This is a genomic window from Filifactor sp. (assembly GCF_057248345.1).
In genome coordinates this window covers 22,159-79,829 of sequence record NZ_DBHIIC010000005.1, presented here as the reverse complement: position 1 = coordinate 79,829, position 57,671 = coordinate 22,159, and the positions used below count along the sequence as shown (strand labels likewise).

The 57,671-nt window shown below is 32.2% G+C and carries 48 protein-coding genes and 1 other annotated feature (1 of these 49 running past the window's edge); of the genes, 46 read left to right on the top strand and 2 right to left on the bottom strand.

Annotation, left to right across the window (positions count from 1 at the left end; translation table 11 throughout):
- The 15 genes from ACO5GE_RS02295 to ACO5GE_RS02225 all read left to right on the top strand — a co-directional run.
- Positions 1-186 carry the 3' portion of a hypothetical protein gene (locus ACO5GE_RS02295; protein WP_484829313.1) on the top strand. 309 nt of this gene lie to the left of the window's left edge, so 186 of the gene's 495 nt are visible here — the last part of the coding sequence; the start codon falls outside the window, past its left edge; its stop codon occupies positions 184-186.
- A 321-nt stretch (positions 187-507) separates the two neighbouring features.
- The gene (locus ACO5GE_RS02290) at positions 508-1,536 is read left to right on the top strand and encodes a hypothetical protein (RefSeq protein WP_484829312.1); all 1,029 of its coding nucleotides are present in this window, start codon (positions 508-510) and stop codon (positions 1,534-1,536) included.
- A 408-nt stretch (positions 1,537-1,944) separates the two neighbouring features.
- Positions 1,945-2,805, top strand: a complete 861-nt coding sequence (locus ACO5GE_RS02285) for a DUF2262 domain-containing protein (protein ID WP_484829311.1) — start codon at positions 1,945-1,947, stop codon at positions 2,803-2,805.
- Positions 2,806-3,126: 321 nt separating this feature from the next.
- Positions 3,127-3,513, top strand: a complete 387-nt coding sequence (locus ACO5GE_RS02280) for a GTP pyrophosphokinase (protein ID WP_484829310.1) — start codon at positions 3,127-3,129, stop codon at positions 3,511-3,513.
- A 48-nt stretch (positions 3,514-3,561) separates the two neighbouring features.
- On the top strand, positions 3,562-3,798 hold the full coding sequence (locus tag ACO5GE_RS02275) for a hypothetical protein (protein WP_484829309.1): 237 nt from the start codon (positions 3,562-3,564) through the stop codon (positions 3,796-3,798).
- Positions 3,799-4,124: 326 nt separating this feature from the next.
- Positions 4,125-5,879 carry an ABC transporter ATP-binding protein gene (locus ACO5GE_RS02270; protein ID WP_484829308.1) on the top strand — a complete coding sequence of 585 codons (1,755 nt, stop codon included), beginning with the start codon at positions 4,125-4,127 and terminating at the stop codon, positions 5,877-5,879.
- Complete coding sequence (locus ACO5GE_RS02265) at positions 5,863-7,584, top strand: ABC transporter ATP-binding protein (protein WP_484829307.1); 1,722 nt, start codon at positions 5,863-5,865, stop codon at positions 7,582-7,584. The genes ACO5GE_RS02270 and ACO5GE_RS02265 overlap by 17 nt, the downstream gene beginning before the upstream one ends.
- A gap of 515 nt (positions 7,585-8,099) precedes the next feature.
- Positions 8,100-8,317, top strand: a binding site (T-box leader).
- Between the two features lie 184 nt (positions 8,318-8,501).
- Entirely contained in the window at positions 8,502-11,147 is a 2,646-nt protein-coding gene (gene alaS / locus ACO5GE_RS02260) for an alanine--tRNA ligase (RefSeq protein ID WP_484829306.1), read from the top strand.
- Between the two features lie 68 nt (positions 11,148-11,215).
- Positions 11,216-12,331: a tRNA 2-thiouridine(34) synthase MnmA gene (gene mnmA / locus ACO5GE_RS02255; protein WP_484829305.1), complete on the top strand. Its 1,116-nt coding sequence runs from the start codon at positions 11,216-11,218 to the stop codon at positions 12,329-12,331.
- A 102-nt stretch (positions 12,332-12,433) separates the two neighbouring features.
- On the top strand, positions 12,434-13,834 hold the full coding sequence (gene cysS, locus ACO5GE_RS02250; RefSeq protein ID WP_484829304.1) for a cysteine--tRNA ligase: 1,401 nt from the start codon (positions 12,434-12,436) through the stop codon (positions 13,832-13,834).
- Positions 13,816-14,229 (top strand): Mini-ribonuclease 3, encoded by a 414-nt coding sequence (locus ACO5GE_RS02245; RefSeq protein WP_484829303.1) that lies wholly within the window; start codon positions 13,816-13,818, stop codon positions 14,227-14,229. Before cysS ends, ACO5GE_RS02245 begins: the two co-directional genes overlap by 19 nt.
- Before the next feature lie 58 nt (positions 14,230-14,287).
- A complete protein-coding gene (pth, locus tag ACO5GE_RS02240) occupies positions 14,288-14,848 on the top strand; it encodes an aminoacyl-tRNA hydrolase (protein ID WP_484829302.1) in 561 nt (186 codons plus the stop codon).
- 11 nt (positions 14,849-14,859) lie between these two features.
- Positions 14,860-18,234 carry a transcription-repair coupling factor gene (gene mfd, locus ACO5GE_RS02235; protein WP_484829301.1) on the top strand — a complete coding sequence of 1,125 codons (3,375 nt, stop codon included), beginning with the start codon at positions 14,860-14,862 and terminating at the stop codon, positions 18,232-18,234.
- An 80-nt stretch (positions 18,235-18,314) separates the two neighbouring features.
- Complete coding sequence (locus ACO5GE_RS02230) at positions 18,315-19,412, top strand: peptidylprolyl isomerase (RefSeq protein WP_484829300.1); 1,098 nt, start codon at positions 18,315-18,317, stop codon at positions 19,410-19,412.
- A gap of 205 nt (positions 19,413-19,617) precedes the next feature.
- Complete coding sequence (locus tag ACO5GE_RS02225) at positions 19,618-21,252, top strand: putative polysaccharide biosynthesis protein (RefSeq protein WP_484829299.1); 1,635 nt, start codon at positions 19,618-19,620, stop codon at positions 21,250-21,252.
- A 132-nt stretch (positions 21,253-21,384) separates the two neighbouring features.
- On the opposite strand, the gene ACO5GE_RS02220 is transcribed toward ACO5GE_RS02225, so the two are convergent.
- The gene (locus ACO5GE_RS02220) at positions 21,385-21,681 is read right to left on the bottom strand and encodes a hypothetical protein (RefSeq protein WP_484829298.1); all 297 of its coding nucleotides are present in this window, start codon (positions 21,679-21,681) and stop codon (positions 21,385-21,387) included.
- Positions 21,682-22,580: 899 nt separating this feature from the next.
- On the opposite strand from ACO5GE_RS02220, the gene lon reads away from it, so the two are divergent.
- From lon to rbsB, 15 genes are all read left to right on the top strand, one after another.
- Positions 22,581-24,902, top strand: a complete 2,322-nt coding sequence (gene lon / locus ACO5GE_RS02215; protein WP_484829297.1) for an endopeptidase La — start codon at positions 22,581-22,583, stop codon at positions 24,900-24,902.
- A gap of 69 nt (positions 24,903-24,971) precedes the next feature.
- Positions 24,972-25,583: a ribosome biogenesis GTP-binding protein YihA/YsxC gene (gene yihA, locus ACO5GE_RS02210; RefSeq protein WP_484829296.1), complete on the top strand. Its 612-nt coding sequence runs from the start codon at positions 24,972-24,974 to the stop codon at positions 25,581-25,583.
- Between the two features lie 65 nt (positions 25,584-25,648).
- Positions 25,649-26,398 carry a DUF881 domain-containing protein gene (locus ACO5GE_RS02205; RefSeq protein WP_484829295.1) on the top strand — a complete coding sequence of 250 codons (750 nt, stop codon included), beginning with the start codon at positions 25,649-25,651 and terminating at the stop codon, positions 26,396-26,398.
- A gap of 4 nt (positions 26,399-26,402) precedes the next feature.
- Positions 26,403-26,714, top strand: coding sequence for a hypothetical protein (locus tag ACO5GE_RS02200; RefSeq protein WP_484829294.1), 312 nt, complete (start codon positions 26,403-26,405; stop codon positions 26,712-26,714).
- Between the two features lie 27 nt (positions 26,715-26,741).
- Complete coding sequence (locus tag ACO5GE_RS02195) at positions 26,742-28,358, top strand: Na/Pi cotransporter family protein (RefSeq protein ID WP_484829293.1); 1,617 nt, start codon at positions 26,742-26,744, stop codon at positions 28,356-28,358.
- A gap of 1,026 nt (positions 28,359-29,384) precedes the next feature.
- Positions 29,385-30,542, top strand: coding sequence for a cysteine desulfurase family protein (locus tag ACO5GE_RS02190; RefSeq protein ID WP_484829292.1), 1,158 nt, complete (start codon positions 29,385-29,387; stop codon positions 30,540-30,542).
- Positions 30,535-31,722, top strand: coding sequence for a tRNA uracil 4-sulfurtransferase ThiI (gene thiI / locus ACO5GE_RS02185; protein ID WP_484829291.1), 1,188 nt, complete (start codon positions 30,535-30,537; stop codon positions 31,720-31,722). The genes ACO5GE_RS02190 and thiI overlap by 8 nt, the downstream gene beginning before the upstream one ends.
- Before the next feature lie 47 nt (positions 31,723-31,769).
- Entirely contained in the window at positions 31,770-32,123 is a 354-nt protein-coding gene (locus ACO5GE_RS02180; protein ID WP_484829290.1) for a phage holin family protein, read from the top strand.
- 84 nt (positions 32,124-32,207) lie between these two features.
- Positions 32,208-33,524 (top strand): bifunctional folylpolyglutamate synthase/dihydrofolate synthase, encoded by a 1,317-nt coding sequence (locus ACO5GE_RS02175; RefSeq protein ID WP_484829289.1) that lies wholly within the window; start codon positions 32,208-32,210, stop codon positions 33,522-33,524.
- 84 nt (positions 33,525-33,608) lie between these two features.
- Positions 33,609-34,604, top strand: a complete 996-nt coding sequence (locus ACO5GE_RS02170) for a LacI family DNA-binding transcriptional regulator (protein ID WP_484829288.1) — start codon at positions 33,609-33,611, stop codon at positions 34,602-34,604.
- 47 nt (positions 34,605-34,651) lie between these two features.
- Positions 34,652-35,551: a ribokinase gene (rbsK, locus tag ACO5GE_RS02165; RefSeq protein ID WP_484829287.1), complete on the top strand. Its 900-nt coding sequence runs from the start codon at positions 34,652-34,654 to the stop codon at positions 35,549-35,551.
- A gap of 55 nt (positions 35,552-35,606) precedes the next feature.
- The gene (gene rbsD / locus ACO5GE_RS02160; protein WP_484829286.1) at positions 35,607-36,002 is read left to right on the top strand and encodes a D-ribose pyranase; all 396 of its coding nucleotides are present in this window, start codon (positions 35,607-35,609) and stop codon (positions 36,000-36,002) included.
- 15 nt (positions 36,003-36,017) lie between these two features.
- The gene (locus tag ACO5GE_RS02155) at positions 36,018-37,493 is read left to right on the top strand and encodes a sugar ABC transporter ATP-binding protein (protein WP_484829285.1); all 1,476 of its coding nucleotides are present in this window, start codon (positions 36,018-36,020) and stop codon (positions 37,491-37,493) included.
- A 16-nt stretch (positions 37,494-37,509) separates the two neighbouring features.
- A complete protein-coding gene (locus ACO5GE_RS02150) occupies positions 37,510-38,463 on the top strand; it encodes an ABC transporter permease subunit (protein ID WP_484829284.1) in 954 nt (317 codons plus the stop codon).
- 13 nt (positions 38,464-38,476) lie between these two features.
- Positions 38,477-39,397 (top strand): ribose ABC transporter substrate-binding protein RbsB, encoded by a 921-nt coding sequence (rbsB, locus tag ACO5GE_RS02145; protein ID WP_484829283.1) that lies wholly within the window; start codon positions 38,477-38,479, stop codon positions 39,395-39,397.
- 311 nt (positions 39,398-39,708) lie between these two features.
- Here the strand turns inward: rbsB and ACO5GE_RS02140 are convergent, their stop codons facing one another.
- On the bottom strand, positions 39,709-40,539 hold the full coding sequence (locus ACO5GE_RS02140) for a tRNA 2-thiocytidine biosynthesis TtcA family protein (protein WP_484829282.1): 831 nt from the start codon (positions 40,537-40,539) through the stop codon (positions 39,709-39,711).
- A 592-nt stretch (positions 40,540-41,131) separates the two neighbouring features.
- Here ACO5GE_RS02140 and ACO5GE_RS02135 point away from each other — a divergent pair.
- The 16 genes from ACO5GE_RS02135 (at position 41,132) to ACO5GE_RS02060 (ending at position 57,484) form a co-directional block, all read left to right on the top strand.
- Positions 41,132-41,305: a DUF896 domain-containing protein gene (locus ACO5GE_RS02135; RefSeq protein WP_484829281.1), complete on the top strand. Its 174-nt coding sequence runs from the start codon at positions 41,132-41,134 to the stop codon at positions 41,303-41,305.
- A 36-nt stretch (positions 41,306-41,341) separates the two neighbouring features.
- The gene (yfmF, locus tag ACO5GE_RS02130) at positions 41,342-42,625 is read left to right on the top strand and encodes an EF-P 5-aminopentanol modification-associated protein YfmF (protein ID WP_484829280.1); all 1,284 of its coding nucleotides are present in this window, start codon (positions 41,342-41,344) and stop codon (positions 42,623-42,625) included.
- Positions 42,612-43,901 (top strand): EF-P 5-aminopentanol modification-associated protein YfmH, encoded by a 1,290-nt coding sequence (gene yfmH / locus ACO5GE_RS02125; RefSeq protein ID WP_484829279.1) that lies wholly within the window; start codon positions 42,612-42,614, stop codon positions 43,899-43,901. Before yfmF ends, yfmH begins: the two co-directional genes overlap by 14 nt.
- Positions 43,902-43,955: 54 nt before the next feature.
- Entirely contained in the window at positions 43,956-44,708 is a 753-nt protein-coding gene (lgt, locus tag ACO5GE_RS02120) for a prolipoprotein diacylglyceryl transferase (protein WP_484829278.1), read from the top strand.
- 53 nt (positions 44,709-44,761) lie between these two features.
- A complete protein-coding gene (gene rsmH, locus ACO5GE_RS02115; RefSeq protein WP_484829277.1) occupies positions 44,762-45,694 on the top strand; it encodes a 16S rRNA (cytosine(1402)-N(4))-methyltransferase RsmH in 933 nt (310 codons plus the stop codon).
- Between the two features lie 35 nt (positions 45,695-45,729).
- Complete coding sequence (locus ACO5GE_RS02110) at positions 45,730-46,386, top strand: FtsB family cell division protein (RefSeq protein WP_484829276.1); 657 nt, start codon at positions 45,730-45,732, stop codon at positions 46,384-46,386.
- A 37-nt stretch (positions 46,387-46,423) separates the two neighbouring features.
- Positions 46,424-48,811 carry a penicillin-binding transpeptidase domain-containing protein gene (locus tag ACO5GE_RS02105; RefSeq protein ID WP_484829275.1) on the top strand — a complete coding sequence of 796 codons (2,388 nt, stop codon included), beginning with the start codon at positions 46,424-46,426 and terminating at the stop codon, positions 48,809-48,811.
- 36 nt (positions 48,812-48,847) lie between these two features.
- Positions 48,848-50,206: a UDP-N-acetylmuramoyl-tripeptide--D-alanyl-D-alanine ligase gene (locus ACO5GE_RS02100; protein WP_484829274.1), complete on the top strand. Its 1,359-nt coding sequence runs from the start codon at positions 48,848-48,850 to the stop codon at positions 50,204-50,206.
- Between the two features lie 18 nt (positions 50,207-50,224).
- A complete protein-coding gene (gene mraY, locus ACO5GE_RS02095; protein ID WP_484829273.1) occupies positions 50,225-51,187 on the top strand; it encodes a phospho-N-acetylmuramoyl-pentapeptide-transferase in 963 nt (320 codons plus the stop codon).
- 10 nt (positions 51,188-51,197) lie between these two features.
- Positions 51,198-52,547, top strand: a complete 1,350-nt coding sequence (murD, locus tag ACO5GE_RS02090) for a UDP-N-acetylmuramoyl-L-alanine--D-glutamate ligase (RefSeq protein ID WP_484829272.1) — start codon at positions 51,198-51,200, stop codon at positions 52,545-52,547.
- Between the two features lie 20 nt (positions 52,548-52,567).
- Positions 52,568-53,707 (top strand): FtsW/RodA/SpoVE family cell cycle protein, encoded by a 1,140-nt coding sequence (locus ACO5GE_RS02085; RefSeq protein WP_484829271.1) that lies wholly within the window; start codon positions 52,568-52,570, stop codon positions 53,705-53,707.
- Between the two features lies 1 nt (position 53,708).
- Positions 53,709-54,803: an undecaprenyldiphospho-muramoylpentapeptide beta-N-acetylglucosaminyltransferase gene (murG, locus tag ACO5GE_RS02080; RefSeq protein ID WP_484829270.1), complete on the top strand. Its 1,095-nt coding sequence runs from the start codon at positions 53,709-53,711 to the stop codon at positions 54,801-54,803.
- Positions 54,804-54,984: 181 nt separating this feature from the next.
- Positions 54,985-55,695 (top strand): cell division protein FtsQ/DivIB, encoded by a 711-nt coding sequence (locus tag ACO5GE_RS02075; RefSeq protein ID WP_484829269.1) that lies wholly within the window; start codon positions 54,985-54,987, stop codon positions 55,693-55,695.
- Position 55,696: 1 nt separating this feature from the next.
- On the top strand, positions 55,697-56,434 hold the full coding sequence (locus ACO5GE_RS02070; protein WP_484829268.1) for a DUF881 domain-containing protein: 738 nt from the start codon (positions 55,697-55,699) through the stop codon (positions 56,432-56,434).
- A 5-nt stretch (positions 56,435-56,439) separates the two neighbouring features.
- The gene (locus tag ACO5GE_RS02065) at positions 56,440-57,123 is read left to right on the top strand and encodes a DUF881 domain-containing protein (RefSeq protein WP_484829267.1); all 684 of its coding nucleotides are present in this window, start codon (positions 56,440-56,442) and stop codon (positions 57,121-57,123) included.
- Positions 57,124-57,142: 19 nt separating this feature from the next.
- Positions 57,143-57,484: a small basic family protein gene (locus ACO5GE_RS02060; protein ID WP_484829266.1), complete on the top strand. Its 342-nt coding sequence runs from the start codon at positions 57,143-57,145 to the stop codon at positions 57,482-57,484.
- The last annotated feature ends 187 nt before the right edge of the window (positions 57,485-57,671 follow it).

Here is a 57,671-nt window from a genome sequence, read left to right as displayed (position 1 = left end):
CAACCTTTACTGTTAAATTCACTTTTTGTAAAAGGCAAATACTTTGGATATGCTTTTACATTTAGAGACAAGAGGGAAATTATTTTAAAAAGTTTTGATATGCATGATTTGGATGTTTTTATAGAGAAACTTTGTTTCCTCTTTCCTCCGGAAAAAGGTGTAGCGGTGATAGGAGATATTGATTAAAAATCGAATCTGTCATTTATAACTGATTATTTAAGGAAATTCTATCCTAATCCAATATTTTCAGTTGAATGGAATCACTACAATAAGATGAGATTATCAAAAAAATTCATAATCCTTATGAGTAACAGCAGATCTTTGAAGATTGTGTAATACGATACAGACGGATAGACTTAAATGATTATGGTAAGATACAGTGAAAAAGTATATAGTAATGTAGATATACACAATAATCTTTCGTTATTTGAGGTAATTAGGTAACAATGATTATCAGAAGTACAGGAGAATTTACTTAGAATATATAAAAAATAAGGAGGATATCGAATGGGAGGAAGGTTCATTTTAATTATACTAATTCTATTTTTAGGACTTAGTTTTTTAGCGATTATATCAGGAATGTATTATCATATGAAACGAGCAGTTTCAGGTGGAAAATCATTGATGGATGAAGCGGTAAACGAGAAAGAAAATACTTCAAAGATGAGATTTGGGGAATTGTTAGTATATGTATCTGTTATCCTTGTGGCATTACTTTTTGCTGTAAGATTGATAGATAGGGGTGGTTCCGGATTTTCTAATTTGGCAAAATTTATTGTTTTGCCTCCTGTCATGGCATTTTTTAATGCACGAAAGCGTACCGGGAGATCAGTGTTTATAATAATGACTGTTGTGATATTTTCATTTTTTATGTGTATGGTATATATTATAATCGGTGTACCGGTAAAAGCTCCGGTGTTTACGATTAATGATACAGAAATCACGATGGCACATACAACTGTTTCCGACATCGTGTCAGGTGGATTTGATATCTATATCAAGCAGAATGATTCTTATGATATGGATTATGATACAATACTTTCTTCCGGAGCTTTTCAAAAGTATCCTTGTGATAGGAGTGTTCTTGTCGAAAAAGGTTTTAGACGAAATAGTAATACCATATACGATTCTCCTTATCTTCTTGTAAAAGATGGTGTTGTGATGGGCGGTATCGGTCTTTATGGGGAAAAAACTAAGGAGATTGTATTGGAAGATTGTAAAATTATCCAATTTAAATGTGATGAAAATTGTATTACGTCAGCAAGAGAAAATGCTATGAATTATCGTCTTGATAATATGGAGTTGCTCAGTTTGTTAAATTTGGAAACATTGCAAAAAACATTTGATGAGAAATTGTGGTTAGTTCCTCCGAGTAATACGAAAGATGTCACACAGTTACATTATGGTATTAAATGGTCATCATGGAGTGATCATCTTTTTTGGAATGAGTATTATGCTTACATTGATTTTGATGAGAGAAATTATATGACAGGATTTGAGGTTTCAACTGAAGTAGCACGTGATGGGAATGAGTGAGGTCGTGAATATGAAGAATCAAAAAATAAAATATCTTTTGTACTTGATATGTTTACATGGTGTTTGTATATTTTTTACAGTAAGTTGTTTTTTATTTCCAAAATGGGGATATTGGGTTAAACATTCACGTTTTTTAAATTCAAGTTTCCCGGTTTATCCGATGATGATTATATCGATATTTCCATTGTTTTCTGTATTGCCATATTTTGTTCAATATGACTTTCCAAATTCACCTACAAGGAAAAAAGTGATATTTGCAGTAATACTAATTACTAATGTCATTTTGATATTAACATATACTGCTTTTCTTCATAAAATGATGGGATAGTACAATACAAGGAGTATAAGTTGGTAAAAAATTAAAATTTAAATTATTATAGTTATTATAATGAGAGAGGATGAAAAGTTATGAGTAATGTATTAAAAAATCCGTTCAATAAAACAGTAGAAGATTTTGAGAAAGAGTTTTGTGGAGAAGTTGTTGAATTGTTGATTGTTACCTTAAAAAGTGTGAGTGGTGCAGCAGCCTTAAAAGATGGTTATGATCGTCCGTGTACTCATTTTACTGCATGTGTAAATGTTGAAACAAATGAATTTTCTACTGTTGAAGGGCGTCTGGAATGGTTGGTTAGTCCTGAGGAAAAAGAGAAAAAAGGTTGGATTTACACCTTTGAACCATATAAAATACATCATATTAGATGTAGAAAAAGACCTCCTATGATATTGGAACCATATATGGGAGAAGTATTAAACAACTGCTACGCTCTACTGGATTATATTGATGATAGTGCCTCGGATAATAGATTAGAAGCATTGATTGAAGAGTATTTAAAACCGGTTGTTATCAAAGACACAATAGGGGAGTTTATATTAAACAGAGCGTATTCAAAGTTTGAAGGAAGTGTTGATTTTAATGGAAACAGAGTTAGAGTAATGTTCGATGCAAATCAAGATGGAAATGTGCCTCCGAAATCTTTTTCACATCTAAAAAGATTTACTGAAAATATAGAAGAACGAGATTCGAAAATACGAGAATTTATCGTGAAAGATTTGTGGGAAACAGCTGAAGATTGGATAGATTCTGAGGAAGAAGATGATTTAACAGAAGAGTATTTTTATCATTCATTATATCTGGGAGAGTTATCTGTCAGTGAGTTGGGTGAGATGACATTGTATTATGGAGATGAAAAGGAAATTTTTGCAGGTCATGCGATAGAAGTTCGTATTGATGTCGATGGAGAGATAGAAAACACGACATTGGTGGGATAGTATAGCGAAAATTTCATACAAGTAGTTTTCACAAAAAATATGGTATAATGAAGATTTTAAAAAATAATACTGAGGGTGTGTTACTTTGTTTTGCAATTCTCGAACAGTTTATATTTTGTGGTTGATGTTAACTTATTGGAATAAAGTTGAACGATAAGAAAAAATCAAAGAATTTTTACAAGATTGGGATAATGCGTTTTTGACAATCGGTAAGGAAAATTTTATTAAACCGGGAAACTAAAAAATTATTTTTTCATATCTATATGGATGTATTTTAAGTGGTGATGTATATACTGAAGATATAAGCGAGGAGGCCTTTTGATGCTCAACTATTTAAAAGCACTTAGAGTAGCAATGATTGCTCATAAAGGACAAAAGGATAAGGGAGGGAAACCATATATTTTTCATCCGTTAAAGGTCTCTTTTGGTGAAAAAGGAATGAATGAGAAAATTGTTGCTTTGTTGCATGATGTTGTTGAAGATGCGGATACTCTGATGGAAAAATTAAACTTCCTTACAGATGAACAAAAGGAAGCTTTAAATCTTTTGACACATGATAAAAAAGTTCCTTATTTTGATTATATCAATAATTTGAAATGTAATGAAATTGCGAGAGTTGTTAAATTGAGTGATCTTAGACATAAGTCAAATTCAAAGAGACTAAAGACGGTTTCAGAAAAGGACAAAAACGAATGGAGAAGTATATAATAGCACAAGATAATTTAACAAAAATACTGTAATAAGGGGGTGATAGTGTTGATTTGGGAAGTTAAGAAATTGTCGGAAACTGAAGCAAATATCAGTATCGCATATGGAGTGAATAATAATCTTGACGGCATCATATCCTATGATAAGGATAAGAAAAAATTTGAAGTTTCAAAGAAGTCAAAAGCATTAGATATGCCAGATTCACAGAGAATTTTTCAGTATTTGCACTCAATGATTGCCGATGATACACTGTCACAACAACTGTATAGAATCTGTATAGGTTAAAAGCACTGTAAAAGGTGCTTTTTTATTGTCCTGAGTACGATGATACTAAACTAATTTTTTGACATAGAAAGTTTAATTATATGATTTAAATTAATTCGTCAATATTGATAATCAATATTGACGAATTAAAGATAGAGATATAACATAGTTATAGACGCAACCGTCGATGTAGATAAGATAGGAAGGTATAGTGATACAAAATAATGAAACAGTAGAGTAATAAAGTAATTAAAAGAGAAATGTTGTAACTTTACAGTTTCAAAGAAACTTAAGATTTACTTGAATAAATAAGTATTTTGATATTGAAGAATAGAAAGGAGTAAAAAATGGATGTATATAAAAAGATGTTCAAATATGTTCCGGAATCTAAAGTCAATGGTTACATATCAATCATAATGTCTGCTATATCTGCATTTGTTTTGGTATATGGATACTATTTGATGTTTGAATGTTTGAATGAATTGATTGTAAATTCCGATTTTGAAAATGCGAAACTATATGCAATTCGCATTGTGATTTATTTTACTTTGAGTGCAATCTTATATCTTGTGTCAGGACTTTTTTCTCATATGCTGGCATTTCGCTTAGAAACGAATTTGAGAAAAAAAGGTATTGACGGATTGATGGATGCGAGTTTTCGTTTTTTTGATTTAAATGCATCAGGCTTTATTAGAAAAACGATTGATGATAATGCAGCAAAAACTCATACAGCTGTAGCGCATATGCTCCCTGATAATACTCAAGCAGCCTTGGTTCCGATTTTATCACTGATACTCTCATTTGCTGTAAGTGTCCGTGTAGGGATTATCATTTTGGTTCTCAGTATATCGTGTGCATTGTTGCTTAAGGGAATGATGGGAAACGGAGAATTTATGAAGTTGTACCAAGCTTCTCTTGATAAATTGAGTGCTGAGACGGTAGAGTATATTCGTGGAATGCAGGTAGTAAAGATATTCGGAACAAAGGTAGAATCCTTCAAATCCCTCTATACGGCAATTATGGATTACTCAAAATATGCATATCAGTATTCTCTCAGTTGCAAAAAACCATATGTTTTGTATCAGTGGATTTTCTTGGGAATTGTTGCGATTGTATCAATACCGTCTGCATTTTTTCTTACCGGATTGGAAGAACCAAAATTTGTTGCTGTGGAATTTATTATGGTCTTTTTGTTAAGCGGAGTAATGATGGTTTCTTTTATGAAGATTATGTGGGCGGGAATGAATATATTTAATGCGGGATATGCAGTAAAAACATTGGAAGAACTCTATGATAAGATGCAGTTGGATAAGCTTTGCTATGGTCAAAGAAATATTTTTGAGAATTTCAATATAGAATTCGAAAATGTTACTTTTTCTTATAATGAAAATAAAGTGCTGGAAAATGTATCTTTTTCATTAGACGAAAAAAAATCATATGCATTGGTTGGACACTCAGGCTCAGGAAAATCAACAATTGCAAAACTTTTATCGGGATTCTATAAAGTGGATAGCGGCGTTATCAAAATAGGTGGGTATCCATTGGAATCTTACACGAAGGAAGCTGTTGTCGAAGCGATTTCATTCATATTTCAAGATAGCAAATTATTTAAGAAATCTATTTATGAGAATGTATCTTTAGCTGACAAAAATGCTACAAGAGAAGAAGTTTTGAATGCTATGAAATTAGCCGGGTGTGATGAGATTATAAATAAATTTCCTAATAAAGAGAACACGATTATCGGTTCTAAAGGTGTCTATCTGTCCGGTGGTGAAAAACAAAGGATTGCAATTGCGAGAGCGATATTGAAAAAATCAAATATTATCATTATGGATGAAGCAAGTGCTTCCATTGATTCAGATAATGAATATGAACTTCAGAAAGCATTTAAAAATTTAATGAAAGATAAAACAGTCATTATGATTGCTCACAGACTGACAAGCATTAAGTCAGTGGATGAAATCCTTGTTTTGGAACACGGAAAGATTGTAGAACGAGGAAACAGCAAGCAGTTGTTGGAGAAAAACGGTTTGTATCACAAGCTGCTTGCTCTTTACAATAGCGCAAATGATTGGAGGGTTGCAAATGAAAAATTATTATAAAAAGCGATTCTGTTTGACAGATAAAGGGGCTGAAAATCTTGTAAAGGCAACTGTAGCTTGTTTTTTTACCTATTGTGTCAATCTTTTGCCGATGTTTTTATTAATGATGATTGTAGATCAATTGGTTTTGAATCATATAAAAAATCCTATCTTTTATATAGTTGTTGCCATCGTCACACTGATTTTGATGTACTTATTGCTATCCAAAGAATATGTTAATTTGTATAATGCAACTTATGAAGAAAGTGCGAATCTTAGAGTCGGAATTTCAGAAACATTATCAGAACTGCCAATTGCATATTTTTCAAAACATAATTTGTCCGATCTTTCTCAGACAATTATGTCAGATGTAGAGAGAATTGAGCATGCAATCAGTCATTCTATCCCAAAAGTTTTGGGGATGGGATTGTTTTTTCCAATTATGGGAATTTTGATGCTGATAGGAAATGTGAAAATGGGATTGGCAGTTATCATTCCAACCTTGGTCAGTTTTGTTTTTATTCCCCTTGGAAAAAATAATCGGACTAAGGCATCTACCAAATATTATGATGTGCTGAGGGAGAATTCTGAGAGCTTTCAAGAAACGATAGAATTACAACAGGAAATCAGCAGTTTCAATTTGACTGAAACATTTAAGGATACTTTGTATCGTCAAATGGAAGAAAGCGAAAAAATTCATTTAAAAGAGGAGCTTGGGTCGGTTCTTCTTTTAGGAATCTCTTCTTTGTTTGCGTTTGTTAGTGTTGCGGTAGTTATTTTGGTAGGAATTATACTTATCTTAAATAATGAAATCGATTTATTATATTTGATTGGTTATATTATCGGAGCAATCAAAGTAAAAGAGTTGTTTGATATCTCTAAAGAAGGGATTTTGGAACTGTTTTATATCGATCCTGCAGTAGAACGAATTAGAGAAATTAAGAATACGGAAGTACAACAAGGGAAGGATGTAGAGATGCAAAACTTCAATGTAGAGTTTAGAAATGTTTCATTTTCTTATGATGCAGATACAGAAGTATTGAACGATGTCAGTTTTGTTGCAAAACAAAATGAAGTGACAGCATTAGTGGGTGCATCCGGATGTGGAAAGACTTCCATTTTGCGTTTAGTGTCCAGATTATACGATTGTACAGGCGGCGAAATTTTGGTTGGAGGACAGGAGATTCAAAATGTATCGACAGACTCACTTTTTCAAAAAATTTCGATTGTCTTTCAAGAGGTTACCTTGTTCAATGTGTCTGTTATGGATAATATTAGAATTGGGAGAAAAGGTGCTACTGACGAAGAAGTAAAAAAAGTGGCTGAACTGGCAAATTGTATGGATTTTATTCAAAAATTACCAAACGGTTTTGATACTTTGATAGGTGAAAACGGTGCAGAACTTTCCGGTGGGGAAAGACAGCGACTTTCTATCGCAAGAGCTTTCTTAAAAGATGCGCCGATACTTATCTTAGATGAGATATCTGCAAGTCTTGATGTGGATAACGAAAAGAAAATTCAAGAAAGTTTGAATAAGCTGATAAAAAATAAAACGGTTATCATCATATCTCATAGGCTAAAATCAATAGAAAACGTAGATAAAATTGTTGTGATTGAAAACGGTGTTGTAAAAAACATCGGAACTCATACAGAGCTGATGATGAAATCTAAACTATACAATAATTTGGTAGAAAAAACTAAATTGGCAGAAGAATTTGTGTATTAGTGCGGATAGCCAATAGGTCATTTATCAGTAAATTGAAAAGATATGATATTAAATTTTTATTGAATTTAATATCATATCTTTTTTCGTTGACAACAAATATCGATTATTTATATAGAGAATATGAGATTCTGATTGTTTATAGGGTATAGTTGTGAAGTGAGTATTTAAAATAGGACAAAATAAAATGTATCATTGTTCTTCGCAACAATTTGTATAGTTATATTACCACTCTTAAATGTTAGATATAGAGTGATATGTATCAGCGCTGATAATTGAAACAGAATAATAGAAATAAACAGTGGTATAAAAACTGATACGTGTATATTTTTCGATTAAAATAAAAACAGAACCGAAAAATGGTTCCAAGGCCTGAGGCTATAATTGCCAGATGGGGTAACCAATTTCGGTTCTTTTTGAAGAGTAACATAACTAATAAAGATGTCAAAGGAAAAATTTGTTTGACTTTTTGTAATTCATTTCCTATAATATAAAGAAAGATTTGTGTCAAATAGAATAGTTTGTCAGAGATGGGAATTAGTATCTTTATTTTACTTACATTTAGAGAAGAAGCGGTTGGTGAAAGCTTTTGTTAGTGATAAAGAGAAGCTCTCCTTGAGAATTTTCGTAATGGAAAACGGTATGGAATCCCGTTATCGGTTCTAATAAGATAGTTTGGTAATATAAGCTTTCAAACTGGAGTAAGGTGGTACCGTGATGATGAGTCGCCCTTATGTCATAAATAAATATGACATGAGGGTATTTTTTATTTTTGGTTATTAGAATTATTGGTAGTATTTGTTTTATGTTTTTTGTTATATGAGAAGATTGATGAAGATGATTTTCGAATCTTTAGAATCGAAGATAGTATCTATGTCAATTTATAGAAGAATCGTATTTTGAAAAAGAGGAGTAGAAAAATGGAGTTAAAATTTAAGTCTGTTAATGAGATCAGAAAAAGTTATTTAGATTTTTTTGCAACTAAAGATCACTATGTGAGTCCAAGTTTTCCTTTAGTTCCAATTAATGATAACAGTCTATTACTTATTAATGCAGGAATGGCACCTCTCAAGAATTATTTTATGGGAATTGAAAAACCGCCAAAAAATAGAATGGCTACCTGTCAAAAATGTATTCGTACAGGAGATATTGAAAATGTGGGAATTACTGCTCGACATGCGACTTTTTTTGAAATGTTAGGAAACTTTTCTTTTGGTAATTATTTCAAAAATGAAGCAATTGCATGGGCATGGGAATTTGTTACCACTGTTTTGGAAATCAGTCCGGAATTTTTATGGGTAACTGTGTATGAAGAAGATGATGAAGCGTATAATATATGGAGAGATAAAATCGGTGTTTCAGAAGATAGGATTGTAAGATTAGGAAAAGATGATAACTTTTGGGAAATAGGAACTGGAACAGGTCCGTGTGGACCTTGTTCGGAAATTTACATCGATAGAGGAATTGAATTCGGTTGTGATGACGAGAATTGTAAACCCGGATGTGACTGTGATCGTTTCTTGGAATTTTGGAATTTAGTATTTACTCAATTTAATAAGGAAGAAGATAAGACTTTGACTCCATTGCCTCATCCAAATATTGATACAGGAATGGGATTAGAACGTGTAGCTTGTATGTTGCAAGGTGTGGATAGTATTTTTGATATTGATACTATGCAGGATATTATTCATAAGATTGAAGAGTTATTACATGTGAAATATCGAAAAGATAGGAAGAAGGATATCAGCATCCGTATTATTACAGATCATATTCGTGCAGTAACTTTCTTGATTGGAGATGGTGTTATTCCATCTAATGAAGGCAGAGGATACGTTCTTCGCAGACTTCTTCGTAGGGCTGCAAGACATGGGAAATTATTAGGTATGGACAGACCGTTTTTACATGAATTGATGTCAAAAGTTATTGAAATCAATGCTGATGCATATCCAGAATTGAAGGAAAAACAAGAATATATTTACAAGGTAATTAAAGTAGAGGAAGAAAAATTTGAAGAGACGATTTATCAAGGGTTAGAAATTTTGAGAGAAGAGATGAATCGTATGAAAGAAACTAATGAAACGATGATGAGTCCTGAAAAGGCATTTCGTCTTTATGATACGTTTGGATTTCCATTTGATTTGACAAAAGAGATTTTGACAGAGGAAGGATTTTCTGTGGAGGAAGACGGTTTCTATGAAGAAATGGAAAAACAACGCAGTCGAGCAAGAAGTGCCAGAAAAGACAGTGATAATGATGGTTGGAAGAAAGATAGTGTTTCATTGGATTTAGAACCTACTATTTTTGAGGGATATACAAGTTTTACAGAAGAAGCAAGTATTATCAGTATTGTTCAAGAGGATGCGTTGATTCAAACAGCGAAAAAGGGAGATAAAGCTATCTTTATTTTGAATAGAACACCGTTTTATGCGGAAAGTGGCGGTCAAGTAGGAGACATTGGAATCTTAGAGAGTCAAAGAGGAAAGGTTTCTGTACTTCAAACCAAAAAAGGAAATAATGATGTTATTATGCATATCGGGGAAGTTGTTGAAGGAGAAATTTCTGTTGGTGACAGTATGATTGCCGAGATAAACCAATCTCGTAGAAATGAAACAATGAGAAACCATTCAGCGACTCACCTTTTGCATAAAGCACTTCGTACAGTATTGGGTAATCATGTTACACAAGCTGGTTCTTTTGTAACACCAGATCGTTTGAGATTTGATTTTACCCACTTTGAAGCAATGACCAAAGAAGAAATACAAGAAGTTGAATTTGCAGTTAATAGAGCAATTTACTCTTATTTGGAAGTTACGTGTCAAGAAATGGCAATTAATGAGGCGAAGGAAAAGGGAGCAATGGCTCTCTTTGGAGAAAAATATGGACAAACAGTTCGTGTAGTATCTATGGGCGACTATTCTGTTGAACTTTGTGGTGGAACACATGTAAGCAATACTTCTGAAATTGGGATGTTTAAGATTGTTTCAGAGTCAGGAGTTGCATCCGGAGTAAGAAGAATTGAAGCGGTCACAGGAATGAAAGTATACGAAGTGTTAAAAATGCAAGAGGGTCTTTTGGAAGATTTATCTGAAAAAATGAAGACAAAACAAGAATTGTTAGCTGAAAAAGTAGAACATCAGATTGTAGATTTAAAAGAAGCAAAAAAAGAAATTGCTCAACTTAAAAATACTATTTTACAATCAAATATGGATAACATTATGTCTCATTGTATTGATGTTAGTGATTTGAAGTTATTGCCTGAAGAGTTTGAAGATGTCAATTCTGATGATTTGAGAAATATTGCTCAAAATTTGGTCGATAAGGATGATACTCTTGTGGTGGTGCTTGCTTCAAAGAAGGATGAGAAAATCAATTTCATTGCTATGGCGGGAAAAACTGCAGTAGAAAAAGGAGCACATTGTGGAAATCTTTTAAGGGAAGTAGCAAAAATCGCAAAAGGTGGCGGTGGTGGAAAAGCCAACATGGCACAAGCGGGTGGAAAAGATGTAAGTAAAATTAATGATGCACTGAATATAGCTAAAGATGTATTAATTGCTCAGTTGGTGTAAGATGAGAAGTTATGATGATATATTATGTATATAAAAGAGATGTTTAGAGTATAGAAATGGAGTATATTGTGGCAAAAAAAGTCATTTTAGGCATGAGCGGAGGAGTGGATTCTTCCGTTTCTGCGGTGCTCTTAAAAGAACAAGGGTATGAAGTTGTAGGACTTTTTATGAAAAATTGGGATGAAAAGGATGAAGGTGGGGTTTGTACAGCAACACAAGATTATGAAGATGTGATGAGGGTGGCTGGACAACTTGAAATTCCTTTTTATACGGTTAACTTTGAAAAAGAGTATTGGGACAGGGTATTTTCTTATTTTTTGAATGAATATGAACATGGAAGAACTCCAAATCCTGATGTGATGTGTAATCAGGAAATTAAATTCAATTCATTTTTGGATTATGCGCTAAAATTAGAAGCTGATTATATTGCAATGGGGCATTATGCCGGTGTGATGGAAAAAAAAGGAAGGTATTATCTTAGAAGAGGAAAAGATAATAACAAAGATCAAAGTTATTTCTTGTCTCGAATTACAGAAGAAGCTCTTTCTAAAACGATTTTTCCGATTGCTGATTTGGAAAAGTCAGAAGTAAGGGAACTTGCAGAAAAACATAACCTATATACTGCAACGAAAAAGGATTCGACAGGTGTTTGTTTTATAGGAGAAAGAAATTTTGATAAGTTTTTGGATCAATTCTTAAAACCAAACCCGGGACCTATGTTAACTGTAGATGGACAAAAGATAGGTGAACATACCGGTTTGATTCATTATACAATAGGTCAGCGTAAGGGAATTGGAATTGGTGGTGTTGGAAGTGGAGAACCTTGGTTTGTAGCGGGAAAAGATTTGAAAAAGAATATTTTGTATGTTGCACAAGGGGAACAACATCCATCTTTATATACAACAGAGTTGTTGGGAGAGGATGTAGTATGGATTACGGAAAAACCCAAATTCCCGTTTAGGGGAACAGCTAAGTTTCGTTATCGACAAAAAGATATTCCGGTAACAGTGTATGAGCATCCGGATGGACAGGTAAGAGTGGTGTACGATGAACCGGTACGCTCCATTACTCCCGGACAGTTTGCTGTTTTTTATGATGAAGAAATTTGTTTGGGAAGTGCCATTATTACAAAAGGAAAACCCTTGAATGCAAATTATGAGTTTTTACATCACATTGGAGAGTAAATTAATATTTTAAAATGTATGCTTTGATGTCAAAATGACATTTGTTGTAAAAATAACATAAGTAGTCTATAATAGAGAAAAAAGTAGGGGGGCGTTTGTTTTATGCGTTTTTACAATACATTAACTCGAAGAAAAGACGAGTTTGTACCTATTGAAAAGAATAAGGTAAAAATGTATTCTTGTGGACCGACAGTATACAATTATTTTCATATTGGTAATGCAAGACCGTTTATTATTTTTGATACATTGAGAACTTATTTGGAGTACAGAGGATATGAAGTTACTTTTGTTCAAAATTTTACGGATGTAGATGATAAAATCATCAATCGTGCGAATGAGGAAGGAATCTCACCTTTGGAGGTAGCGGACAAATATATCAAAGAGTATTTTATTGATGCAGATGGTTTGGGAATTAGAAGAGCAACCGTTCATCCAAGAGTAACGGAATGTATTGAGGATATTATTGAGTTTATAAAAGAATTGATTGAAAAAGGGCATGCTTATGAGATTGATGGTGATGTTTATTATGATACCAAAAGTTTTGATGGGTATGGAAAGCTGTCACGACAAAATATGGAAGAGTTGAATGCCGGAGTTAGAATTGATGTTGACGATAGAAAAAAAAGTCCTTCTGATTTTGCACTTTGGAAGAAGAAAAAAGAAGGAGAAATAGGTTGGATTTCTCCTTGGGGTGAAGGAAGACCCGGATGGCATATTGAGTGTTCCGTTATGAGTCGAAAGTATTTAGGAGATACAATTGATATTCATTCAGGTGGTCAGGATTTGACATTCCCTCATCATGAGAATGAGATTGCTCAAAGTGAAGGGCGATCAGGGAAAGAATTTGCTCATTATTGGCTCCATAACGGATATATTAATATCAATAATCAAAAAATGAGCAAGTCGTTGAATAATTTTTTCACAGTAAGAGAAATTTCTGAAGAAATAGATTTGGAAATAGTTCGTTTCTTTTTATTAAGTGCACAATATCGCAATCCGGTAAACTTCAGCCAAGACTTGCTGGATGCAGCAAAAGCTGGAATGGAAAGATTATACAATACAAAGCATAAAGTTGAGTTTTTGTTGGAACAGGCACAGGGTATGATAAACGAAGATGAAAAAGAATCGATGTCCAAATTGCCTTCTTATCGAGATTTGTTTATTGAAGCGATGGATGATGATTTGAACACTGCAGACGGCATTTCAGCTATTTTTGAATTGTCTAAATTTATCAACACTACTGTAAGTGAAAAAAGTTCTAAGGAGTATTTACAGGAATGCTTAAATATTTTCTGTGAGTTGACAAATGTATTGAATATTATTCAAAAGAAAAAAGCTGATGGATTGGACGAAGATAAAATCAATGAATTGATTGAACTTAGAAATCTAGCTAAGAAAGAGAAGAACTTTGCCGAAGCAGATCGAATCAGAGGGCAGTTGCATGATATGGGAATAGAAGTTTTAGATACAAGGCAGGGTACTACATGGAAGAAAATAGATTAGAAAAAGAATTGTTTCCATTACATTCTATTAATCCGATTGTACTTGCTTTTATGGGAGATTGTGTTTATGAGTTTGCAATCAGAGATTATGTTATTCGTAAATTTCCCAATATGAAAATACATGCTGTGCATCGAAAGGCTGTTTCTTTTGCAAAAGCAAGCAGTCAAGCAAATGTTGTCCAAAAATTACATGAAATGGATTTTTTAACAGAAGAGGAATGGGCTTGGGTAAAAAAAGGAAGAAATCAACATTCTATGATTCCTAAGAATGCATCCCCTATGGAATATCGTTATGCTACGGGGTTTGAGACGTTATTGGGATATTTGCATTTTGTGAATCAACAAGATAGAATTCGTTTGCTGGTGGAAGAGGCAATAAAGATTGTGGGAGTATAGAGAACGAAATAAGGAGTCTATTGACAATAGACTCCTTTTGGCGTGAATTGGAGGTTATATGTATATTATTGTAGGACTTGGTAATCCGGGGAAAAAATATGAGAGAACAAGACATAATATCGGTTTTTTGACAATAGATGAATTATCAAGAAGAACGGGGATTATTCCTAATAAGCTTAAATTCAAAGCATCTGTCGGAGAAGGTAGAATTGGAACAGAAAAAGTGGTTTTGGTTAAACCACAAACATTTATGAATCTTAGTGGAGAATCTGTAAGAGAGCTTATGTCTTTCTATAAGGTAGACCATGATAAATTGATTGTGATTTATGATGATATTGATTTGGAAGTTGGAAAACTTCGTATTCGTAAGAAAGGAAGTTCCGGGACACACAATGGAATGAGAAATATCATTTATTTATTGGGATATGACGATTTTCCTAGATTTAGAGTAGGAATCTCCGGTGAAAATAGGAGAGGAAATCTTGCAGATTATGTTTTGGGAAATTTTTTGAAAGAAGAGATTCCTTCTGTTGCAGAATCAATTGAACGATGTGCAGATGCGATAGAATGTTTAATGAAAGACGGGATTGAATTAACTATGACGCGGTACAATGGATAGGGTGATGTGGAATGAAACAATTGGTAAAGAATTTAGAGTTTCTTGCACCTTTTTTAAAAATTGACACAGCAATTTCTAATGGCCAATTTCCGATTTCTGTGGATGGGTTTTTAACAGAACAACGAATTTTGCATACGGCATACTTAGTTGAAAAGTTAAGAAAAAAAGTGGTGTTTGTAGTATCAAGCAAAAAGGAAGTAAATGATTGCAAAGAAGCATTTGAAAAGCTGGATTTGAATGTTGTAACAATAGACACTGAGTCAATTCGATTTTATCATATTGATGCAAAAAATCACGAAAAAGATTCTGAAAATATTCGAACAATGGCATCTTTATTAAATGGAGAATATGATATCCTTCTAGTGTCAGGAGAAGAATTAAATCGAAAATATATGCCACCAAAAAGATTTAAGGAAAGTATATATTCTGTTTCTTTAGGTCAAATTTGTGATAGGGAAGATCTTTGCCATAAGTTGATTTCTTTAGGATATACTAGAGAATACAAAGTGGAAGGAGTAGGGCAGTTTTCTGTTAGAGGGGGTATTGTAGACATCTATACACCTTCTATGAAGGATCCTTACCGGATAGAATTTTTTGATGATGAGATTGATTCCATTCGAACCTTTGATGTTTTTACTCAGAAGTCCTTAGAGAACGAGAAAAGAGCAGTAATTTATCCAGCAGCATCTTTATTATATCCTGATAATGTAAAATTTAAGATAGCGCATGAAGATGAGCTGTCTGAATCTTTGTTAGATGAAGTTCGGATGTTGAAGGATTCTACTTATTTTGAGGGAATGGATAAATATATTGACCTGTTGTACGGGAAAGAGTCAGTTAGTCTGTTAGAGTATTGTGATGAAGACGTTTTTGTTATCGTTTCTGACAGCAATCGAGTGTTGGAGCGTATTGAGAATATTCAAGATGAGTTTATCGAATTGTTTAAAATCAGTTTGGAGAATAGAGAAACTCTGAAGTCTTGTGGAAATTTGTTGTGGGGAACTGCGGTTGTAGAAAAAAAATTAAATGATAGATCTCTTTTGTTACATTCTTATTTTCCTAAAAAATTATCTTACTTCAAACCTAAGGTTTTAATACATTCAGATACACGTAACAGTATTAAATTTCAAGGTCGTTTAAATGAATTTGTAGACGAACTGTTATATTTAATGAAAGAAGAATATATTATTTTCATTCTAGATCATAATGAAAACAGTTTTTTAAACATTTACCATAAATTACTTGATTCGGAGATTCATCCTATTTTATTACAAGATAAAACAATGGATTTAAAAAAAGGTACGGTAGTGATGCATTCGTGTTTTTTTGAACAAGGATTTCTATTTACAGATGCAAAAGTTGCTTTTTACACCGGAAATGATATTTTTCAAAATCGAAAGAAAAAAAAGAGAATAAAAAATGGGAAAAAATATGATGGTAAGAAAATTGAAAATTTCATACAATTAAAAAAGGGTGACTATGTTGTTCATGAAACTTATGGTGTTGGACAATTTATAGAGATTGAACAAAGAGAATTTGATGGAATCAAAAAAGATTACATTAAGATTGCATATTATGGTGGAGACTCTTTATATGTTCCATTAGAGCAAATGGATAAAGTGCAAAGTTTTATTGGAAATTCTGCTGAGCAAGCATATAAATTAAGTAAATTAGGTTCTTCTGATTGGAAAAAGTCAAAAGCAAGAACAAAAAAAGCAGTTGAGGCGATTGCTCAGGATTTGGTAGAATTATATGCGGTTCGTGAGAATGAAAAAGGATACTGTTTTCAAGAAGATACTGTATGGCAGAGGGAGTTTGAAGATGCATTCCCTTATGAAGAAACGGACGACCAGCTGAAGGCGATAGAAGAAGTTAAGAATGATATGCAGAGTAGTCGAGTAATGGATAGACTTCTGTGTGGAGATGTAGGTTATGGGAAAACTGAAGTAGCAATTCGAGCTATTTTTAAGGCGTGTATGGATGGAAAGCAAGTAGTTTTTTTGGTTCCTACGACAATTTTGGCACAACAACACTATGTAACAATTAAAGAAAGATTCTCTAACTATCCATTACGGGTAGATTTAGTTAGTAGATTTAAGACAACCAAAGAAGTAAATGAGACTTTTGAATCTTTGGCAAAAGGTAGCGTAGATGTTGTCATTGGAACACATAAAATCCTTTCTGATAAGATAAAGTATAAAAATTTAGGATTAATTGTTGTGGATGAAGAACAGAGATTTGGAGTAAAGCAAAAAGAAGCCATAAAAAAAATGAGAATGAATATAGACTGTTTGACATTGTCTGCAACACCTATTCCGAGAACACTTCATCTTTCCTTATCAGGAATCAGAGAAATGAGTATCTTGAATGAACCACCTCAAGACAGACATCCGATTGTCACGTATGTAACAGAAGCTAAAAGCAATATTATAGCCGACGCAATAGATAGAGAACTTGCAAGAGGGGGACAGGTATTTTTTGTTTATAATCGTGTGGAAACAATTGAAAAAATCCATGCCTTATTGAAAGAACTCGTACCTGATGCTGATATTGCAGTAGCTCATGGTCAGATGTCACCTAGAAAATTAGAGCAAATTATGGTAGATTTTTTGAATAGAGAGTATGACATTCTGTTGTGTACAACAATTATAGAAACAGGAATGGATATTTCCAATGCCAACACAATGATTGTATATGATGCAGATAAGATGGGGTTATCACAACTGTATCAGTTGCGAGGACGTGTTGGAAGATCAAGCAAGCAAGGATATGCTTACTTTATGTATGAAAAAGAAAAAGTATTGACTGAAATTGCAGAAAAAAGATTGAAGACAATTCGAGAATTTACAGAATTTGGATCGGGTTTTAAAGTAGCGATGAAAGACTTGGAGATTAGAGGAGCAGGAAACCTTCTTGGTGAAAGTCAGTCCGGTCATATTGCAAATATTGGATATGATTTGTATGTAAGAATGCTTGACGAAGCAATTAAGAAATACAAAGGAGAAGTTCCAATCGAAGAAATCGAAACCGAAATTCAGTTGAAATTGAATGGATATATTCCAAACTATTATGTTGAAGATGAAATAGAGAAGATTGATATCTATAAAAAAATTGCGATGATTGCTAAAAAAGAGGATTACGAAGACTTGATGGATGAGCTTTGTGATAGATTTGGGGAAATTCCTATTCCTGTTATGACTTTGTTAGATGTATCTTATTTAAGAGCATTAGGAAAAAAAGGGAAGATTACTAAAATATATCAAAAGAATTTTATGGTGTATTTTATAGGAAAGGATAACAAATTAATTACAAAAAAAGCATTTTCGCAAAAAGACAGTAGTAAATTAGTGAAAAACATTATAGATTTTTTAGAAATCGTGGTATAATGAATAAGTATATAAGTTTTGCAATAAAGTTTGTAGCCAATTATGGCATCATAAAATGAAAAAAGTAGGAGTGAGTGAAATTGAAGAAATGGAACAAAGTAATAGCAAGTGTAGTTTCTGCTACATTACTATTTTCCGGATGTAGTGTTGGAGGAAATACCGTAGCAAGTGTGAATGGGCAAAAGATTAGTAAAGATCTTTATGAGAAGACTTTAGGATTATATTCCCCATCTTATGAAATGCAATTTGGACCGGATATATGGAATACAGAAATCGAGTCCGGTGTGACATTTTCACAAAAGTTTCAAGAAGAAATTTTAGAGAAAATGATAGATGATGAAATTATCTTACAAGATGCTGCTAAAAAAGAGCTTACTGTTCCGGAAGAGGAAGTAAATGCCGAATTTGATGAATTGAAAAAGTCAATCGATTCTCAAGGACAATTTAAGACTATCTTAGAAGGTAATGGTATAGACGATGAATTTCTGAAAGAACAAGTTAAAAAAGATTTGACAGTAAAAAAATATTATAATACTTTGATGACAGAAAATGAGGTAAAAGAAGATGAAGTTAGAAAATATTATGATGAACATATTGATGAATTCACATCTTCACAGGTAAAAGCTTCTCATATTCTATTTGCAAAAAAAGATTTTGATAAGAATGAAGACCTCCCTAAGGAAGAAGTAGCAAAGAAAAAAGAATTAGCAGAAAAAGTATTGGAAATGGTGAAAAACGGACAAAATTTTGCTGATTTAGCGATGAAATATTCTGATGATCCTGGTTCTGCAAAAAATGGAGGAGATTTAGGATATTTTGATAAAAGTACTATGGTAAAAGAGTTCTCTGATGCAGCATTCTCTATGAAACCGGGTGATGTTTCTAGTGGTATTGTCGAAACAGAGTTTGGTTTCCATATCATCAAAGTATTTGATAAAAAAGAAAATGTTCAAAAATTTGAGGATGTAAAACAAGCAATTTCGTCAAATTTACAATATCAAAAGTATGAGTCTGTGATTGATGGATTGAAAAAAGAAGCAAAAATCAAGAAAAATGAAGATGTTATCAAGAAAGCAAGAGAAGAGTTCGTTAAGAAACAAGAAGAGAAAGCAAAGAAAACTGAAGAAAGTTCAGGAACAGAAGCTACAGAACAGACTGATAACAATACAAAAAAATAAATTATGAAAAATGAAGAAGGTACTTTAGAGAAATACAGACTAAAGTACCTTTTTTTGTTGATAAATCAGTCCAAATTTATTATAATAACAAGCGTTGATTAGAATTTACATTATAGTAAAATTTTTAATAAGTTTTTATCATGGAAACAAAAAATTGAATTAGAATATTTATATTTTATAAATGATGTTTTTAGGAGGTATTTGTTTGGAAAATCAAACGATTCAGGGAAGTTTTGTAAAAGGTGCAGCTATATTGGGAATAGCAGGTATTATAGTAAAAGTATTGGGAGCCATTTTTAAGATTCCGTTAGTTTCTATCATTGCGTCTACGGGAATGGGATATTACAGTTCTGCTTATCCTATTTATGTCATGTTGCTAGCAATTGCAACTTCAGGATTTCCAATTGCAATCTCAAAGATGGTAGCTGAAAGAAGAGCTAAAGGAAATGTAAAAGGAGCAAATGAAATTTTTTCTGTTATTTTGCCTTTGATGGTTGGAATAGGTATTATTACTTCGTTGGGATTGTTTTTATCTTCTAATTTTTTGGCAAGAAATATGCTGGAAAATCCAAAGGCGGTATATTCCTTAAAAGCATTATCTCTAGCTTTACTTTTCGTACCAATAATGTCAGCGTACAGAGGATTTTTTCAAGGAAGAAATACAATGCTTCCATCTGCAATTTCTCAGCTTTTGGAGCAATTGGGAAGAGTGATACTTGGATTGACATTAGCTCTTATCATGGTAAATAAGGGAGTAGAGTTCGGTGCTGCTGGAGCTTCATTTGGTGCAACCGGAGGAGCGTTCTTTGGTCTATTAGCTATGATGTGGTTTTATTTAAGAGAAAAGAAAACTTTGAACGAAGAGTGTCAAATTTGTGATCACTATGAAAAGGAAAATGCTTTCCCTGTTATTAAAGAGCTTTTGATTATTGCAATACCGGTAATTATTGGAGCATTAGTAAAACCGATTATGGATTTTATCGATGCAAGCATGGTAATTGGTTTGTTGATGAGAAGTGGAGTTGGTGAATTAGAGGCTAATTCCATGTTGGGACAATTAAGTGGTATGGCTACTACTATGGTAAATTTACCTTCTATTATGATATCAGCGATTGCTATGAGTATTGTTCCTATTATATCGTATGAGTATTCCAGAAATAATATTGTATCAGCAAAAAGAAATGTATTACTATCTATTCGAATGGCTTTATTGATTGGATTGCCGACAGGAATTGGCTTAATGTCTTTGTCAGAGCCTATTATGAGTTTGTTGTTTCCTAGAGAGCCAAGTCAGCTGGCAGGACAAATTTTGTTTATTGCTGCATTAGGAGTAGTCTTCTTGAGTTTGATTCAAGTTTTGACGGCTATTTTACAAGGAGTTGGAAAAGCACATGTTCCTGTACTAAATCTTATGATAGGTGTTGTATTCAAAGTAATCATTACTTATTTATTGACTACAAATGAACAATTTGGAGTAAAAGGTGCGGCAATTGGTACTGTAGTTGCATATGTCATTTCTGCTTTTTTAGATTTTATTGCTGTTAAGAAGTTGTTAATGGTAGAATTTGATTATAAAAAAATATTTGTTTGCCCTGTAGCGGTAACTGTTGTTATGGGGTGTGTTGCAAGGATAAGTTATAAAGTAGCATCTATTGCACTTACTACTATCATGTCTGATTCTGCTGCAAATAAGTTTGCAACATTGATTGGAATTATATTTGCTGGAACATTTTATATTGTTGCTTTGATAAAATGCAAAATTGTAGAGGAAGATGATTTTAAAAATATATCAAAAGGGCAAAGGATGATTAGTTTATTAAAAAAATTAAAACTTATGTAACAGAAATTATTTAAATTTAAAAGAGTAAAGTCTAAAACTAGGAACAAAGTTTTAGACTTTACTTTTTTTATTTATATAAAAAAAGTATTCCTAAATAATTAAGGAACACTTATTTCAAAGTTCATAGGACGATTAATATCTATTTTTGATTTTATTGGAGTTTGATGCTTGAGCAGCATATTTTTTATAAGAACGAGACTTTGTTGTCGCTTGTCTTGCTTTTTTTGTAGTAAAAGTAGACGATGTACTGTTTGGTAGTGGAGTATGACGTTTCTTTCTCTGATGTGCTATATACTCATAAGATTCCGTTCTTTTTTGTTTAATGTTGGTAAATTCTGGAACTTCCATAGTAGTCACGATTAAATAAATCAATTTTACAAAAACAAATAAAATTGAACACGAAAAAGAAAACAAAATAATAAACCTCATTACATCCACCTCCTTTTTTAGATTTATTTCAGTACGACAAGTGCTGAACAGATCATTTCTAATTTTTGACGCTATATAACTCTATATTCTTTATATACTACTATTCATTCTACAAATATTCAATAAATCCTTTATTTTTTTTAAAATAAAAAAGATTTTTTGAATTATTTTGTAACTTTTGTATGATTGAAAAATACATAGATATAGAGTCTAGATAAAGGATTATAAGAAAAAATAGTAATCCTGTAAAAATAAAAATCCGTATATTATTAGTTATTTATAATTTTATGTACGATAATAATTTAAAAATAATGGATATTACTGACATAAATGCCTTAAAATCAAAATTTTTGAATCTAAAAATCAAATTTTAGACGAAAAAACGGAATATTCCTATACTTTTCATTTGTGTCATAATGATGGAAAAGTTGAGATTTTGAAGCAAACAAGAAGATAAGTTTTATACAAATATGATAGTTTTATCTCTGAAAAATTTTAAAAAGAAATATCGAATGATAGAAAAAACGGATGTATTTTTGTTTGCAAATATTCTTGAGATAAACTTAATGAATTTAAATTATGAGTAATAAAATGTTTCGATACATATAAACTATTTAAAAGTAGAGATATTTAAGGATAAACATAAAAACCAGATTTTATTTATATTCATATTTGGAGAAGTGATTGTAAAGAAGAATGAAAAGAAAAGATTTGTTTTCATCTTTTAAGAAGTGGGATAATTGAAAATACAAAAAAGTATTGAACAATATTTAAAAAAATGATAACTTTGAATAAGTATCGTTTTGAATTATATAGGATACTATATATGATAGACATGATATATTTTTTCTGATTAAGATATTGAGACATTTTATAGGAATAGATAGGAGTATTATAGGATGGGAAGAAAAAGTAACAAAATGAAATTACCGGTAATTATGCTTAGAGGAATGAGTGTTTTCCCAAGCACAATTTCACATTTCGACATAGGAAGAGAAAAATCGATTGCTGCGATAGAGAAAGCAATGGAGGACAATCAGATTGTTTTCTTAGTTTCTCAGAAAAGAGCAGATATCGATTTGCCTACAGAAGATGATGTATTTAAAATAGGAACGATAAGCAAAGTGAAACAAATGCTTCGTTTACCGGGAAACACCGTAAAAGTTTTGGTGGAGGGACAGCATAGAGCTAAAATTTTGAACTTTGAGGAAGAAGATTCATGTTTCATAGCTAATGTAGAGAGACTTCCGGAAGATTTACATGATATTACTCAGGAAGAAGAGGCACTTAGAAGACTTGTGTTTGAACTTTTCGAAAGGTATGTTCAATTGGAGAATCGTGTTTCTCCTGAGGTTTTGCTGGGATTGGAAGAGCTTGATGATATTTCCATATTCTCTGATTTGATTATTTCTTCTCTGTATCTGAAACCGTTGTTAAAACAAGAGCTGTTAGAAGAACACCTTCCTTTTGAAAGACTGAAGATGCTTCATGTGGTTTTGCTAAATGAATTGGAAATACTGGGGCTTGAGGTAAAAATTGAAGAAGAAGTAAAAAGTCAAATTAATCATTTCCAAAAAGAGTATTATTTAAGAGAGCAAGTGAAAGCAATTCAAAAAGAATTGGGTGAAGAAAGTGTTTCTGATGAAGCTGAAGAATATGCCGGTAAATTAGAAAAGTTAGAAGTGAGTGATTTTGTTAGAGAAAAAATACAAAAAGAAATAAAAAGATATGCTAAATTACCGTCTATATCTGCTGAAAGTAGTGTATTACGAAACTATTTGGAGATGATATTCGATTTGCCTTGGAATAATCATACAGAGGATAGTATGAATATTGAGCAAGCAGAACAAATATTGAATAAAGAACATTATGGATTATTTAAGGTTAAAGAGCGAATATTAGAATTTCTAGCTGTAAGACAGTTATCAACAAATTTGAAAGCTCCTATAATATGTCTTGTGGGACCTCCTGGAGTTGGTAAAACATCTATTGCGCGCTCTGTGGCTCACGCATTAAGTAGAGAGTTTGTTCGTGTTTCTTTGGGTGGAGTTCGAGATGAAGCTGAGATTAGAGGACATCGAAGAACTTATATAGGTGCTATTCCAGGAAGAGTGATATCTTCTATTAAAGATGTGAAAGTAAATAATCCTGTATTTTTATTTGATGAAATTGATAAGATGGCATCAGATTTTAGAGGAGATCCCGCTTCTGCTATGCTGGAAGTACTGGATCCTGAGCAAAATAAGGAATTCACTGACCATTATTTGGAACTTCCTTTTGATTTATCAAAAGTATTGTTTATTACAACTGCAAATTCTGTTGCAGGAATTCCTCGCCCACTGCTTGATAGAATGGAATTAATTGAAGTAAGCGGATATACAGAGGAAGAAAAAATTCGTATTAGTACAGATTTTTTAATTCCAAAGGTTTGTAAAGAAAATGGTTTGAGTCCAAAATATCTAAAAATGAATGAAGAATCATTGAGATGTCTTATTGGAGGATATACTCGTGAATCCGGAGTGAGAGGCTTAGAACGAGAACTTGGAAAATTGTGTAGGAAATGTGCTATTGACAAGTTAAAAAATAGTAAGAAAAGAAGTGTAACTATATCTTTAAAAAATATAGAATCTTATCTAGGTAAAATAAAATTCAGACATGATGTTGCTGATGAGCAAGCTCAAATTGGAAGTGTTAATGGTATGGCTTGGACTCAAGTAGGTGGAGAAACATTAAATATTGAAGTTGTTTGCTTAAAGGGGACCGGTAAATTGGAATTAACCGGAAAATTGGGTGACGTAATGAAAGAATCAGCAAAAGCAGGGTATTCTTATCTCAGAATGATTGCAGAAAAGTATGGAGTTGAGTCTGATTTTTATAAGGTAGTTGATTTGCACATTCACATTCCGGAAGGTGCAATTCCTAAAGATGGACCTTCTGCAGGTATATCTATGACTACAGCTATGCTTTCTGCTGTGGCAAAGATTCCTGTAAAGCCAAGAATCTCTATGACAGGAGAAATTACTTTAAGAGGGAAAGTCTTGGCAGTAGGTGGAATAAAGGAAAAAGTCCTTGCTGCTTATCGTGCTAATGTGAGGGAAATTATTCTTCCGTTTGATAACCAGAAAGATGTTGAAGAAATTCCGGCTGATGTAAGAGAGAATATATGTTTCCATTTTGTAAAGGAAATGAAAGAAGTGTTGGATATTGCTTTGTTAACATAGAATATCTTTAGTTATTGGAGACAACTGCATTTTTTCAGTTGTTTCCGGAATGATATGAGGGAGTAGACTATGAAAATAAAAAGTGTTGAGATGAATTTAAGCGCAACCAGTCCCAAACATTATCCGGATGATGACTTTTTACAGGTTGCTTTTGTTGGAAGATCTAATGTAGGTAAGTCTTCTGCAATTAATACATTGTTAAATAGAAAAAGTATTGCCAGGGTAAGCCAAAGTCCGGGTAAAACTAGAACAATAAATTTTTATACTGTAAATGAACAATTTTATTTTGTTGATTTACCAGGATATGGATATGCTAAACTATCTAAAGAAGAGCAAGAAGGTTGGGGAAAAATGATGGAGAGGTATTTTATTGAATCTCCTAATTTGATTCACTTGTTCCTTCTTGTAGATATTCGACATGAACCAAAAGATAGTGATGTTCAAATGTATCAATTTGCTCATCATTGGAATATACCAATTACTGTTATTGCTACAAAATCTGATAAAATAAATCGAAGTCAATTACAGAAAAACATTTCAATTATCCGAAAGAAACTAAAGCTTTTGAATGGAGAAGAAGTTTTTATGATTTCTTCATTGAAAAAAACAGGTAAGGAAGAAATTTGGAATAAGATGATAGAAATATTTGCAGAGAATGGTGTGCAAATAGACGAAGAATAAATGTTTGTATATGGGGATTGTTGTATGATTTGAATGTAGGTATAAGAATTTGGATGTGAATGAAGTTGAGAAACAAACTACGTGGAGATTTATTTCAGTTTCATGGTATTTTGACACATATAAAAAATGGTAAACTATATATTTTTGTGATGGCAATTGTGTTAGGTATTTTACTCGGAATGCAAATAAATAGTGCTTCTAATACCAGTAGAGAACTCTCTTATCCTGTTCGAAAAATTACAAATCAAATCAATCAGGAGAAGCATGAAATCAAGTATTTGAAGCGAGAAATATTTTCTGCTGAGCATCAGAAACGAAAGTTGGAGCACGATAGACTAGGGGAAAGTGAGTCTTACTTAGAACTCAAAAAAAGGCTAAAATATTTGAAGATGATTTCTGGGGAAAGTAAGATAACTGGGGAAGGTGTCATTCTTGTTATTGATTCCGGAAAAGATGAAAATATTGCCTTGAAAATAGATAATAAAAAAATTTTTCTCTTATTGATTAATGAACTGAGGCTAAATGGAGCGGAAACGATTGCTATCAATGGGCAACAAATCACAAACTTATCAGGAATTACATTGGCAGGTAGTCATTTGGATATCAACAACACGGAGATTGGACCTGAGTATGAAGTGAAAATTATTGGAGATAGTGATAAATTGTATCGTTTTTTAGACAAAAAAAGCGTAACAGTAATATTTATGAAAAAAGTCTACCAGTTTCATGTCAGTTTAAGGAAAGTACCTTATATTGAAATTGGTGAAACAAAAATTTCTAAACCGATACCACAAATTACTTCGAAAAGGAGATAAGACGATGTCAAATTATATTGTGTTAGAAGATTTTGTGCCTTATCAAAATGCTTTTTTATTTCATATTTTTGAAAATAATGATAGAATAGAACTGAATTGTTCGCATACTACAATGATGGTGTGGATTCATAAAACTGATGTTGAATATTTGGATAAAGGTGTGCGAAATAGATTACGGGTTGAAATAAAAAAAGATGATTTGAATTTAAAAAAAGATTTTTTTGTTCTAAAAAGTATCCTAGAAGAAGAAATGACTAACTTTCTTGACTTTAACTTCGATATAGAAGATGTGTTGTGTTGTGTATCGTGTGTTTAATGATTTTGTATGATTTAGGGGGCTAAAATGGTATTAGAGATTGTTCCTATGCTTTTTGCGGGACTGGGAATGTTTTTGTATGGAATGAGTCTTATGGGAGAAGGCTTGCAAAAAGCTGCCGGTGAAAAGATGAAACATATCATCGGATTACTTACAAAAAATAGATTCATCTCTGTTTTAGTAGGGTTATTTGTCACAGGAATTATACAAAGTTCCTCTGCAACGACTGTCATGGTAGTAGGATTTGTAAATGCTGGTTTGATGAACTTAAATCAGGCAATTGGCATCATCATGGGAGCAAATGTTGGAACAACGGTTACAGCACAGTTAGTTTCTTTTAATTTGGAGGCACTGGCACCAATATCTGTAGGAATTGGTGTTTTATGGATGACCATCAAAAAAACAAATAAAGCAAAAAATATTGCAGAAATTTTAATAGGATTTGGAATTCTTTTTGTTGGAATGAATTTTATGAAGAGTGCTATGGCACCGTTGAGAGATTACGAAAGCTTTCGGAATTTATTGATTTTTTTTGGTCATAATACATTTTTAGGAATTTTGATGGGATTTTTTCTAACTTTAGTATTACAAAGTTCCTCTGCTTCTATTGGAATTTTGTTAGCACTAGCATCACAAGGATTACTACCGTTATCGTCTGCACTACCTATTCTATATGGAGATAATATAGGAACATGTACCACGGCGTTAATTTCCAGTATAGGTGCCAGTAAAAATGCACAGAGAGCAGCGATTATGCACTTGGTTTTTAATATTATCGGAACAATTCTATTCTGTTTTATATTAAGTTATCCGATTATGAACATCGTAGTATCGATGAATCCTGATTCTATTTCCAGACAAATTGCGAATGCCCACTCGTTATTTAATATTATCAACGTGATTGTTCAATTTCCTTTCGCAGGTTTTATTGTGATGTTTGCACAAAAAATTGTTCCTGAAACTGAAGATGAAAAACAACAAGTCGCATATATGACAAGGTTGGATGATCGTATGTTAGAAACACCAAGCATTGCGTTGGATAATACAATATCTGAATGTCTCAATATGGGTTATATGGCTAAGGAATCTGTGGAAAGTGCATTGGATGGTTTTATCAATAAAAATGAATCTGCCATCAAAAAAACGTTTGATTTAGAAAAGTTGATTAATAAGAAAGAGAGAGAATTAGTTGCATATTTGATTAAGTTGTCTAATCAAACAATATCGGAACATGACAGAGTTATAGTAGATAGTTTATTTAATGTTGTAAATGATATTGAACGTGTTGGTGACCATGCAGAAAATATTGCAGAATTAGCAGTTTTGGTTATTGATAGAGAATTGGATTTCTCTGAAGATGCATTGAATGATATTGCAGTAATTAGAGAACATGTCATTCGATCTTTAGATACTGCTCTGAAAGCAAGAGAAACAGGAGACTTGAAACTTGTAGAAGAGACCTCTCAAGTAGAAAGTCAAGTGGATATGATTGAAAAAAATTGTAGAACGTCACATATTGCCCGACTTAACAAAAATGTTTGTTATCCAGAGTCAGGAATTATGTTCTTAGACTTGTGTAGCAATATGGAAAGAGTTTCAGATCATGCTTTGAATATAGCAAATTCTATTTTGGATGAAAAATAACATGGGATTATTATCTTTATGTTGTTTTGGTAAAATGTGTTTGTTGATTTGTAGAATGAACTATTTTTACTGGAATAGTGAGATAAAAGCTGATATGGTGACAATGTGTATGTATCGTTATGTTTGAATGTATCATAATATATGGTATTGGTATTATTAAAAACTTATCAGTAAGAAATAATTATGGTTATACTTATTTCTAGAATAGAATTTTTATTTCATGACAAGATAGTCGTTAAGTTAATTAGATATATGCTGTTGAGTTTTTAGAAAGAATATGATTAGTTCGTGGGATTTATGAACATGAAATTATATGACTAATGATAGAGAAATCATTGTCACTTTATTCTATCATATCTGTTATTTCCTCCTTTTCATCTAAATACTACTATGATTGTGATGTCATTGAAGAATTGAGAAAGCATAAGAGATTATTATAAAGGTTAGTTATCAGAAATCAGATTGGTTGCTTTTTAGCACAGATAATAGCTTATGCATTTGTACTTTCCATTAATCGTGTAATCTCGGGGATGTTGAATTATATTATGTTATATTATCTCACCTCTCTTCTTTTTGAGTTAGATTACCGGTTATACGTATTTTCACATTTGCTGATTGTAGTTTGTAGCCAGCAAAAAAAGACTGCTTTTTAGCTTGGATTATGAATATTATTGGTTTCCCTTTTGTGGGAAGGTTATTTCACTTAGTTATCGTTTGCTTGTTGAAAAATTTAGTCTTTCTGGTATATATTCAACTCGATAATTAACCAATTCAAGTGGGTATATTTAGATTCAATGTAGTAGGATGTTTGGTAATCTATAGTGCAGTAATAGATTGTAGCCAATACTATATTTGTTACAGTCGATTTTTTTGATAGCGATATATATTATTTAAAAAATCAACGACTTTATAGGAGTTGTTATTCATTTTTTTGAAATGAAGGAGCTTTTGACAGATTGATCATTTAAACTTAGGTTGATAAATGAAATGTAGTTGTTACCAATTGGAATGAGGGTGAAATAGAAAATGGGGATTTATTTAGATAACAGTGCTACTACAAAGCCATATCAGAAGGTCTTAGAAAGTATGGTAAGAGCAATGGAGGAAGATTATTACAATCCATCTTCTATTTATCGAGACGGTGTATTGGTTCAAAAAAAAATAGAGAATTATCGTGAATATATAGCAAATACTCTAAAGTGTAGTTCAAAAGAAGTTTTGTTCACATCAGGAGGCACAGAAAGCATCAATACCGCAATTTTCTCTGTCAAAAAAAGTAGGAAAAAGCATATTATAACATCTATGATAGAGCATCCGGCTACTTTGCAAGCGATGAAGAAAATGGAAGAATTGGGATTTGACGTAACTTATATTAAACCTTTGAAAACTGGTTGTGTTACTGTAGATGAGGTGTTGAAGTTTGTCACAGAAAATACATGCCTCGTTAGTTTGATGGCAGTCAATAATGAATTGGGTAGTAAAACAGATGTAGTTAAAATAGCTACACAGGTAAAAAAGATGAATCCTAATATTATCGTTCATGTTGATGCTGTACAAGCTTATTTGAAATTAAAATTATTTGTTAATGACAATGTGATAGATTTTCTAAGTGCTTCCGGACATAAAATACATGGTCCTAAGGGGATTGGAATCTTGTACCATAGAAGTGGTGTGAAGTTTTCTCCACATATTGTCGGGGGTGGACAAGAAATGAATTTGCGTTCAGGAACGGAGAATGTTCCTGGGATTTTTGGAATAGGTACTGCAATAGAAGAATTTTATCCTGATATGAATAAAAAAACTCAATATATTGAAACGGTAAAAGAATACTTGAAAGACAATTTGATAAAAAAAATACCGAATATTAAAATTTTGTCCCCTCAAGACAGCGTTTGTCATATATTGAATGTATCTTTTTTAGGTGTGAGAGGTGAAGTTCTCTTGCATAGTTTGGAATCGGAAGGGATTTGTGTTTCTACCGGTTCAGCTTGTTCTTCCAAGAAATCAGGCTCTCATGTTTTGAATGCTTTAGAATTCACAAAACAGGAAAAAGAAGGAGCAATTCGTTTTTCTTTGAGTGAATATAATACAATAGAAGAAATGGATGTTGTAGTGAGAGCGTTAGAGAAAAATGTTAATATGATTCGAACTGTTGTGAATTTCGGAAAGGGTAGACATGTATAATTCAATTGTTATTAGAAATGGTGAAGTGGCAATTAAAGGTGCAAATAGACCAATATTTGAAAAGAAGTTGATTAAAAATCTAAAAAGAGCTTTATATGGGATAGAGGGGTATCATGTATATAAAGCAGATGGAAGAACCTATATTGATTTTGATGAAAATATTCAAACTGAAATTCTAAATAGAATAAAAAATGTATTTGGAGTAGTATCCTATAGTCCTGTGGTAAAAACGGAGCCTGGATATGAATTAGCTAAAAAAACTGCATTAGAATTGTATAATCATTTTGTGGAAAACAAAAAATGTAAAACTTTTCGTGTTTCAGTTAAAAGACAGGACAAGACTTTGCCTATGAAATCTCCGGACATGGCTAGAGATATTGCCGGATATTTACTTTCTCTAGGCACAAAACCTCTGGATGTTGATATGTCCCATCCTGAGTTGCATATTCATGTAGAGCTTAGGAAAAGTGGAAATGTTGTGTATGCAGAAAAATTTGACGGTGTTGGAGGAATGCCTGTTGGAGTTGGTGGTAAGGCTATGGTGTTGCTTTCAGGAGGAATTGATTCTCCGGTAGCGAGTTACTTGATTGCAAAAAGAGGCCTTCAGATAGAAGCAGTACATTTTCACAGTTTTCCTTTTACAAGTGAGCGTTCAAAAGAGAAAATTGAACAATTAGCAAAACAGTTGTCATTATACACAGAAGGTATTCGTATTCATATGGTAAATTTATTGCCGATTCAAACAAAAATTGCAGAAAATTGTCCCGAAGAATTGATGACGATATTGTCACGACGCTTTATGATGAGAATTGCAGAAAAGATAGCTTTGAATAGAAATTGTGGAGGTTTGGTTACCGGGGAAAGTATAGGGCAAGTGGCTTCTCAAACAATTGAAGGTCTTCAATCAACAAATGCTGTTGTGAAAACAATACCTGTATTTAGACCGTTGATTTCTTTCGACAAAGAAGATATTATTGACGTAGCAAAAGAAATTGGTACTTTTGATACATCTATTATTCCGGAGGAAGATTGTTGTACTGTATTTTTACCGAAGCATCCTGTTACAAAGCCTAAGTTATCAAAGGTAGAAAAAGCGGAAGAAGTTTTGGATGTGGAAGATATGGTAAATGAAGCAATTTCATTAGTGGAAGTGAGAGAAGTAGGAATGTTAAAATGGTAGTATTTTTGTTGGATTGATGAAAAATTTAGAAATGGAGGATGAGGGTTATGAGAGAAAATGGACTGTTTTCAAGAGCGCTTATATATGCAATTATATTGTATGTAATTTCAATTTTAATGGATAGTGTATCGATTAACGGTATTGGTTCTGCACTTGTAGGTGGATTTATTTTGGCGATATTGAATACATTAATTAAGCCGGTTCTACAAATTCTATCACTACCAATCACGATAGCAACTTTAGGTATTTTTTCTCTAGTAGTCAATGGTGTAGTATTGTCCTTGGCTGCATTTTTGACACCGAATTTTACGATTGATGGATTATGGTCAGCAATCTTGGCTTCCACATTGTTTTCAATTCTAAATTTATTTATCACAAGGTCTGGAAGACGAGATTATTAAAAATAAATTGCAGATTAATTATAAGATTCTACTGTTTTATGGAATGGGTAGAATCTTTATTTTTGCAAAGAAAGAAGGGGTATTATGCATTTTGAAGAAGCTGAACGATATATATGGAATAGACCGAAGTTTAGTAGAAAATTAGGCTTGCATAGGGTAGAGTATATTTTGAAGCATTTTTCGAATCCTCATCAAAAATTACAAATTATACATGTTGCAGGAACAAATGGAAAAGGCTCTGTCAGTACTTATACAGCTAGTATTTTGATGGAAATGGGTTATGATGTTGGAGTATTTACATCTCCACATATGTTGAAATTAAATGAACGAATCTTATTAAACAATATACCAATTGACGATAATCAAGTATGTAGATATGTTGAGAAGTTGATTCCGGTTGAAAAAGAAATGATGGAACAATTTGGAGAGCGACTATCTGAGTTTGAAGTGTTAACAATCATAGCTTTATTATACTATTCTTTTGAGAATCCTGACTTTGTTATTTTAGAAGTGGGTTTGGGCGGAAGATTAGATGCTACGAATGTTTGTAATCCAATTTTAAGTATTATCACCTCTATAAGTTTAGACCATCAACAAATTTTAGGAGATACACTAGAAAAAATAGCTGCTGAAAAAAGTGGTATTATTAAAGAAAATGTACCACTTATTGTAGGAAAACAGAAAAGTGATATTGTTGTAGAAATAGTTTTAAAAAAAGTACAAGTGTGTAATACACATGCTTATTTTGTAGGGGATGCCGATATTGTAGGAATTGGATTACATGGTATGTTTGTAGATGTAAAAACTCCATTTAGTACAAAATATAATAATTTAGAAAGCGCTATGATAGGATTATATCAGATAGAAAACATCGCAACTTCTGTATCTGCGATTGAATTGTTAAATAGAATCGGATATATTACAAATCCGGAAGAAAGAATTTCGTCAGGAATAAAAAATTCTTTTATTGTCGGAAGAATGCAGGTTATTGGTGAGAATCCAATTGTAATAGTAGATGGTGCACATAATGAAATGGGGCTATTTCAGTTAAAAGAAACATTGAAATTGTTATTAGAGAAAAAAATTATTTTGGGTGTGGTATTTGTTACAGGAATGATGAAAGATAAAGTGGTAGAAAAACAGATAAAAGAGCTATCTGATTTATCGGAAAAAACTATCTTTGTATCATTACAGACAGAGAGGGCAATGACACAAAAAGAGTTAAAAGAACGTTATTTTAACCTAGATAGAAATAGTTATTTCGAAGAGAGTTTGGAACGAGGCATTGATATTGCTAGAAACATAGCATTGGATAAGAATATGGCAGTTGTTGTAGGAGGTTCTTTGTATCTAGTTGCTGAAGTGATTGCCTTGTATAGCAAGGATTCTCATGAAAAATAGCAAAATATCTTTAAAAATTATTCTAAATATGGTAATCTGAAGAAAACGTTTTAGTAAAACGGTTACCTTGAAAGGTGAAACAAAATGGGAAAAACAATTAGAGATATTGCGAAGTTATCTAACGTATCTATTGCGACTGTTTCTAAAATTATTAACGGAAAAGATTCTAATATTAGTGAGCCTACACGAAAGCGCGTAAAAAAGATTATGGAAGAGCAAAAATACACACCTAATCCAATTGCTCGGACTTTGGTTACTAAGAGAAGTAATACATTAGGGATTATTGTTCCGGATATAGGGAATCCTTTTTTTTCTCAATTGATTCGTGCGGTAGAAGATTTTTCAAATATTCGAGGATATCATTTAATTATTCTAGATACTGATGATGATATGGAAAAACAAAAAACAAGTTTGCAAGTCATGCAAAAAAAAATGGTCGATGGAATTATTTTAGTTTCATCTTCTTTTCAGTTGGAAAAACAAGAGCAGTTACCATTTCATTCACCTGCAGTTTTGGTAGACGGAAATGATGAAAAGCAATATTTTATTGGAAAAGTTGGGATAAACAATACATATGGAGGATATATTGCGACCAAACATTTAATTGAGAAAGGATGTAAAAAAATAGCTTTTTTGTCCGGTGGTGAGTATTCCAGTTCAACCAAAGAGCGTTATGTTGGTTATCAGAGAGCTTTGGAAGAAAATAATATTCCTTTTTCAGATGAACTATGCTTATTTGGAAAATTTAACAGTGAGTTTGGATATGAGGCAACAAACAAAATGTTAGAAAATAGGCTTGAGATTGATGGTATTTTTGCAGGAAGTGATTTAATTGCCTTAGGAGTGATGAAAGCTTTAGAACTACATGAGTTTTCTTTGCCGAATAAAATTAAATTGATTGGATTTGATGATATTTATGTATCACAATATCTTTCTCCGGCACTGACTACGATTAGGCAACCTATTTATGATATTGGAAAATTAGCTGCTGAAATGTTGATAACATATATAGAAACTGGAAAGATAGAGGATAAGGTTTTGTTGTTAGATACAGAACTGATTGAGAGAGAAACAACATAATGATGTGAATGGTAGTTTTATTTGATTATAATGAAAAGGGGTAAACTATGATTTGTGTAGTAGGAAGTTTGAACATGGATTTGGTCATAGACTGCCAAAGAATTCCAAGTGTGGGCGAAACTGTAATCGGGAAACAGTTTCATACCATACCGGGAGGTAAGGGAGCAAATCAAGCAGTTGCTTGTGGTAGATTAGGTGCAGAAACCTATATGCTTGGTAGAGTAGGGAATGATGGTTTTGCAGACGAATTGTTAGAATCTTTGAATGAAAGCAATGTAAATACGAAAGGCATTCAACGTTGTTTAGAACCGACAGGAGTGGCCGTTATCAGTGTAAATGAACAGGGCGGAAATAGTATTATTGTTGCAATGGGAGCTAATAATACTGTTTCAAAAGAGTATATTGACAGTATGAATGATGTGTTAGAGAAATCAGATATTATAATCTTACAACACGAAATTCCGTTACCTACAGTAGAGTATATAATTGATTGTTATGCAGAAAAAAGAAAGACAATTGTGTTAAATCCTGCGCCTGCAATGGAAGTGTCAGATTATGCTTTGAGTAAAATTGATTTTTTGATACCGAATGAACATGAAATTAAAAAAATTTCCTCTGGAATATCATCTAATTTGGAGGGATATGAACCATATATTAATTACTATTTAGAAAAAGGAGTAAAAAATATTATCATTACTCTTGGTGAAGATGGATGCTTACTTGCAACAAAAAAAGAGAATAGAAGATTTCCGGCAAACAAGGTAGTAGCATTAGATACGACAGCTGCAGGGGATACATTTGTTGGAGCTTTTTGTGTAGAGTATGAAAGAAGTTCGAATGTAGAGAAGGCCATTGCTTTTGCTACTATTGCATCTTCAATCTCTGTTACTAGAAAAGGTGCACAGACGTCTATTCCATATTTATATGAGGTTGAAGCAATGTTATAGTATTTGTATATGGTTATGAATGGAAACATTATCATTTTGAAAAGAGGAATTGATTGTGAAAAAATCGGAATTATTAAATAGTGACTTATCTTATGAAATCTCGAAAATGGGACATACACAAACTATATTGATTGGTGATTGTGGATTACCGATTCCAAATGGTGTAAAAAGAATTGATTTAGCTGTAAAAAGAGGTGTGCCATCTTTTGCAGACGTTTTAGAGACAGTATTGTCTGAGCTATGTGTAGAAAAATATATCGTAGCAGAAGAATTACATACTGAAAACGTTAATATGGACCATTATATTAAGAGAACCATGGGTTTAGTACCAAGTGAAGTTGTTTCGCACGAAGAATTGAAAAAGATGTCTGAACATGTGGTATGTATTGTTAGAACGGGTGAAGCGAGTCCTTATGCTAATATAATATTACAGTCAGGAGTTCGGTTTTAAGGAAGAGAGATGAATATGAGTAAGTTAAGTATAAAGAATATTTCAAAACAATTTCCGGGGGTAAAAGCCTTGGACAGTGTTTCCTTGAGTGCTTATGCCGGTGAGGCAATGGCTTTGATGGGAGAGAATGGTGCGGGAAAATCAACTCTTATTAAAATTTTAGCCGGAATTTACACAAGAGATGAGGGAAATATTTTTATTGATGGAAAAGAAGCAGATATTAAGACAGTAAAGGATTCACAAAAATATAAAATTGCTATTATTCATCAAGAGTTAAACTTAATTCCTAACCTAACTGTTGCAGAAAATATTTTTATTGGGAGAGAACCTGTAAAAAAATTTAATATTGTTGATAAAGAAAAGATGATTAAAGGAGCAGGACAATATTTGCAGGAATTGGGTGTTACTATTTCTCCTGAGAGTCTTGTGTCTGAATTATCAATCGCGGCACAACAGATGGTTGAAATTGCCAAAGCTATTTCTGAAAATGCTGAAATTATTGTTATGGATGAACCTACAGACGCATTAACGGACAAGGAAGTAGAAACTTTGTTTAAAGTAATCCGTTCTTTGAAAAAGCAGAATAAAGCAATTATCTATATTTCTCATAGAATTGGAGAAATTTTTGAAATATGTGAAAGAACAACTATACTAAGAGACGGTCAGTTGATTGGAGAACGAGAAATTTCCAACTTAACAGAGGACGAAGTGATTCAAATGATGGTAGGAAGAAGTTTAACAGAACAGTTTCCTTATGTTAAAGTGGAATCAGAAGAAGTCATTTTGGAAGTTGAAGAATTGTGCAATGAATTTTTTGAGAATATATCGTTTCAATTAAAAAAAGGTGAAGTATTGGGTATTGCCGGATTAGTAGGTTCAGGACGAACAGAATTGGCAAAGACAATATACGGAACCCATGTTGCAAAAAGAGGAAATATTCGAATGTATGGAAAATCGATTGATTGTCACAAAGTTTTTTCTGGATTGGAGCATGGGATTGCTTATGTATCGGAAGATAGAAAGAAAGATGGTTTAGTATTGTCAATGAGTGTAAAGGAGAATATGAGTCTTTCTTCGATGAAAATATTTAGGACAATTTTCGGTGTTAATAAGAAAAAAGAGGTTGAATATTCAGAGCATTTTAAGAAAAAGATGAACATTAAGACACCAAATATGGAACAAAAAATAAAAAATCTGTCTGGTGGAAATCAACAGAAAGTATCTATTGCAAAGTGTCTTATGACAGAGCCTGATGTATTAATATTGGATGAGCCAACACGTGGGATAGATGTCGGTGCCAAGTACGAAATCTATGAATTGATTAACCAAATGAAGAAAGAAGAAAAGGGAATTATTGTAATTTCTTCTGAAATGCCGGAGTTATTGGGAATTAGTGATAGAATCATTATTATGCATGAAGGACGGAAAAAGGGAGAATTACTAAGAGACGAATTTTCACAAGAAAAAATCATGCAATATATACTTTCATAAATAAGGAGTAGATCTTATGTTAAAAAAATTATCCATAAAAAAAATGAAACCTGTGTTAGGTTTGATTTTGTTTTCTGTAGCGATTAGTATAATTAGACCTAATTTTATGACATCCGCAAACTTGTTAAATGTCTTAAGACAAACTTCTATTAACGCAATTATAGCTGCAGGGATGACTTTTGTTATTTTAACCGGTGGGATTGATTTGTCTGTAGGTTCTATCTTGGCATTTAGTAGCGCCATTGGAGTATGGATGTTACAAACTGGAAATGGAATTGCAGTAAGTATATTGGTTTGCCTTGTTATTGGAGCGCTTGCCGGTCTATTTAACTCGATTGTAATAACAAAGGGAAATATTCAACCGTTTATTGCCACTTTAGCTACAATGACATTACTTCGTGGAGCGACACTTGTTTTCACAGGTGGAAAACCGTTAGCGATTTCTTTTTCAAAGGATGCGATAAATTTAAATAGTTTGAGTATGTTTCAAAAAATAGGTTCCGGAAAAGTATTGGGAATTCCTGTACCAATTATCATAATGATTGTAGTGTTTTTATTATGTTGGCATATTTTAAAAAATATGGCAATTGGAAGATATATTTATGCAATCGGTGGAAATGAAGAAGCTGCTAAATTATCCGGTTTGAATGTAAAAAAAATGAAAGCAATGGCATATGTGTTCAATGGTGTTCTGGCAGCATTGGCAGGGTTGATTTTATCATCTCGACTTGTATCTGCGCAACCAACTGCTGGGAATGGGTATGAATTAGATGCAATAGCAGCTGTCGTCTTGGGAGGAACTTCTCTTGCAGGGGGACAAGGATCTGTACTTGGCACGATATTGGGAGCTTTGATTATCGGTGTATTAAACAATGCTCTCAATTTAATGGATGTATCATCTTATTATCAGATGATTTGTAAGGCTATAGTGATACTGGTAGCAGTGTTATTAGATAGAAAAGAAAAATAAGGAGGATATTTTTATGAGAAAGCGTTTAGCATTATTATTAACAGCATTGTTAATGGTAACAGCAGTATTTGCTGGTTGTGGAGAAGAAGCAAAAACAAATTCTGATGCCCAAGCTGCAACAGGAGGAAAAGTAGGTTTAGTTGTTTCTACATTAGATAATCCGTTCTTTGTTGACCTAAAAACAGGAGCAGAAGAAAAGGCAGCTGAACTTGGATTAGAGTTGATTGTATTGGATTCTCAAAATGATCCTGCAAAAGAATTGTCAAATGTAGAAGATTTGATTACAAAAGAGGTGAAGATACTTTTAATTAATCCTACAGATTCTGATGCAGTGGCTTCGGCAGTTGCGGCTGCGAATGAAGCAGGCATTCCGGTTGTTACTCTTGATAGAGGAGCAAATTCCGGCGAAGTTGCAACACATATTGCATCTGATAACGTAGCCGGTGGAAAGATGGCAGGAGAGTATATTATTGAACAACTTGGTGGAAAAGGAAATGTTGTAGAGTTAGAAGGAATTCCTGGAACATCTGCAGCTACAGACCGTGGACAAGGATTTAATGATGCGATTGCTGGAAAAGATATTAAGGTAGTAGCAAAACAAACAGCTAATTTCGATAGAACAGAAGGACTTTCTGTAATGGAAAATATTCTTCAAGCTCAACCTGAAATTGATGCTGTATTTGCACACAATGATGAAATGGCACTTGGTGCTTTGGAAGCAATAAAAGCATCTAACCGTGATATTAAAGTAGTAGGATTTGATGCTACAGATGATGCTAAAACTGCTGTTGAATCTGGAGAAATGTTGGCAACTGTTGCTCAACAACCAAAATTAATCGGTTCTTTGGGAGTAGAAACAGCTGGAAAAATTTTAGCAGGAGAAAAAACAGAAGCAAGTATACCTGTAGAATTGCAATTAATTGTAAAAAAATAGTGTTTACTTGTATATCTAATAACAAACAGAAAACTATATTTGAACTATAGCTTCATAATGAATAAAAATAGAATAAATAGAAAAGATATCTTGATTGACAGAATACATAGTTGTTAATTAAGATATCTTTTTTGTGTTAAGATTAAAAAGGTTGTGTAGACAAAATGTCTTTATAGAAAGTTTTTTAAAAGACTATGATAGTACATTAAAATAATATTCATAGAAAATAAAGCTGTCATAATCGACAATAATGTTTACAAAACATTGGTTGATGTGAATTCATGAATTACATAATAATAAAAAATTATTTTTTAATAATCATCATCTAAATAGAAGTAATTTTTATCTTTATATTGCCATGAAATACAACAATCAATATTAATATTTTGGATAGATTTGAAAATACATTTTTCGACATTTGGATTTTGTTTTTTTAATTCTGAAATTAAATTTTTTATTTCTTTTCGTTTACTAGGAACTTCATTTCTTGTTACGGTACATCCGCAATCCATTGGAAAAATTTGAATAAAGTTCATATATTTTTGAATATGTTCTTCATAGACATAGTATAGAGGGCGTATAATTTCCATGTTAGTAAAATTGGTCGACTTCAGCTTAGGTAACATGGTTTTAAAACAACCGGTGTATAAAAGGTTCATCATGGTAGTTTCATTTACATCATTAAAATGATGCCCCAAAGCCAATTTGTTGCATCCCAACTCTTCAGCTTTTCCATATAATGCACCTCTTCTCATTCGTGCACACATATAGCAGGGATTTTCTTTTGCAATAGTTGTGGTTACTTCAAAAATATCTGATTGAAAAAAGTGTACAGGAATATCCATAGCTTTGCAATTTGCAATAAGAGAGGATTCATTCTCTTTACTGAACCCTGGGTTCATAGAAATAAATACAGGATCAAAAGGAATATCAGAGTGTCGAGACAATTCTTGTATTAGTTTAGCCATTACAAGACTATCTTTCCCTCCTGAAATTGCGATAGCAATTCTATCGTTTTTTTTGATCATCTCAAAATCAATAATAGCTCGAATAAAAGGTGACCATAGGTATTTTCTAAATTTTTTAATTAAGGCTCGTTCCATTTCTTTTGTTGGAATAGGAGGAGTTATATTTGTACTCATCAGACAAAATATCCTTTCTTTTTTAAGTATAGTTTGTGTTGTTTTGATTATTATAATTTCAGTGAAATGAATTTAAAGAGGAGTCTATTGTAACATAAAAGTACTGATTTTAATATATAATCGGATATGTAAAGAAGAGATTTATTATTTTTCTGATTACGATTTAATCGAAGAGAACAGGGGTGTTAGTCATAAATCTTTTATAATGTCTAGTTTTATTCAATTTTGATTATACTTTCAAAATTAAGTTTCAGAGTTAGAGTATACTGAGTACCAGAAAGTATTATGATAAAAAAATTTTCAAATGATGTATATTTTTTATGTAGATTTAATATTCTAATGTAATTTCGTAAATTACTATTTTGAAAATTTGATTGAGATTATCTATAATTTTTTAGAAATATTGTTGTGATAGTAGTGTTTTTGGTATACAAAGATTTTATTTTGTAATACAATAAAAGGATGAAATTTATAATGGATTTTTACGTAATAAATAATAAGCTTTGTTTTGATTAAAAAATACAGATAAATGTATAATTGATAATAAGATAAAAATTTTTTCACAACAAAATGAAAGGAAAGGTATTATAATATGAAACCTGAATTAATCAATCGCATTAATGCTCTTGCTCATAAATCAAAAACAGAGGGTTTAACCGAGAATGAAAGAATAGAACAGCAAAAGTTAAGAAAAGAGTATTTGGATGCTTTTCGTGAAAATTTCAAAAAGCAGTTAGATAATATTGAAATAGAGTATAGAGACTGATTATTTTTGTCGGTTTAAAAATTAAGGAGGTTGCACTTGAATATAAGAAAAAAAGAGTTGGGACATGGAATCACTTTTAGAAAAATTGATTGTACCCAATTTAAAACTAGTATAATATCAGTTTATTTTAGAAAAGAATTGTCTAGGGATGATGTCACACAAAACTCTCTAGTACCATATGTACTGAAATCTGGAACAAAGAATTATCCTACAGATTTGAGTCTTTCAAAGTATTTACAGGAGTTGTATGGCACAAGACTTGGGATTTCTGTATTTAAGTCCGGTGAAAATCAAGTGATTGGATTTAAGATGAGCTTTGTACAAGATGAATTTTTGGAAGAAAGTATTTTGGAATCGGTAATTTCTGTTCTTTCCGAAATTATTTTTTCGCCAGTTTTAGAGGATGGATTTTTTTTAAGTAAATATGTAGATACAGAAAAAGAGGTGCTTAAAGAATCTATATTAGCAAAAATTAATGATAAAGGGCATTATGCTAAAGAAATGTGTATTGAAAAGATGTGCGAAGAAGAGGTTTATGGTATTGCTGAAGAGGGCTATTTGGAAGATTTGGTTGAGATTACTCCTCAAAAATTGTATCAACAATACCAAAATTTGCTTTCTAATTCTTTAGTAGATATTGTAGTTGAAGGTACCATGGATTTTGATAGAACTGCAGAGCTAATTCAGAAATATTTTTCTTTTCCGACAGAACGAAATTTTGTGATAAAAAAAGAAGTTGTATCAAAAACTGTAGAAGTGGTTAAGGAATATGAAGAAACAATGGATATTGAACAAGGGAAACTGGTAATGGGATATCGAACGAATCGAAGTATACGCGATGATGATTACTATGCGTTGTTGATGTATTCTGTTATTTTAGGAAATGGTTCTTTCTCTAAATTATTCAGAGTGGTTAGAGAGAAAAATAGTTTGTGTTATTCTATTGGAACTTCTTTAGAAAAATTGAAGGGAATTATGTTTATTCAAACAGGCATAGACTCCAAAAATAAAGACCGGATTATAGGTTTGATTAAAGAACTGATGGAAGATATGAAAATGAAGAACATCTCAGACGAAGAAATTTCCCAAGGGAAGAAGTTGGTAATAAACAGTTTTAAAAGTGTGAAAGATAGTGTTATGGGACTATGTGACTTTTATTATTTTCAAACCTTACATGAAAATGAAAAATCTATAGAAGAGATTATAGAAGCTATTCAAAGTGTGACAGTAGAAGAAATAGCGAGAGTTGCACATGATATTCAGTTAGATACTATTTTTTTCTTAAGAGGCAAGGGAGAGGTAAGTAATGAAACAAAATAGTATGATGTACCGTTTAAAAGATAAGATTTTTCATAAAAAATTATCAAATAACATGGATTTATTTTTTATGAAAAAAGAGGGATTTACTAAAAAATATGCTGTGTTTGCAACAGATTTCGGATCAAACAATCTGAGTTTTGTCAGTCCTCATACAGGAGAGGAAGTTACAGTAAATGAAGGAATTGCACATTTTTTAGAGCATAAAATGTTTGAACAACCAAATGGGACGGATGCGTTTGAAAGATTTTCTGAAATAGGTGCAGACGCCAATGCATTTACAAATTTTGACATGACAGCCTATTTATTTTCTTCTACTGATTTTTTTTATGATGGATTGAAACATTTGATTTCTTATGTGCAAACACCATATTTTACTAAAGAAAATGTTGAGAAAGAAAAAGAAATTATTGCACAGGAAATCAAAATGTATCAGGATAATCCGGAATGGGTGCTGTTTTTTAATGCATTAAAAGCAATGTATATAAACCATAATAATAGAATTGATATAGCAGGAACGGTAGAGAGTATTTATAGAATTACACCTGAGGAACTTTACACTTGTTACAATACTTTCTATTCCCCATCTAATATGGCTTTATTTGTGATTGGAGATTTAGATTGGAATGACATTGTAAGCGTAGTGGAAAATACAGTGAAAAATGATCTTGCGTTTGAAGGAGGAGTACATCGACTTAAGAAAGAAGAGCCAAACAGAGTTAACCAAAAAACAATTGTAGAAGATTTTCCTATCTCTATTCCTATGTTTATGATTGCATTTAAGGAAAAAATGGATGGCGAGCTTAGAGGAAAAGACTTGATGAAAAAAATAATTTCGACAGAAATTATTTTAGATTTGTTGTTCCGTAAAGGAAGCGGATTGAATGAAGAGTTATACAATGAAAATTTGATTTTCTCTACTTTAGATTGTGAATATAATGCAAGTAGAGATTATGGATACACTTTAATATCTGCAGAAAGTAGAAAAGAAACGACTGTTATTCAAAAAATTATGGATTGCATTGCAAATGCAAAGAAACTAGGCTTGAATCAAGAAGATTTTGATCGAGTTAAGAAAAGCAGAATCGGAAGTTATATTAAGTCTTTTGATGCTATGGAAGGATTTGCAAATAACTATGTAGCATATTATTTTCAAGGAATGGATTGGTTTGAGTATGGAGAGATATTAGAGGGAATTACTCTTGAGTTTTGTCAAGATAGATTAGAGAAACATTTTGTAGAAGATATGAAAGTTGTATCTTTTATTAATCCTAAGTAGTAAGAGTTGATTAATATTACAATGAGGATATATTTGAGATGGGGGGTATGATTTATGGATCCGATTGCATTTGAAATTTTTGGACTAGAAATAAGATGGTACGCGATAATTATTACCTTCGCAATGCTATTAGGTGTGTTCTTGGTTTCTAAACAAGGTAAAAAAGAGGGATTTGTAGAAAATGACCTAATGGATATTTTTCTTTGTGCGTTTCCTCTAGCTATTGTAGGGGCAAGACTGTATTATGTTTTGTTTCGATATTCTGTATATAAGGGAGATTTTTTTTCTATGTTAAATATCAGACAGGGTGGCTTGGCAATTCATGGTGGCTTGATAGGTGCTTTTATCGGAGGATATTTCATTATCAGAAAATATGGACTTAATATGTGGAAAACCTTGGATTTATACGCACCTTATATTTCTTTAGGGCAATCTATAGGAAGATGGGGTAACTTTATGAATCAAGAGGCTCATGGAGGGCCAACTAACTTTCCGTGGGGAATTATGATAGATGGAGTGAAAGTACATCCTACTTTTTTATATGAGTCCATTTTGGATTTCATGTTATTTTTATTTTTAATCAATATTAGAAAAAACAAAAAATTTGATGGAGAAATGGTATCGATATATTTAATAGTATATTCAATAGGTCGATTTTTTATTGAGGGATTACGAACGGATTCACTTATGTTAGGTTCTTTTAGAATCGCTCAAACGATTAGTATTATGCTCATTATTATCGGATTTGGAATATGGGCTATAAGAAAGAATAAAAAATTAGACAGTCCCTATTTCAAAAATAAATAATTACAGATGTAGTTAAAGAAATTTTAATAAATTTTTATTTATGAGGTGGAAGGATGGAATTTTTACACAAACCGGTCATGTTAAATGAATGTATTGATATGTTAAATATTGTTCCAAACGGTATATATGTTGACGGAACTTTAGGTGGTGCCGGACATTCTCTTGAAATCGTAAAAAGATTAGATACGGGAAAATTGATTGCTTTTGATCAAGACATAGATGCAATTGAGAATGCTAAGATAAAATTAAAATACTATGATGATAAAGTGATATTGATTCATGATAACTTTCGTAATATAAAAAAATCATTGGAAGATATTGATATCTTTCACATAAATGGGTTATTATTAGATTTGGGAGTGTCTTCTTATCAGTTAGATTCACCGGATAGAGGATTTTCCTATCGTTATAATGCACCATTGGATATGAGAATGAATCGTGATGCAAAAATTAGTGCAAAAGAGATTGTAAATACGTATTCAGAAGAAAATTTAAAAAGAATCATTAGAGATTATGGAGAAGAAAAATGGGCAAGTCGGATTGCTCAATTTATTGTTGAAGAAAGAATGAAAAATCAAATTGAGACTACCGGAGAGTTAGTTCAAATTATAAAAGCTGCTATTCCAAAAAAAGCTAGAGAAGAGGATCAGCATCCGGCTAAGCGTACATTTCAAGCAATACGTATTGAGACCAACCATGAGTTAGATGTTATTTATGAAGTTTTAGAAAGTGCAGTTGAATTACTATTACCTGGTGGAATTATCTCTGTTATTACTTTTCATTCTTTAGAAGATAGGATAGTAAAGAATTTTTTTAGAGATGAGTCTACAGGATGTATTTGCCCACCGGAAATTCCAATTTGCGTATGTAATCATAAAGCAAGATTAAAATTCATTCAAAAAAAACCGATTCTGCCAAATGAAGAAGAATTGAGAGAAAATCCTCGTTCACGAAGTGCGAAGGTTAGAGGAGCAATTAAGTTATAAATGAATCAGAACAGATAATAGAAAGTGGGTTTATTTTGAGAAAAGATAGTAAAAAAAATATTATATCAGACAAAAAACTTGAAAATAATCCATATCGAAACTCACAAAGTGAAGCTTATCGTAAAATGAAAGAAAAGATGCAGAATGAAAATAGTGAAGCTTCTTCGAGTTCGGATACCATTTCAAAAAATAAGAAAAAAAACAAAAAATTCAAGGTTTTTTTTACCCCAAAAAAATATGTTGATCAAGGAGATAAATTAGATAATAGCACTACTGTAAATTATGTTGAGAGTAAAAATAATAAAAATTCGAAAGACAAAATAGAATCAACAGAATCAGTTCGTTTTGGAAAGACGGAGTTGAATAAAAGAGGGGTTATCGAGGAAAGAAAAGCCAAACAAAAGAGATTAAGTTCAAAAAATAGAAAGATAACGGCACTTGTTTTTGTTGCTGTGGGATTATTTTCAATTGTATTAGTTGGTTTAATCTATCGAAACACTCAAATTGTTAGATTAAAGTATGATGTCAATGAACTAAATAAAGAGTTATTGAACTTGCAAAATGAAAAAGAAGTATTGGAAGTACGGATGGAAAGCAATAATCGAAGTGATGTGATTGAAAAACGTGCCAGAGAGCAATTGGGTATGGATTATCCAAAAGAAAACAAGATTACTTATATCAAAGTAAATTAATGATTAATTTGTGTTTGAAACGGAGATTGCTTTAGTTATGAAACAGATAGAAGATAAAAAACGAAGAGATTTTCGGCTAAGGGTAACAATCGTCTTTTTTTCAGTGGTTGTATCTATTTTAGTGTGGAGATTATTGTGGGTTCAAATCATAGATTTCAGAAACTATTCCAGTAAGGCAAGCTATCAACAATATAGAGATGTTGAAGTGTTGCCTAAACGAGGAAATATATATGATAGGAACGGCAAGGAATTGGCAGTTAGTATTTCTAGTTACGATGTATATGTAGAGTTTATTTATGCAAAAACCTATGACAAAAAAGCTAAGCAAGAAAAAAAGTGGGGAGATAAAGAATGGGAAAGTTTTGCTCATAATGTGGGAGGCATATTAGGAGAAGATTCTAACAAAATTTTGGAAAAAGTAAAGCAAAATCAGGACAAGTCCAGATTTATTTTGACTAAAAAAATTGATTATGCTCAAAAAATGGAGTTAGAAAAACTTCACTACAAAGCCTTATTTTATGAAGAAAATACGAGAAGACTCTATCCTTACGGAAAATTCGCATCGTATATTTTGGGACATACTTCTAAGGATAATGTCGGACTAGGTGGAATTGAGGCTTATTTTAATAAGGAGTTAAGTGGTATTCCTGGAAGAAAAATCGTTCTTACTGATGCTAAGGCAAGGGAGTTGGAAGATCATTCCATTCAATATCATGAACCTGTGAATGGATATCATGTTATTTCAACAATAGATGAAGTGATTCAACATTATGTTGAAAAAGCGATGGAGCAGTCATATATTGAAAACAATTCGCAGAGGTCTATGGCAATTGTAATAGATCCTAAAACTGGAGATATTTTGGCAATGGCTGCGAAACCTGATTATAATCCAGAAACTCCAAATGAGTTGTATTATTATAGGTTTCGTGAAGCGATGAGTAAAGCTAAAACGAATGAAGAGCAAGTAGAAGTTCTTAATTCAATGTGGAGAAATCCTATGGTTAGTGATTTATATGAGCCCGGTTCTGTATTTAAAGTAGTTACTGCCAGTGCAGGTATAGAGGAAGGTGTAGTAGCGCCTAATTCAACTTTTGTAGATAGAGGATATGTTGAGGTTGCAGGAAAAAAATTATCTAATTGGTCCAAAATACCTTTTGGAACGATTGATTTTAGAAAGGCTGTAGGTCAGTCTGTTAATACCGTGTTTGTAGAAGTGGCAAAAAGACTTGGAACTGAAAAATTTCTAGAGTATGTTTATGCCTTTGGATTTGGAAAAAAGACTGGAATTTCGTTACCTGGTGAAGCGGAAGGAATTATTTATTCCTTAGATAAATTAGGACCTGTTCAACGTGCTACAATGTCTTTCGGGCAAAGTATTTCAGTTACACCAATTCAAATGGTTATGGCAGTGAGTGCTGTAGCGAATAATGGTGAGTTGATGAAACCTAGATTGGTACGAGAAGTAATTTCAGATAATGGTGAAATTATACAAAGATTTGAACCTGAGGTCGTGCGTCGAACTACATCAAAGACAACGAATGATACGATGTTGGATTTGTTAGAAAATGTAGTTAAAAGAGAAGGTGGAAAAAAAGCAGCAATTTTTGGGTATCGGGTTGCCGGGAAAAGTGGTACGGCACAAAAAGTTGTTAATGGAAAATATCCAAAAGGGTATTATATATCGAGTTTTGTTGGAATTGCACCGGTAGAAGATCCAAAAGTAGTTGTTTTAGTCATTACTGATGAACCACGTGGTCAGCGTGGATTCTATGGAGGTGGAAACTCAGCACCTTTTGTTGGAATGATTTTACAAGATACGTTGAGATATATGGGAGTTACACCAAATGCAATTGTAAGTAATAATACCAACATAGAGAAAGTTGATATTCCTGAAGTAAGAAATATGACATTTAAAGAGGCAAGAGTATTATTGAATGCTAGCAGTTTAAAATATACGACAGATGTTGATTCTGTGAAAGATGATACTTTAGTTGTAGACATGTTTCCAAAACCTGGAGAAGTTGTTCCAATCGGATCAAGTATAGTTCTATATTTTGAAGGAAAAAAAATGGATGAAGTGCTCATGCCTAATTTGATTGGGAAAACTGTGTCTGAGTCACAAAAAATTGTTAACTCTTTAGGCCTACGATTTAATTTTTCGGGAAATGGAAAGGCAATCAAACAATTCCCTGAACCAAATAAATTAGTAAAAAAAGGTTCCATGGTAAATATTAAATTTGAAGATTCTTCCTCTGTCAAACCATCTTATGGTCAAAAGTCAGGTGTTTCAGAAACGGAAGAAACTCCTATGGAACAAAATAAGAATACAGAAAAAAATATTTCAGAAACCGATAATAATAGCGATAGAAATATAACAGAGGATACAGAGGAAAATATGCCATCTATTATGCGTATGAAGCATTAATATAAGTGTTAGATCCGGCAAGAGAGGGAGATAGTTATGGATATATTGAAATTTTCACAAATTGTTGATTGGTCAGATGGTATAGTTTTAGGAAATAGCATGTTTTCGGAATATATCTATGGTATTACAACAGATAGTAGAAAAGTTAAAAAAGGAGACTTGTTTATTGCTATTAAAGGAGAACATTTCGATGGAAATAACTTTGTAGATATGGCTTTAAATAATGGTGCTACAGCTGTTCTCTCAAGTGTTTCTCTTAAAAATCCTAGAGTAATTACAGTGGATGATACCATTAAATCTTTGGGAAAATTAGCATCTGCCTATAGAAATATGTTAAACGTTCCTGTAGTTTCTGTTACAGGTAGCAGTGGTAAAACTACAACAAAGGATATGATTTTTTATGCATTGAATTCACAATGTAATGCATATCGAACAGAAGGAAATTTTAACAATGAGATAGGGATGCCTCTGACAATATTAAATTCTCACAAAAAAATTGATGTGATGATTCTAGAAATGGGGATGTCCTCACTTGGTGAAATAGAATATTTATGTTCTGTTGCTAAGCCAAATATAGGTATTATTACTAATATTGGAACAGCTCATTTAGAGCAGTTAGGATCTCAAGAAAAAATATTTGAAGCAAAAATGGAAATTACTCGGTATATGGATGAAAAAGATATTCTTTTTGTTAATGGAGAAGATAAGTTTTTAAAAAAAGTGGATAGAGGCTTATATCGCCCAACTATTAAGACATTCGGTTTTTCTAATTCTTGTGATTGCTTTTGTAAAGGGTATGTCTATAGAGAAGATCATACTGAGATTTGTGCCATGATAGATGGCTTTGAGGTAAATTATAAAATTCCATCTCTAGGAAAACATAATATATTAAATTCTTTAGCTGCATTGGGAGTCGCCTCTGCCTTACAAATGGATGTTAAAAAAGCTGCCATAGGTTTGTTAGATTTTCAGCCGTCTAAATTAAGGATGCAGATTGAAAAAAGAAATGGGATAACAATAATAAATGATAGTTATAATGCAAATCCTGATTCTATGAAATCGGTGTTAAGTATTTTGGCAGAGAAGAACGAGGTTAGAAGAATTGCTATTTTGGGGGATATGTTGGAGTTAGGTCAGTATTCCGGTAAATATCATAAAGAAATAGGCGAATATGCTGCATCCTCTTGTGATTTTTTGATAGGAGTTGGTACCTATTCCAATTACGTGAGAGAAGGAGCGTTGGAGTGTGGTATGGATGAAAGTTTCTGTTATTCATTCCATACACAAGAAGAGGCTGTCTCTACCATAAAAGATATTTTGAAGGTAGGAGACGTTGTATTGTTAAAAGGATCTCGTGGTATGGCGATGGAGAACATGATTGATTTGATATTTTAATGATAAGGAGTGTATAGAGTGAGTATTTTTTTTGCATGGATAATTTCTTTTGTTATTGCGGTATGTTTGGGACCTGTGATTATTCCCATTTTAAGAAAATTAAAATTTGGACAAACAGAGAGAGAAGAGGGACCTGAAAGTCATCAAATTAAATCGGGGACACCTACAATGGGGGGATTCATTTTTATTATTCCAATAACCATTGTAACACTTTTAATTGGTGAAGTTCATGTTGATACGGTACTACCTATATTAGCACTTTTATTATTTGGTAGCATTGGTTTTATTGATGATTACATTAAAGTGGTAAAGAAACGAAATTTAGGACTTCGTGCATATCAAAAAATAATACTACAATTAACATTTGCAATAGTGATTGCTATACTGGAGTTAAAGTATTCTTCTTTAGGATCATCGGTATATATTCCATTTTCAACTAAAATGTGGGATATGGGATATCTTTACATTCCATTTCTTGTTATTTTGTTGATTGGAGTTGCCAACAGTGTGAATCTGACAGACGGTTTAGATGGTCTTTGTAGCTCTGTTACTATTTTAGTCATGCTATTTTTTGTAGTTGTATCAAACATTATGGGGCGTATAGAACTTGTATCTTTTAATATGGCTGTAGTAGGTTCTTGTCTTGGTTTCTTACTATATAATAAATATCCTGCAAAAGTTTTTATGGGTGATACAGGGTCTATGGCTTTGGGAGGTGCTGTTGCAATCAGTGCGATTCTCTTACATATTGAATTAATTCTTCCGTTTGTTGCCATAGTGTATATGTTTGAGGCATTGTCTGTGATTATTCAAGTTCTATCATTTAAAACAAGAGGTAAGAGAGTATTTAGGATGTCTCCTTTACATCATCATTTTGAGCTTGGTGGTTGGAGCGAAGTTAAGGTCACTATGTTGTTTACTATGGTTACGTTGGTTTTTTGTGTAATCGGGTGGTATGGATTGACAGGAGTATGTTTTTAGGAGGATATAAATGAAAGAAAAAAACAAGTTTTTGATGATAGGTCTTGGAAAAAGTGGACTTGCAATGATTGAATATTTGGATGCTTTAGGAAAAAAAGTATTAGCTTATGATAACAATAAAGATTTAAAGATACAGATTGAAGATTACAAAAATGTAGAATTTTATATTGGAAAAAATCCAAGTGGAGAAGAAAATATAGATCAAGTGATTATTTCTCCAGGAGTACCTACAGATTTACCTTTTGTGAAAAAATTCATTGAAAGAGGAATTGAGGTTATTGGAGAAGTAGAGTTTGCATACCGTCATAGCAAGGGGAATTTTGTTGGAGTGACTGGTACAAATGGGAAGACCACAACTACAACATTGTTAGGAGAGTTTTTTAAAAAATCCGGTTTAGATACAAAAGTTGTTGGAAATATAGGCAATCCTGTTATTGAAGCTGTTAGAGAGGCTAGTGAAAATACATGGTATGTGTCAGAGTTATCCAGTTTCCAATTAGAAATGATAAAAGAATTTAGGTGTCATATAGCAGGTTTTTTGAATTTAACACCTGATCATTTGAATAGGCATGGGTCCTTACAAATTTATGGAGAGATGAAATCAAATATTTTTAGAAATCAAACTAAAAGTGATTATGCAGTTCTCAACTATGAAGATAATTATGTATGTCATTTAGGAGAGAAACTGGTTTCAAAGGTATTGTTTTTTTCTACAAAAAGAGAAGTTCCTTGTGGAATCTATTTGAAAGATGGCTATATCTATGAAAATATAACAGGCTCAACAAATCAGTTGTTTGACAGAAAAAGTGTTTTGCTTGCAGGAAATCATAATATGGAAAATGTTTTGATGGCAATGTGTATGGCACATTGTGCAAACATTTCATTTGATTGTATGAAGTCCGTTTTATCTTCTTTTGAAGGAGTAGAACATAGACTGGAGTTCGTGGAAATGATTGATGGAGTTAGATATATAAATGACTCTAAAGGAACAAATCCTGATGCATCAGTAAAAGCTGTAGAAGCTTTTGAAAAAAATATTATTTTAATTGCCGGTGGAATGGATAAAAAAGTTCCTTTTGATAAGTTTGTAGAAACATTTACCGGAAAATATTTAGGTAAGGTAAAAATATTAATTTTGCTTGGGGAGACAAAATATTTAATTAAAAATTGTGCTCAAGAGCATGGATTTAATTCTATAGAATTAGTCAACAATATGGAAGAAGCTGTAACTATTGCACATCAAAAAGCAACAGATGGAGATATCGTATTGTTATCACCAGCATGTGCATCCTGGGATATGTACGATAGTTATGAAATCAGAGGAGAAGATTTTAAAAATAGAGTACGTGGATTACGTTAGATAAATAGGAGTTGTATGGAATGAAAAAAAAGCGTCAGGGAGAGATGGATAAAACAATATTTTTTCTTGTGGTTATTCTTATTTTAATAGGACTAATTATGGTTTATAGTTCCAGTTATATACAAGCATATTATTCGGGAAGAAAAATGTCTCATTTTTTCCTATCAAACTCTAGATATGCAGGAATAGGTCTAATTGGGATGCTTATTATTTCTAAAATTCCATATACCTTTTATCGCTCAAATCTATTTTTCGTTTGTTCGATATCTATAACAATACTTTTTTTAATACTGACATTAATTTATGGGGAAAACATCAATGGAGCTACAAGATGGATCAATGTGAAAGGTTTTACCTTTATGCCATCTGAATTTGCAAAATTGGTCTGTATTTTATCTATGTCTAAGTTATGTTCCTTTCGAAAGGTTAATATTAATAATTTTTGGTACTTAGTTGCAGTCTTATTATTTCATTCGATATTTGTAATTTTAATTGCTGTACAACCTCATATTTCAACAACAATTACTTTATTAGTTGTAATAACATATATATTGATAGTAGCTGGAATTTCAGGTAAATATATTGCTGTCATCTTAGGATTCATATCGAGTGCTTCTGTTATTTTAATTACATTTTCATCTTATGCAAAATCGCGTATACTTGCTATTTATAGTCCGTCTATTACAGGGAGTAAAGCAGAAGTTCAGGTTTTGAATTCATTATATGCTATTTCCAGTGGTGGATTTCTTGGCAGAGGAATTGGTAACAGTATTCAAAAATATTTGTACTTGTCTGCTTCCTACAATGATTTTATTTTTTCGGTGTATGCAGAAGAAACAGGTTTTTTTGGATCTATATTATTGATTTTATTCTTTTTCATTTTGATTATACGCTGTATACAGTTAGCTCAACTATCTCCGGATAAATTTAGTTCGTTGGTAGTAAGTGGAATTATAGCTCAAATTGCTTTTCAATTTATTGTCAATGTTGCAGTTTCTTTGTCATTGTTTCCAACAACTGGAGTACCATTACCATTTATCAGCTTTGGAGGTTCTTCTTTGGTGATATCAATGGCATCGATGGGTATTGTGTTAAATATTTCAAGATATCGTAGACGAATAAATAATTCAAGAGAAATACAAGGGGTAAAGGAGTACTAAAATGAAAGTGATTGTATCGGGTGGTGGAACAGGTGGACATATTTATCCAGCAATTTCTATTGCAAATGCTTTTTGCAAATCTGTAGATGATGTTGAAATTTTATATATTGGAACAAAGAGTGGACCAGAATCTGAGATTGTTCCTAATAATGATTATCCTTTTGTAGGTATTGAAGTGAAAGGATTTTTAAGAAAAATTAGTATTGAAAATATAAGGAGAATTTACTTGGCTTTGAAAGCTACGAAAGATTCTTTAAAAATTATCAAATCCTTCAAACCGGATATTGTTATTGGAACTGGTGGTTATGTTTGTGGTCCTGTATTACGAGCAGCAAAAAAATATGGGGCTTTTACTGCGATCCATGAACAAAATTCCTTTCCAGGATTGACAAATCGTATTTTATCTAAGTCAGTGAATATTATATTTTTGGGTTCTGAAAAAGCAAGAGAAAGATTCCATACAGACAAGGAAGTGTGTTTTGTTGGAAATCCTGTTCGTGATAGGGTTTTTGGATTGACTAGAGAAAGTGCAAGACAACTATTGGAGATTCCTTTAGAAGAGACTATGATTTTATCAGTAGGAGGCTCTGGAGGAGCTGAGAGTTTGAATGAAGCTTTTTTAGGCTCATTACCTTATCTGTTAGAAAATAACATATCATTTCTACACATTACAGGAAAAGTACATTATAATCAGTTTATGGATCGTGTTAGAAATTATGAATTTTCTAAACATCAGATATTTAAGCCTTATGAACATGATATTTTGTTATATATGGCTGCAGCAGACTTGGTAGTATGTAGCGCAGGAGCAACAACCCTTGCAGAAGTCAATGCAATGGGTAAAGCTTCAATCGTTATCCCCAAATCATATAGCGCTGAAAATCATCAAGAATATAATGCTAAATTTATCAAAGAAAAAAATGCTGGTGATTATATTCTTGAAAAAGAATTAAATTCAAAAATTTTGTTAGACAAAATCACGAAAATATGCTTTGATGTTGAATGTAGGAAAGAGATGGAACGAAATAGTATAAGTATGTACCCTTCGAATCCTGCTGAAAGTATCGTGAAAAAGATTATGGAAAAGTTGTCATAAGGATATGATTTAAAAGGAATATGAAAGTATGGATAAAAGCACAAACTCAAATAATATAAATGAAAGTAATGTAGTTTTTTTATCTGAAAAAAAATTAGATTCAGAGAACATCGTGAAGAACAGTACCTATTCAAAAAAAATAAAAAATTCAATCATAAATTTTCTAAGTAAGAAGAGTTATGTGAAAAAAGTGCAGATTCTAATCTTTATATTTTTGATCGGAATGTTACTGTTCTTAGTCTCTCCCGTGTGTAAACTCAAAATGATTGTAGTTTTAGGTGATAACACGTTAACTCAAGAAGAATTGATTCAATTAGGAAAAATCCAAACAAATAGAAGTATTTACCTTATATCAACATCTACGATTGAATCAAGATTGACTGAAAACCCTTATGTAAAAAATGCAAATATTACTAGAAAATTTCCTAATAAATTGATTGCAGATTTAAATATGAGAGAAGAAGTTGCTACTGTAAATTTTGAAGAAGGATTTGCTATTATTGATCATACAGGATATATTTTGAAGATTGAACAAGATGTAAGTAAGATTGTGAAACCTTTGATTACAGGAGTTAGTAGTAATAAAGGACTTAAAGTAGGTCAAATGTTGACTTCCTATGAAGAAAATGATTTTAGGATGATATTGGAACTAATTTCAAACATCCAAAATGCAGGATTGATACAAAATATTTCGGAAATGAATTTGCAAGATCCTAAAAATATTTACATGATTACTACTCAAGGTTTAAAAGTATTACTTGGGGATGGAGAAGATTTGACTTACAAGTTGATGCAGCTAAGTCCAATTTTGGTAGATTTGCATACACACAATATCACTTATGGTACGATAGATATGAGATTTAACAGTTATCCTGTCTATAGGGAGAATTAAGATGATGAAGACTAATATTGATCGAATAAAAAAAAGCAAGGCATTGAATCGCTATATTATTTTTTTATTTAGTGTTATTATTGGTATTGGCGTTGCAATGCAAATAAATATTGCTGAAAAATATACAGGATCTACTACTACTTCACAGCGAATTAGGGTTCTTCAAATAGAACTGAAAAATATGAAACAGAAAAGAGAATCATTAGAAGCAGAGCTGACAGAATTAGAACAACAATTGATTCAGTTGAAAGAAAGTGATAAGAGTGGAGAAGATGTTGAGCAAAGTTTGAAAGAAGAAATTGATAAGTATGAAAAAATGATTGGTTATAAAAAGGTATTTGGTTCAGGTGTTGAAATAGAGCTAACAGAATCTATAGGACAAGAGAATTCTACTTTATTGACTAACTATGAATTAATTTTGTCACTTATCAATAAATTAAATGCAGCCGGTGCTGAGGCGATATCAGTAAATGAAGAGAGGTATGTTCTAACGAGTCATCTTGAGGTTGTAGATGGACAACTTAAAATGAATAATACTGTTATAAAAATGCCGGTGGTTATTAAAGCGATTGGCGATATGGATACCCTGGAAGCAGCAATGAATTTTAGATATGGTATTCTTTGGGAAATGAGAAATTATTATGGGATTGAAGCACAGGTACAAAAAAAAGAATCAATTGAGATTCCAAGATATACTGGATTGATAGAATATAATTATGCAGAACCTATTAAAGAGTGATTTGTATGCCAAAAAAAAGTTTGAAAAATAATTTAATACTATTTTTTTCTTTTTTCCTGACGATGTTGATTGTCGCTCAAATTAGAATAGTAAAAGATCAATACCTATATACCAGTTTGAAAAGTATTAAGGTAATGGAAGATGATCTTAGTATAGAAACTGAAGAATTGAGTCAGTTAAACCAGTTGAAAGAAGAAAAGCAGCGAGAACTGGACGCTTTTTTAAACATAAAAAAGACAGAGAACTCATCTGAACTTTTAACTGACATACTCCTGCACAGAAAAATGCAAGCAGGATATCAGAAAGTGAAAGGAAAAGGTGTTATCATAGAACTGATGGATAGTGAAGACGAAGTTGGGGATGGAGAGAATCCAAATAACTTATTAATACACGATCAAGATATATTAATCTTATTGAATGATTTGAAAGTTGCGGGTGCTGAAGCGTTGTCTGTCAATGGGCAAAGAATTGTTGCTGAGAGCGAAGTAAAATGTAGTGGTGCTACAATCACTATTAACGGAACTACTTATGGGCAACCTTTCATTGTTAAGGCGATTGGAGATCCAAAACAATTAGAAGCAGCTGTCCTTTCTCCGGATTCATATGGTGATATTTTGCAAAAATTGTATCATATTAAAGTAAAAACAGAAATAAAAGATTCGGTTGAGATTGTTGCGTTTGAGAAATAATAAGAGGAGGGAGTAGAAGATGGCTTGGGCTATTATTGGAATCTTGTTGGGAGTAATTGTAGGAGAATACTTACCATTTACATATCCTGATAGTTATTCTTTATATATTTCTGTTGGAATTCTAGCAGCGATTGATTCTATATTTGGTGCAGTAAGAGCTTCGATGGAAGATAAGTATGATAATGAAATATTTGTTACCGGATTTTTATCTAATGGAATTTTAGCATCTTTTTTATCATATCTGGGAGATAGAATGGGTGTACCTCTATACTATGCACCTATTTTAGTATTCGGAGGGAGATTATTTGATAATTTCGCAGTTATTAGAAGATTAATTCTTAAAAGATTAAAAAATAACTAGAATGCTGTAGCAATAAAGTATAAAAGAAGTGTGAAAAGTATTGACTATATACGTAATTTAAGATAAAGTGAAGGGTAACAAAGTTTATATATTAAGACTTCTATTCTTAGGGAGGCCGTGTAATAATATGGTACAATTAGATATGAAAGATAATGTGAATAGTGAAGTTATAAAGGTAATCGGAGTC

Excerpts from the sequence above, each read along its gene's own strand:
- ACO5GE_RS02140 (WP_484829282.1), bottom strand. The coding sequence starts at position 40,539 with ATGAGTACAAATATAACTCCTCCTATTCCAACAAAAGAAATGGAACGA.
- ACO5GE_RS02105 (WP_484829275.1), top strand. The coding sequence starts at position 46,424 with ATGAAACAGATAGAAGATAAAAAACGAAGAGATTTTCGGCTAAGGGTA.
- ACO5GE_RS02135 (WP_484829281.1), top strand. The coding sequence starts at position 41,132 with ATGAAACCTGAATTAATCAATCGCATTAATGCTCTTGCTCATAAATCA.
- thiI (WP_484829291.1), top strand. The coding sequence starts at position 30,535 with ATGTATAATTCAATTGTTATTAGAAATGGTGAAGTGGCAATTAAAGGT.
- rbsB (WP_484829283.1), top strand. The coding sequence starts at position 38,477 with ATGAGAAAGCGTTTAGCATTATTATTAACAGCATTGTTAATGGTAACA.
- murD (WP_484829272.1), top strand. The coding sequence starts at position 51,198 with ATGAAAGAAAAAAACAAGTTTTTGATGATAGGTCTTGGAAAAAGTGGA.
- ACO5GE_RS02245 (WP_484829303.1), top strand. The coding sequence starts at position 13,816 with ATGGAAGAAAATAGATTAGAAAAAGAATTGTTTCCATTACATTCTATT.
- rsmH (WP_484829277.1), top strand. The coding sequence starts at position 44,762 with ATGGAATTTTTACACAAACCGGTCATGTTAAATGAATGTATTGATATG.
- ACO5GE_RS02150 (WP_484829284.1), top strand. The coding sequence starts at position 37,510 with ATGTTAAAAAAATTATCCATAAAAAAAATGAAACCTGTGTTAGGTTTG.
- ACO5GE_RS02180 (WP_484829290.1), top strand. The coding sequence starts at position 31,770 with ATGAGAGAAAATGGACTGTTTTCAAGAGCGCTTATATATGCAATTATA.
- pth (WP_484829302.1), top strand. The coding sequence starts at position 14,288 with ATGTATATTATTGTAGGACTTGGTAATCCGGGGAAAAAATATGAGAGA.
- rbsK (WP_484829287.1), top strand. The coding sequence starts at position 34,652 with ATGATTTGTGTAGTAGGAAGTTTGAACATGGATTTGGTCATAGACTGC.
- ACO5GE_RS02265 (WP_484829307.1), top strand. The coding sequence starts at position 5,863 with ATGAAAAATTATTATAAAAAGCGATTCTGTTTGACAGATAAAGGGGCT.
- ACO5GE_RS02200 (WP_484829294.1), top strand. The coding sequence starts at position 26,403 with ATGTCAAATTATATTGTGTTAGAAGATTTTGTGCCTTATCAAAATGCT.
- ACO5GE_RS02070 (WP_484829268.1), top strand. The coding sequence starts at position 55,697 with ATGATGAAGACTAATATTGATCGAATAAAAAAAAGCAAGGCATTGAAT.
- ACO5GE_RS02065 (WP_484829267.1), top strand. The coding sequence starts at position 56,440 with ATGCCAAAAAAAAGTTTGAAAAATAATTTAATACTATTTTTTTCTTTT.
- ACO5GE_RS02285 (WP_484829311.1), top strand. The coding sequence starts at position 1,945 with ATGAGTAATGTATTAAAAAATCCGTTCAATAAAACAGTAGAAGATTTT.
- alaS (WP_484829306.1), top strand. The coding sequence starts at position 8,502 with ATGGAGTTAAAATTTAAGTCTGTTAATGAGATCAGAAAAAGTTATTTA.
- ACO5GE_RS02290 (WP_484829312.1), top strand. The coding sequence starts at position 508 with ATGGGAGGAAGGTTCATTTTAATTATACTAATTCTATTTTTAGGACTT.
- ACO5GE_RS02195 (WP_484829293.1), top strand. The coding sequence starts at position 26,742 with ATGGTATTAGAGATTGTTCCTATGCTTTTTGCGGGACTGGGAATGTTT.
- ACO5GE_RS02060 (WP_484829266.1), top strand. The coding sequence starts at position 57,143 with ATGGCTTGGGCTATTATTGGAATCTTGTTGGGAGTAATTGTAGGAGAA.
- mfd (WP_484829301.1), top strand. The coding sequence starts at position 14,860 with ATGAAACAATTGGTAAAGAATTTAGAGTTTCTTGCACCTTTTTTAAAA.
- ACO5GE_RS02170 (WP_484829288.1), top strand. The coding sequence starts at position 33,609 with ATGGGAAAAACAATTAGAGATATTGCGAAGTTATCTAACGTATCTATT.
- ACO5GE_RS02190 (WP_484829292.1), top strand. The coding sequence starts at position 29,385 with ATGGGGATTTATTTAGATAACAGTGCTACTACAAAGCCATATCAGAAG.
- lon (WP_484829297.1), top strand. The coding sequence starts at position 22,581 with ATGGGAAGAAAAAGTAACAAAATGAAATTACCGGTAATTATGCTTAGA.
- ACO5GE_RS02280 (WP_484829310.1), top strand. The coding sequence starts at position 3,127 with ATGCTCAACTATTTAAAAGCACTTAGAGTAGCAATGATTGCTCATAAA.
- ACO5GE_RS02220 (WP_484829298.1), bottom strand. The coding sequence starts at position 21,681 with ATGAGGTTTATTATTTTGTTTTCTTTTTCGTGTTCAATTTTATTTGTT.
- cysS (WP_484829304.1), top strand. The coding sequence starts at position 12,434 with ATGCGTTTTTACAATACATTAACTCGAAGAAAAGACGAGTTTGTACCT.
- yfmH (WP_484829279.1), top strand. The coding sequence starts at position 42,612 with ATGAAACAAAATAGTATGATGTACCGTTTAAAAGATAAGATTTTTCAT.
- ACO5GE_RS02100 (WP_484829274.1), top strand. The coding sequence starts at position 48,848 with ATGGATATATTGAAATTTTCACAAATTGTTGATTGGTCAGATGGTATA.
- ACO5GE_RS02085 (WP_484829271.1), top strand. The coding sequence starts at position 52,568 with ATGAAAAAAAAGCGTCAGGGAGAGATGGATAAAACAATATTTTTTCTT.
- yihA (WP_484829296.1), top strand. The coding sequence starts at position 24,972 with ATGAAAATAAAAAGTGTTGAGATGAATTTAAGCGCAACCAGTCCCAAA.
- murG (WP_484829270.1), top strand. The coding sequence starts at position 53,709 with ATGAAAGTGATTGTATCGGGTGGTGGAACAGGTGGACATATTTATCCA.
- ACO5GE_RS02270 (WP_484829308.1), top strand. The coding sequence starts at position 4,125 with ATGGATGTATATAAAAAGATGTTCAAATATGTTCCGGAATCTAAAGTC.
- lgt (WP_484829278.1), top strand. The coding sequence starts at position 43,956 with ATGGATCCGATTGCATTTGAAATTTTTGGACTAGAAATAAGATGGTAC.
- ACO5GE_RS02175 (WP_484829289.1), top strand. The coding sequence starts at position 32,208 with ATGCATTTTGAAGAAGCTGAACGATATATATGGAATAGACCGAAGTTT.
- ACO5GE_RS02155 (WP_484829285.1), top strand. The coding sequence starts at position 36,018 with ATGAGTAAGTTAAGTATAAAGAATATTTCAAAACAATTTCCGGGGGTA.